Origin of the sequence: Stenotrophomonas maltophilia, assembly GCF_013464485.1 — a bacterium.
Classification (GTDB): Bacteria; Pseudomonadota; Gammaproteobacteria; order Xanthomonadales; family Xanthomonadaceae; genus Stenotrophomonas; species Stenotrophomonas maltophilia_AW.
Genome location: NZ_RAUX01000043.1, coordinates 1 through 55,726, shown reverse-complemented (window position 1 = coordinate 55,726; position 55,726 = coordinate 1). Strand labels below are relative to the sequence as shown.

General features: G+C 65.5%; 49 protein-coding genes (1 of these 49 cut by a window edge). 26 read left to right on the top strand and 23 right to left on the bottom strand.

The annotated features are described in order from the left end of the window. The 3 genes from D7Y61_RS18345 to hglS form a co-directional block, all read left to right on the top strand. Positions 1 to 132, top strand: partial view of an HAD family hydrolase gene (locus tag D7Y61_RS18345; protein ID WP_180868354.1) — the end only. It extends 621 nt beyond the left edge of the window; only the last 132 of its 753 coding nucleotides appear in the window; its start codon lies beyond the left edge, outside the window; it ends in the stop codon at positions 130 to 132. Positions 133 to 163: 31 nt separating this feature from the next. Beyond that, complete coding sequence (locus D7Y61_RS18340; RefSeq protein WP_180868352.1) at positions 164 to 652, top strand: hypothetical protein; 489 nt, start codon at positions 164 to 166, stop codon at positions 650 to 652. Positions 653 to 830: 178 nt separating this feature from the next. Beyond that, positions 831 to 2,192: a 2-oxoadipate dioxygenase/decarboxylase HglS gene (gene hglS, locus D7Y61_RS18335; RefSeq protein WP_111201280.1), complete on the top strand. Its 1,362-nt coding sequence runs from the start codon at positions 831 to 833 to the stop codon at positions 2,190 to 2,192. A 100-nt stretch (positions 2,193 to 2,292) separates the two neighbouring features. Here the strand turns inward: hglS and D7Y61_RS18330 are convergent, their stop codons facing one another. After that, entirely contained in the window at positions 2,293 to 3,807 is a 1,515-nt protein-coding gene (locus D7Y61_RS18330) for an acetyl-CoA hydrolase/transferase family protein (protein ID WP_180868351.1), read from the bottom strand. Between the two features lie 400 nt (positions 3,808 to 4,207). On the opposite strand from D7Y61_RS18330, the gene glnE reads away from it, so the two are divergent. Further along, positions 4,208 to 7,003: a bifunctional [glutamate--ammonia ligase]-adenylyl-L-tyrosine phosphorylase/[glutamate--ammonia-ligase] adenylyltransferase gene (gene glnE / locus D7Y61_RS18325; protein ID WP_180868349.1), complete on the top strand. Its 2,796-nt coding sequence runs from the start codon at positions 4,208 to 4,210 to the stop codon at positions 7,001 to 7,003. Positions 7,004 to 7,102: 99 nt separating this feature from the next. Here the strand turns inward: glnE and D7Y61_RS18320 are convergent, their stop codons facing one another. The 5 genes from D7Y61_RS18320 to D7Y61_RS18300 all read right to left on the bottom strand — a co-directional run bounded on the left by D7Y61_RS18320 (position 7,103) and on the right by D7Y61_RS18300 (position 10,613). Beyond that, positions 7,103 to 7,663 carry a queuosine precursor transporter gene (locus D7Y61_RS18320; protein WP_180868347.1) on the bottom strand — a complete coding sequence of 187 codons (561 nt, stop codon included), beginning with the start codon at positions 7,661 to 7,663 and terminating at the stop codon, positions 7,103 to 7,105. Positions 7,664 to 7,738: 75 nt separating this feature from the next. Then, positions 7,739 to 8,254, bottom strand: coding sequence for a hypothetical protein (locus D7Y61_RS18315; protein ID WP_180868346.1), 516 nt, complete (start codon positions 8,252 to 8,254; stop codon positions 7,739 to 7,741). Between the two features lie 35 nt (positions 8,255 to 8,289). Beyond that, positions 8,290 to 9,144 carry a DUF2145 domain-containing protein gene (locus tag D7Y61_RS18310; RefSeq protein WP_180868344.1) on the bottom strand — a complete coding sequence of 285 codons (855 nt, stop codon included), beginning with the start codon at positions 9,142 to 9,144 and terminating at the stop codon, positions 8,290 to 8,292. Between the two features lie 48 nt (positions 9,145 to 9,192). Next, positions 9,193 to 9,420 (bottom strand): hypothetical protein, encoded by a 228-nt coding sequence (locus D7Y61_RS18305; protein ID WP_180868342.1) that lies wholly within the window; start codon positions 9,418 to 9,420, stop codon positions 9,193 to 9,195. Positions 9,421 to 9,650: 230 nt separating this feature from the next. Then, positions 9,651 to 10,613, bottom strand: coding sequence for a mitochondrial fission ELM1 family protein (locus D7Y61_RS18300; protein ID WP_180868340.1), 963 nt, complete (start codon positions 10,611 to 10,613; stop codon positions 9,651 to 9,653). A 126-nt stretch (positions 10,614 to 10,739) separates the two neighbouring features. Between D7Y61_RS18300 and D7Y61_RS18295 the strand changes: the two genes are divergently transcribed. Both D7Y61_RS18295 and D7Y61_RS18290 read left to right on the top strand, forming a co-directional pair. Then, positions 10,740 to 11,330, top strand: a complete 591-nt coding sequence (locus tag D7Y61_RS18295; protein ID WP_180868338.1) for a malonic semialdehyde reductase — start codon at positions 10,740 to 10,742, stop codon at positions 11,328 to 11,330. An 86-nt stretch (positions 11,331 to 11,416) separates the two neighbouring features. Further along, positions 11,417 to 12,124: a YceI family protein gene (locus D7Y61_RS18290; RefSeq protein WP_180868337.1), complete on the top strand. Its 708-nt coding sequence runs from the start codon at positions 11,417 to 11,419 to the stop codon at positions 12,122 to 12,124. A 320-nt stretch (positions 12,125 to 12,444) separates the two neighbouring features. Here the strand turns inward: D7Y61_RS18290 and D7Y61_RS18285 are convergent, their stop codons facing one another. After that, on the bottom strand, positions 12,445 to 12,846 hold the full coding sequence (locus D7Y61_RS18285; protein WP_180868335.1) for a hypothetical protein: 402 nt from the start codon (positions 12,844 to 12,846) through the stop codon (positions 12,445 to 12,447). A gap of 211 nt (positions 12,847 to 13,057) precedes the next feature. Between D7Y61_RS18285 and D7Y61_RS18280 the strand changes: the two genes are divergently transcribed. Continuing rightward, positions 13,058 to 13,891 (top strand): hypothetical protein, encoded by an 834-nt coding sequence (locus D7Y61_RS18280; RefSeq protein WP_180868333.1) that lies wholly within the window; start codon positions 13,058 to 13,060, stop codon positions 13,889 to 13,891. A 77-nt stretch (positions 13,892 to 13,968) separates the two neighbouring features. On the opposite strand, the gene D7Y61_RS18275 is transcribed toward D7Y61_RS18280, so the two are convergent. Then, a complete protein-coding gene (locus tag D7Y61_RS18275) occupies positions 13,969 to 14,766 on the bottom strand; it encodes a siderophore-interacting protein (protein WP_180868331.1) in 798 nt (265 codons plus the stop codon). 59 nt (positions 14,767 to 14,825) lie between these two features. Continuing rightward, entirely contained in the window at positions 14,826 to 15,386 is a 561-nt protein-coding gene (locus D7Y61_RS18270; protein WP_180868329.1) for a PadR family transcriptional regulator, read from the bottom strand. Between the two features lie 543 nt (positions 15,387 to 15,929). Here D7Y61_RS18270 and aceE point away from each other — a divergent pair. The 5 genes from aceE to D7Y61_RS18245 all read left to right on the top strand — a co-directional run bounded on the left by aceE (position 15,930) and on the right by D7Y61_RS18245 (position 25,769). Then, positions 15,930 to 18,617: a pyruvate dehydrogenase (acetyl-transferring), homodimeric type gene (gene aceE, locus D7Y61_RS18265; protein WP_180868327.1), complete on the top strand. Its 2,688-nt coding sequence runs from the start codon at positions 15,930 to 15,932 to the stop codon at positions 18,615 to 18,617. Positions 18,618 to 18,672: 55 nt separating this feature from the next. After that, a complete protein-coding gene (locus D7Y61_RS18260) occupies positions 18,673 to 20,598 on the top strand; it encodes an AAA family ATPase (RefSeq protein ID WP_180868325.1) in 1,926 nt (641 codons plus the stop codon). Then, positions 20,591 to 21,526 carry a hypothetical protein gene (locus D7Y61_RS18255; RefSeq protein WP_180868323.1) on the top strand — a complete coding sequence of 312 codons (936 nt, stop codon included), beginning with the start codon at positions 20,591 to 20,593 and terminating at the stop codon, positions 21,524 to 21,526. The genes D7Y61_RS18260 and D7Y61_RS18255 overlap by 8 nt, the downstream gene beginning before the upstream one ends. A 253-nt stretch (positions 21,527 to 21,779) precedes the next feature. Continuing rightward, positions 21,780 to 24,419 carry a DUF3427 domain-containing protein gene (locus D7Y61_RS18250; protein WP_180868321.1) on the top strand — a complete coding sequence of 880 codons (2,640 nt, stop codon included), beginning with the start codon at positions 21,780 to 21,782 and terminating at the stop codon, positions 24,417 to 24,419. 3 nt (positions 24,420 to 24,422) lie between these two features. After that, entirely contained in the window at positions 24,423 to 25,769 is a 1,347-nt protein-coding gene (locus tag D7Y61_RS18245; protein ID WP_180868319.1) for an McrC family protein, read from the top strand. A gap of 22 nt (positions 25,770 to 25,791) precedes the next feature. On the opposite strand, the gene D7Y61_RS18240 is transcribed toward D7Y61_RS18245, so the two are convergent. The 4 genes from D7Y61_RS18240 to D7Y61_RS18225 form a co-directional block, all read right to left on the bottom strand. After that, positions 25,792 to 26,160 carry a hypothetical protein gene (locus tag D7Y61_RS18240; RefSeq protein ID WP_180868317.1) on the bottom strand — a complete coding sequence of 123 codons (369 nt, stop codon included), beginning with the start codon at positions 26,158 to 26,160 and terminating at the stop codon, positions 25,792 to 25,794. Between the two features lie 487 nt (positions 26,161 to 26,647). After that, the gene (locus tag D7Y61_RS18235; RefSeq protein WP_180868315.1) at positions 26,648 to 26,863 is read right to left on the bottom strand and encodes a hypothetical protein; all 216 of its coding nucleotides are present in this window, start codon (positions 26,861 to 26,863) and stop codon (positions 26,648 to 26,650) included. A 56-nt stretch (positions 26,864 to 26,919) separates the two neighbouring features. After that, complete coding sequence (locus D7Y61_RS18230) at positions 26,920 to 28,230, bottom strand: McrC family protein (protein WP_219628046.1); 1,311 nt, start codon at positions 28,228 to 28,230, stop codon at positions 26,920 to 26,922. Beyond that, complete coding sequence (locus D7Y61_RS18225) at positions 28,227 to 30,272, bottom strand: McrB family protein (RefSeq protein WP_180868314.1); 2,046 nt, start codon at positions 30,270 to 30,272, stop codon at positions 28,227 to 28,229. The genes D7Y61_RS18230 and D7Y61_RS18225 overlap by 4 nt, the downstream gene beginning before the upstream one ends. 356 nt (positions 30,273 to 30,628) lie before the next feature. Here D7Y61_RS18225 and D7Y61_RS18220 point away from each other — a divergent pair, with 356 nt between their 5' ends. Together D7Y61_RS18220 and D7Y61_RS18215 are read left to right on the top strand one after the other, a co-directional pair. Further along, positions 30,629 to 31,774, top strand: a complete 1,146-nt coding sequence (locus D7Y61_RS18220) for a YncE family protein (RefSeq protein ID WP_180868313.1) — start codon at positions 30,629 to 30,631, stop codon at positions 31,772 to 31,774. 179 nt (positions 31,775 to 31,953) lie between these two features. Beyond that, entirely contained in the window at positions 31,954 to 32,643 is a 690-nt protein-coding gene (locus tag D7Y61_RS18215; protein WP_180868312.1) for a hypothetical protein, read from the top strand. An 83-nt stretch (positions 32,644 to 32,726) separates the two neighbouring features. Here D7Y61_RS18215 and D7Y61_RS18210 read toward each other — a convergent pair whose 3' ends face one another. Beyond that, positions 32,727 to 33,206: a DUF4440 domain-containing protein gene (locus D7Y61_RS18210; protein ID WP_180868311.1), complete on the bottom strand. Its 480-nt coding sequence runs from the start codon at positions 33,204 to 33,206 to the stop codon at positions 32,727 to 32,729. Positions 33,207 to 33,424: 218 nt separating this feature from the next. Here D7Y61_RS18210 and D7Y61_RS18205 point away from each other — a divergent pair, with 218 nt between their 5' ends. Together D7Y61_RS18205 and D7Y61_RS18200 are read left to right on the top strand one after the other, a co-directional pair. Then, complete coding sequence (locus D7Y61_RS18205) at positions 33,425 to 34,237, top strand: alpha/beta fold hydrolase (protein WP_180868310.1); 813 nt, start codon at positions 33,425 to 33,427, stop codon at positions 34,235 to 34,237. 9 nt (positions 34,238 to 34,246) lie between these two features. Then, on the top strand, positions 34,247 to 34,420 hold the full coding sequence (locus D7Y61_RS18200; protein WP_180868309.1) for a hypothetical protein: 174 nt from the start codon (positions 34,247 to 34,249) through the stop codon (positions 34,418 to 34,420). A gap of 28 nt (positions 34,421 to 34,448) precedes the next feature. On the opposite strand, the gene D7Y61_RS18195 is transcribed toward D7Y61_RS18200, so the two are convergent. Continuing rightward, the gene (locus tag D7Y61_RS18195) at positions 34,449 to 35,129 is read right to left on the bottom strand and encodes a hypothetical protein (protein ID WP_180868308.1); all 681 of its coding nucleotides are present in this window, start codon (positions 35,127 to 35,129) and stop codon (positions 34,449 to 34,451) included. A 132-nt stretch (positions 35,130 to 35,261) separates the two neighbouring features. Here D7Y61_RS18195 and D7Y61_RS18190 point away from each other — a divergent pair, with 132 nt between their 5' ends. From D7Y61_RS18190 to D7Y61_RS18180, 3 genes are all read left to right on the top strand, one after another. Further along, positions 35,262 to 35,921 (top strand): hypothetical protein, encoded by a 660-nt coding sequence (locus tag D7Y61_RS18190; protein WP_180868306.1) that lies wholly within the window; start codon positions 35,262 to 35,264, stop codon positions 35,919 to 35,921. A 36-nt stretch (positions 35,922 to 35,957) separates the two neighbouring features. Continuing rightward, positions 35,958 to 36,503, top strand: a complete 546-nt coding sequence (locus D7Y61_RS18185; RefSeq protein ID WP_180868304.1) for an RNA 2'-phosphotransferase — start codon at positions 35,958 to 35,960, stop codon at positions 36,501 to 36,503. A gap of 67 nt (positions 36,504 to 36,570) precedes the next feature. After that, entirely contained in the window at positions 36,571 to 37,548 is a 978-nt protein-coding gene (locus tag D7Y61_RS18180; RefSeq protein ID WP_180868302.1) for a polysaccharide deacetylase family protein, read from the top strand. A 3-nt stretch (positions 37,549 to 37,551) separates the two neighbouring features. Here the strand turns inward: D7Y61_RS18180 and D7Y61_RS18175 are convergent, their stop codons facing one another. Both D7Y61_RS18175 and D7Y61_RS18170 read right to left on the bottom strand, forming a co-directional pair. After that, positions 37,552 to 38,457, bottom strand: a complete 906-nt coding sequence (locus D7Y61_RS18175; protein WP_180868296.1) for a class I SAM-dependent methyltransferase — start codon at positions 38,455 to 38,457, stop codon at positions 37,552 to 37,554. Between the two features lie 80 nt (positions 38,458 to 38,537). After that, positions 38,538 to 38,954: a hypothetical protein gene (locus tag D7Y61_RS18170; RefSeq protein WP_180868294.1), complete on the bottom strand. Its 417-nt coding sequence runs from the start codon at positions 38,952 to 38,954 to the stop codon at positions 38,538 to 38,540. 91 nt (positions 38,955 to 39,045) lie between these two features. Between D7Y61_RS18170 and D7Y61_RS18165 the strand changes: the two genes are divergently transcribed. Beyond that, positions 39,046 to 39,330, top strand: a complete 285-nt coding sequence (locus D7Y61_RS18165) for a hypothetical protein (RefSeq protein WP_180868292.1) — start codon at positions 39,046 to 39,048, stop codon at positions 39,328 to 39,330. A 247-nt stretch (positions 39,331 to 39,577) separates the two neighbouring features. On the opposite strand, the gene D7Y61_RS18160 is transcribed toward D7Y61_RS18165, so the two are convergent. Further along, complete coding sequence (locus D7Y61_RS18160; RefSeq protein ID WP_180868291.1) at positions 39,578 to 39,952, bottom strand: MerC domain-containing protein; 375 nt, start codon at positions 39,950 to 39,952, stop codon at positions 39,578 to 39,580. 69 nt (positions 39,953 to 40,021) lie between these two features. On the opposite strand from D7Y61_RS18160, the gene D7Y61_RS18155 reads away from it, so the two are divergent. Beyond that, on the top strand, positions 40,022 to 41,347 hold the full coding sequence (locus tag D7Y61_RS18155) for a GTP-binding protein (protein WP_180868290.1): 1,326 nt from the start codon (positions 40,022 to 40,024) through the stop codon (positions 41,345 to 41,347). A 78-nt stretch (positions 41,348 to 41,425) separates the two neighbouring features. Here the strand turns inward: D7Y61_RS18155 and D7Y61_RS18150 are convergent, their stop codons facing one another. Together D7Y61_RS18150 and D7Y61_RS18145 are read right to left on the bottom strand one after the other, a co-directional pair. Then, a complete protein-coding gene (locus tag D7Y61_RS18150) occupies positions 41,426 to 43,033 on the bottom strand; it encodes an ABC-F family ATP-binding cassette domain-containing protein (RefSeq protein ID WP_180868289.1) in 1,608 nt (535 codons plus the stop codon). A 253-nt stretch (positions 43,034 to 43,286) separates the two neighbouring features. Next, positions 43,287 to 44,186, bottom strand: coding sequence for a LysR family transcriptional regulator (locus D7Y61_RS18145; protein ID WP_180868288.1), 900 nt, complete (start codon positions 44,184 to 44,186; stop codon positions 43,287 to 43,289). A 226-nt stretch (positions 44,187 to 44,412) separates the two neighbouring features. Between D7Y61_RS18145 and D7Y61_RS18140 the strand changes: the two genes are divergently transcribed. Further along, the gene (locus tag D7Y61_RS18140) at positions 44,413 to 45,591 is read left to right on the top strand and encodes a serine hydrolase domain-containing protein (protein ID WP_180868287.1); all 1,179 of its coding nucleotides are present in this window, start codon (positions 44,413 to 44,415) and stop codon (positions 45,589 to 45,591) included. Further along, on the top strand, positions 45,588 to 46,772 hold the full coding sequence (locus tag D7Y61_RS18135; protein WP_180868286.1) for an MFS transporter: 1,185 nt from the start codon (positions 45,588 to 45,590) through the stop codon (positions 46,770 to 46,772). The genes D7Y61_RS18140 and D7Y61_RS18135 overlap by 4 nt, the downstream gene beginning before the upstream one ends. A gap of 127 nt (positions 46,773 to 46,899) precedes the next feature. Here D7Y61_RS18135 and D7Y61_RS18130 read toward each other — a convergent pair whose 3' ends face one another. Continuing rightward, positions 46,900 to 48,516, bottom strand: a complete 1,617-nt coding sequence (locus D7Y61_RS18130) for an EAL domain-containing protein (RefSeq protein WP_180868284.1) — start codon at positions 48,514 to 48,516, stop codon at positions 46,900 to 46,902. Between the two features lie 228 nt (positions 48,517 to 48,744). Between D7Y61_RS18130 and cycA the strand changes: the two genes are divergently transcribed. Both cycA and D7Y61_RS18120 read left to right on the top strand, forming a co-directional pair. Then, the gene (gene cycA, locus D7Y61_RS18125; protein ID WP_180868282.1) at positions 48,745 to 50,118 is read left to right on the top strand and encodes a D-serine/D-alanine/glycine transporter; all 1,374 of its coding nucleotides are present in this window, start codon (positions 48,745 to 48,747) and stop codon (positions 50,116 to 50,118) included. A 449-nt stretch (positions 50,119 to 50,567) separates the two neighbouring features. Next, a complete protein-coding gene (locus D7Y61_RS18120) occupies positions 50,568 to 51,344 on the top strand; it encodes a lytic transglycosylase domain-containing protein (protein WP_180868281.1) in 777 nt (258 codons plus the stop codon). A gap of 67 nt (positions 51,345 to 51,411) precedes the next feature. On the opposite strand, the gene D7Y61_RS18115 is transcribed toward D7Y61_RS18120, so the two are convergent. After that, complete coding sequence (locus D7Y61_RS18115; RefSeq protein WP_180868279.1) at positions 51,412 to 52,932, bottom strand: hypothetical protein; 1,521 nt, start codon at positions 52,930 to 52,932, stop codon at positions 51,412 to 51,414. 167 nt (positions 52,933 to 53,099) lie between these two features. Here D7Y61_RS18115 and D7Y61_RS18110 point away from each other — a divergent pair, with 167 nt between their 5' ends. Next, positions 53,100 to 55,181, top strand: coding sequence for a gluconolaconase (locus D7Y61_RS18110; RefSeq protein ID WP_180868277.1), 2,082 nt, complete (start codon positions 53,100 to 53,102; stop codon positions 55,179 to 55,181). Here the strand turns inward: D7Y61_RS18110 and D7Y61_RS18105 are convergent. Then, the gene (locus D7Y61_RS18105) at positions 55,159 to 55,566 is read right to left on the bottom strand and encodes a YciI family protein (protein WP_180868275.1); all 408 of its coding nucleotides are present in this window, start codon (positions 55,564 to 55,566) and stop codon (positions 55,159 to 55,161) included. The genes D7Y61_RS18110 and D7Y61_RS18105 overlap by 23 nt on opposite strands. Between the last annotated feature and the right edge of the window lie 160 nt (positions 55,567 to 55,726).

Below are 55,726 nucleotides of genomic sequence, written 5' to 3'. Positions count from 1 at the left end.
GCGGTCACCTGGGCCCACGAGACCCAGCACGGCGTGGCTGACGACGAACCGCGCATGGTCACCGCCGATACCGCCCACGACTGGCCGGCCGCACTGGCCGCGATCGAGGCCAAGGCCGCTGCTGCGGCCTGACAGGGCCTGGCGGCTGCGGCAGAATCGGGCCATGAACCACCGACTGCGCGCGTTGCTGTTGTCCCTGCTGCTGGCGCCGGCCACTGTGCTGGCCCAGCAGACCGCCGAGCGTTCGGCCACCTATGAAGTGGACACCGGCGACAGCTGGGTGGATGCCCAGCTGCAGGACATCAACCACTACGCCGAGCGCTACCCCCACGCCTTCCTCGACGAGGTGTCGCGCTATGCCGGCGTGCCGCGTGGCTACATCAGCGCGCTGTTCACCACCCATGGCTGGCAGGCCGGGGACATCTACTTCGCCTGTTTCTGGGCCAAGGCCAGCGGCCAGACCTGCCGCGACAGCGTCCGCGCCTTCAGCCAGGACCCGGACGGCGGCTGGGAAGCCGTGGTGAAGCGGATGCCGGTGAAGCCGCAGAACCTGCATGTACGTGCGGTACGCCACGCCATCGTAGCCAGCTACGGACACTGGGACCGGCCGATCACCCTGGATGCCACCCTGAAGCGCCAGCTCAACCGGTAGTGCTGGGTTGCGTCTGGTGGGTGCGAACCTCGGTTCGCACTGGTCTGTCAGGGGCAGTCCGCCGGTCGTGCCCCCCGGAGCGGCCTAGGCGCCATGTTGCTGTGCATATCGCCGCCGCCGTGCACTCCGGCGACAATACGGGCCCGAGCTGTTCCCCGTTCCCGTAATCGAGTGACTGATGAGCGCCTCTTTCGTTTCGCCTGATGTGATCCGCCGCCTGTTCGCGCAGGCCATGTCCCGCATGTACCGCACCGAAGTGCCGCTGTACGGCACGCTGGTGGAGCTGGTGGAGCGGATCAACGCGCAGGTGCTTGCCCAGGACCCGGCGCTGGCCGCGCAGCTGCAGCGCAACGACGAGCGCGCACGCCTGGATGAAGAACGCCATGGCGCGATCCGTGTCGGCACCGTGCAGGAGCTGGCCACGCTGCGCCGCCTGTTCGCGGTGATGGGCATGTACCCGGTGGGCTACTACGACCTGTCGGTGGCCGGCGTGCCGGTGCATTCCACCGCCTTCCGCCCGCTGACCGGCGCCGCGCTGGCGCAGAACCCGTTCCGCGTGTTCACCTCGCTGTTGCGCCTGGAGCTGATCGAAGACGAAGCGCTGCGTGCCGAATCGGCGAAGATCCTTGCGCGCCGCCGCATCTTCACCGATGGCGCGCTGGCGCTGATCGACCAGGCCGAGCGTGACGGTGGCCTGTCGCAGGCCGACGCCGAACGCTTTGTCGATGAAGCGCTGGAAACCTTCCGCTGGCATGGTGATGCCACCGTCGACCTGCCCACCTACCACGCCTTGCACAACGCGCATCGGCTGGTGGCCGACGTGGTCAGCTTCCGCGGCCCGCACATCAACCACCTGACCCCGCGCACGCTGGATATCGACGCCGCGCAGGCGGCGATGATCGAGCACGGCATGGCGGCCAAGGCGGTGATCGAAGGCCCGCCGCGCCGCGCCTGCCCGATCCTGCTGCGCCAGACCAGCTTCAAGGCACTGGAAGAAGCCGTGCATTTCCCGGATGCGGAAGGTGGCGATGCAGGCACCCATACCGCGCGCTTCGGCGAGATCGAACAGCGCGGCCTGGCCCTGACCCCGAAGGGCCGCGCGCTGTACGACCAGCTGCTGTCGCAGGCACGCGATGCCGGCGGCGAAGGCAGCACCGGTGGCGACTACGGCCAGCGCCTGCAGGCGGTGTTCGCCAGTTTCCCGGATGACCACGACACCCTGCGCCAGGAAGGCCTGGGTTATTACCGCTACCAGCTGACCGACGCCGGCCGTGCCGCACCCGAACGCGTGGCCGATCTGCCGGCCGAAGTGCTGGTGGCCGCCGGCCTGGCCACGGCCGACCCGATCGTCTACGAGGACTTCCTGCCGGTCAGCGCCGCAGGCATCTTCCAGTCGAACCTGGGCGGTGAAGAGCAGCGCGCCTATGCCGCGCATGCCAACCGCGAGGCCTTCGAGCAGGCGCTGGGTGTGGCGGTGAACGACGAGTTCGAGATCTACGAGCGGCTGCAGGCCGAATCGTTGGCGGCGCTGCGCGGGTAAACGGCTTGCCGTGGAGCCGAGCGTAGGCTCGGCTCTACAGGGATTCTGCGGAGCGGCCCCTTGTAGAGCCGAGCCATGCTCGACTCTACAGACGCAGGCGTCAGCCCTTCATCGTGCCGGTATCCAGCCAACGCTGGTGCCACGACAGCGCTTCCGGCAACAGGTGCGGGGTGTGCTTGCCGTAGCTCTCGCGGCTGGCTCGGTCGAAGTAATCCTGCAGCTGCGCACGGAAATCCGGATGCGCGCAGTTGTCGATCAGCACCTGCGCGCGCTTGCGCGGGGTCAGTCCGCGCAGATCGGCCAGGCCCTGTTCGGTCACGATCACCGACACGTCGTGTTCGGTGTGGTCCACGTGGCTGGCCATCGGCACGATCGCCGAGATGGTGCCGTTCTTCGCCGTCGACGGGCTCAGGAACGCGGACAGGAAACCATTGCGAGCAAAGTCGCCCGAACCGCCAATGCCGTTCATGATCCGGGTGCCCATCACGTGCGTCGAATTGACGTTGCCGTAGATGTCCACTTCGATCATGCCGTTCATGCCGATGCAGCCCAGGCGGCGCACCAGTTCGGGGTGGTTGGAGATTTCCTGCGTGCGCATGATGATGCGCTCGCGGTAGAAATCGATGTTTTCCTTGAAGGTCTCGTTGGCCTGCGGGCTCAGCGCGAAGCCGGTGCACGAGGCATAGCTCAGCACGCCGTCGCGCAGCAGGTCCAGCATGCCGTCCTGGATCACCTCGGTGAACGCGGCCAGGTCGCGGAAGCCGCTCTTGGCCAGGCCGGCCAGCACCGCGTTGGGGATATTGCCCACGCCCGACTGCAGCGGCAGCAGGTTCGGCGGCAGGCGGCCCTTCTTCACCTCGTGCTTGAGGAACTCGATCAGGTGCGAGGCGATCTGTTCGCTGGTCGCATCGATCGGGCTGAACGGACTGTTGCGGTCCGGACCGTTGGTGCGCACCACCGCCACGATCTTGTCCGGGTCGCAGCGCAGCGCGGTATCGCCGATGCGATCGTTGGCGTTCACCAGCGGAATCGGCTTGCGGTGCGGCGGCAGCGCGGTGCCGTAGTAGATGTCATGCATGCCGTCGACGCCGGCCGGCTGCCATTCGTTGACCTCGACGATCACTTTCTTGGCCAGGTCCAGCCAGGTCTTGTTGTTGCCGACCGAGGTGGACGGCACCAGCGAGCCGTCCTCGCGGATGGCCGACACTTCGATCACGGCGGTATCGATCTCGCCATAGAAACCGAACCACACGTGCTGGGCAACGTGGCTGAGGTGGATGTCGATGTAATCCAGCTTGCCCTCGTTGATGCGGTTGCGCGCATCCGGGTCGCTCTGGAACGGCATGCGCATGGCGATGCCATCGGCCTTGGCCAGCGCGCCATCGAGTTCCGGCGCGGTGGAGGCGCCGGTCATCAGCTTGATCTGGAAAGGATTGCCCTGGGCATGCACCGCTTCGATGCGGCGGGCCAGTTCAATGGGAACGGCCTTGGGATACCCGGAGCCGGTAAAGCCGCTCATGGCCACGGTTTCACCGGGCTGGATCAGCGCGGCTGCGGCCTCGGCGGAGACCACGCGGTCACGGAGACGCGCGTTGGCGATGCGATCAACAGACATGACGACAGTGTTTCTGGGGGAAATCCCGATTATCGGCCATCCTCATCCGTACGGGGGGTTCTACCTTCGTGGAATGGCTTTTCCCGGGAGGGGGCACCCATACCCATCGGTTTTGTTTTGCAGTGCAGCGTGCAAAGTGCTTTCGCAGCCCGCACGATGGCCCTGCATCCCGACGTGGGGGAGGGAGCAGAGCCCGCTGGCAGTTCGCTGCAAGCGGGCTTTTTTATTGCCTGTCGCCCAGTATGAATACGCAGTTCCCATTATCGGTCGTGCCGGCCGCWGGCCGGCAACCTCAGTAACCTTCGGCAGGATCATCGGATTTGCCGGCCAGCGGCCGGTACTACCAGGTCATCGGTCAACCGGCCAGCGGCGGGCACGACCGGGTCGATACAATCAGCGCATGACCCTCGCCCCCGCTGAACTGCCCGCTGCCCTGCAGCCCGTTGTCGACCGCGCCCTGTCGCGTCTGGCCCAGGCGCTGCCCGAGCCCTTCCCGGCCGAACTGCAGCCGCTGCTGACCCGGCTGGCGGTGGCCAGCGACTTCGCCTTGGACACCCTGGTGCGGCAACCGGGCCTGCTGGCGCAGCTGGCCGCTCCCGGTTGCCCACCGATCCCGGCCCCCGTGCTCGATCCGCTGCAGCCCAGCGACTGGCCGGCACAGTTGCGGCGCTGGCGTGCGGCGATGTCCACGCGGCTGATCTGGCGCGACCTGGCCGGGCTGGACGACGTGGCGCAGACCCTGGCCGGCGCCACCACCCTGGCCGAGGACTGCCTGCGGCTGGCGTTGGACGCCCTGCAGCAGGAATTCGCCCAGCGCCACGGCGTGGTTCGCGATGGCGAAGGCGCCCCGCAGCAGCTGGTGGTGTTCGGCCTCGGCAAGCTCGGTGGCGGCGAACTCAACTTCAGTTCCGATATCGACCTGGTCTACGCCTACCCGCACGGCGGTGAATCCGACGGCCCGCGCGCGCTGGCCGCCGAAGAGTATTTCGCACGCCTTGGCCAGCGGCTGGCCAAGCTGCTGGACGAAACCACCGTCGATGGGTTCAGCCACCGCGTGGACCTGCGCCTGCGCCCGTTCGGCAGCGCCGGCCGTGTCGCGCTGTCGTTCGCAGCGATGGACCAGTACTTCCAGCGCGAGGGCCGCGATTGGGAACGCTATGCGTGGTTGAAGGCGCGCGCCGTGGCCGGTGATATCGCCGCCGGTGAAGCATGGCTGCACACCCTGCGCCCGTTCGTGTACCGGCGCTACCTGGATTTCACCGCGCTGGATGGCCTGCGCGAGATGAAGGCGGCCATCACCGCCGAAGTCGCGCGCCGCGAGCTGCACGAGGACATCAAGCGCGGCGCCGGTGGCATCCGCGAAATCGAGTTCCTGTGCCAGGCGCTGCAGCTGATCCGAGGCGGCCGCGAACCGGCATTGCGCGAACGCCGCCTGCTGGTGGCACTGGAGGCGCTGGTGGCCGCCGGTCAGATCGCGCCGGAGGATGGTGCCGCGCTGCGCGAGGCCTACTTGTTCCTGCGCCGACTGGAAAACCGCCTGCAGATGCTGCGCGACGCACAGACCCACGTGCTGCCCAGCGACGCATTGGACCGTGAACGCATCGCCATCGGTCTTGGCTACCCGGACTGGGACGTGCTGCGCGCGGCGCTGGCCGTGCAGCAGGCGCGGGTCAGTACCGAATTTGCCGCGCTGCTGGCGCCGCGCAAAGGCCAGGCCGCGCCCGACGCGCTGGCCAACTACTGGCGCAGCCTGCCGGACGGCAGCAATGCACCGCTGCTGGCCGAAGCCGGTTTCCTCGATGCCAACGGTGCCGACCAGTCGCTGCGCGATTTCGCCCAGGGCACCGGTGGGAAGTCGCTGTCCGACGCCGCGCGCGCACGGCTGGATCGCGTGCTGCCGGCACTGCTGCATGCGGCCACGCGTTCACCGCAACCCGATGCCGCGCTCAAGCGCGTGCTTGGCCTGCTGCAGGCGGTGCTGCGCCGGACCAGCTATCTGGCGCTGCTGGACGAGCAGCCCAGCGCGTTGGCGCGGTTGGTGGACGTGCTGGCGCGCAGCGCGCTGCTGGCCGAGCGCCTGGCCGCGTACCCGCTGCTGCTGGACGAACTGCTGGACGTGCGCGTGTCCGGGCCGATGCCGGATGCCGCCGGCATGCTGGCCGAGTGCCAGCAGGTGCTGGCGGTGGAAGATCCGGAATCCGCGCTGCGCTGGCTCAATGAAACGCGGCTGGCACTCAGCTTCCGCATGGCGATGGCCACGCTGGATGGCCGTCAGGGTGCAGTGGACAGCACGCGGCAACTGGCCGAGCTGGCGCAGGCGGTGGTGGTCACCGTGCTGGCGATGGCCGAGGCGGACATGCGCGCCGCGCACGGTGAGATTCCCGGTGGCCGTTTCGCGATCATCGGCTACGGCAGCCTCGGTGGCCTTGAACTGGGCTTCGGTTCCGATCTGGACCTGGTGTTCCTGCACGACAATCCAGCGGGCGTGGATGCCAGCGACGGCGCGCGTCCGCTGGAGCCGGGGCGCTGGTATGCGCGGCTGGCGCAGAAGGTGATGGCGCTGCTTGGTGCGGTCACCGCTGCCGGGCGCCTGTATGACATCGACGTGCGCCTGCGCCCGGATGGCGGCAAGGGTTCGCTGGTGTCTTCGTTGGCCAGTTACACCGAATACCAGCGCGAACGTGCGTGGACCTGGGAGCACCAGGCGCTGGTGCGCGCGCGTGGCGTGGCCGGCGATGCCAGCCTGTTGGCCGACTTCGAGCACGTGCGTGCGCAGACGCTGGGCCGCGAACGTGATGCCGGTGTGCTGTATGCCGACGTGTTGAAGATGCGTGGGCGCATGCGTACTGAACTGGACCGCAGCGATGCCGCACGGCTGGACCTGAAGCAGGGCGCGGGTGGCGTGGTGGACCTGGAGTTCCTGCTGCAGACCGGCGTGCTGGCAGGCAGCGCGCAGCATGCAGCGCTGCTGCAGCCGCGAGATACGCCCTCGTTGATCGATGCGCTGGCGGTTGCCGGTTTCCTGCCCGAAGACACCGCGCAGGCGTTGCATGGTGCACATGCCACACTGCTGGACGTGGGCCTGGCCTGTACGCTGGATCGGCGGCCACGCCTGGCACCGACCACACCGGCGATTGAAGAGGCGTGTGCAGCGATCAGCGCCGCGTGCATCGCAGCGGCGTTGCCGTTCGCCTGATGCGTGGTCGTGCGGGAATGCGCACTTGGTGGGTGCCAACCTTGGTTGGCATGCATGCAAAGCGCCAACCAAGGTTGGCACCTACCAAGGCATGTGCGGTCAGTTGGCGGCGCGCAGCGGCGCCATCTTCCACAGCAACGCGCGGAACGGGGCCAGCAGGCACACGCCGATCGCCAGCTTCACCGCCAGGTCGCCTGCGGCCCAGCTCACCCACGGCAGGCTCGAACCGGCAAACGCGATCGACCAGAAGATGGTGGTATCCACCGTGGCGCTGCAGGTGGTGGCCACCATCGGTGCGCGCCACCAGCTGCCACGGCGCAGGCGGTCGAACACGGTGATGTCCAGCAGCTGCGCCACGATGAACGCTGAGCACGAGGCAATCGCGATGCGCGGCGTGGCCACCCAGATCGACAACAGCACCGCCACCAGGAAACCGATCCACGCCACGCGCCGCGCCGGGCCCGGGCCGAAGCGGCGGTTGATCAGGTTGCTGACCAGGAACGCCACCGGATAGCTGAAGGCACCCCAGGTCAGCCAGTCGTTGATCGGGTACTGCACCAGCACGTTGGACAGCAGCACCACCGCGCCCATCGCCAGCACCGCCAGCACCAGGGCGCGCGGGGTCAGCGGGGCAAAAAGAGGGGCAGGACGCACGGACATGGCGAGCCGGGGGGACAAGAGGGATCGCCCATTATCCGCCCGGCCCGCAGCAAAGCCAAAACCGGTCGTTCAGCTTTACAGCGCTTCGCTCATCACGTCGCCGGCGGCGTAGGCGGTGGGCACGTAGGCCAGTGTCTGGCCCTGGGCGCCCTTCACATTCCAGCCGGCACCGGCCGGGGTCGGCTCGAAGCGCACCTGCTGGCCAACCACGAAGGCTGCCGTCGGGTCTTGGTCCTTCGGCGTGACCGGCCAGTGCAGGGTGGCGGTCTGGTCGGCCCTGTCAGGTACCTGCAGCTGCACCTTGCGCTCGCCTTCCGGCGTGGTCTCCACCTTCTTCACCTCCATCGGCGGCAATGGCACCGCCTTGGTGCGGGTGGCCTTGCCGTTGCGCTCGCTGGCCTTGAACGGCGCCTTGGACAGTTCAGACAGGCCCATCGATGCCGCCAGCGGCAATGACAGCACCACGAACGAGGTGACGATCACGCTGGCCTGGCTGCTGTTCAACTGCGGCGCGGCGCCAGCATGGGCGGTGGGCACCAGCAGTGAGGACAGCAGCAGGGCAGAGGCGGGAACACGCAGGCAACGGAACATGCAGACCTCCAGGTCGCGAGGAAGAAGGACAGGGTTCAGGGGGTAGCGGCGGCAGCGCCGGCCACCGGCACATGGGGGATCACCAGTTCCTGCTGCAGCTGGCTGCGCTGGTGCAGGAAATCGAACACCGACTCCACCGTCACCACCGAGTAGTTGCCGGAGATGCGTTCGCCGGCCGGATGGTCGGTAGTGGTGGCGTTGGCCACGAACAGGCGCGCCCCCACACGCTTGCCCAGGCCGATGTGCAGCACGCTGGGTTGGTACTTCTGCTGGCGCAGCCACTGCTGGGCCTGTTCGCGCTTGACGATGGCGGGTGCGCCTTCGGCCTGTGCCATCGCTGCCGCCAGCACTTCCAGCACCCACTGGTTGGAGTTCTGGTAATCGGTGGCGAACGGATAGGCCACGACGTTGTACTTCGTTTCGTGCAGCGCCTTGGGCTGGATCGACGGCGCGGCCAGCATCGCCTTCAGTACCGAACGCAACGCGGGCGAAGGCACGCCGATGCGCACGTCGGTATGCCCCGCGCTTTCACCCACGAAATTGCCCAGCCCCTCGTGGTACAGCTGGGAGCTGTCGGTCTTGCAGCGGTTGAGCAGGTGCATCGCGCGCCAGCGGCCGTCGTCGTCGCGCAGCAGGAAGGCCAGGTGGCTGTGGCGCAGGCCGTAGCGGCTCAGGTCCTGGCCGCCACGCGCGGCCACCACCACGTCCACGTCGGGTAGCGCGTCCAGGCGTTCGGCGGTGGTCCAGGCTACGTCCAGCATCGCGGCCTGAGCGGCGATGCTGGGGTAGCGTTCGCGGCAGGTGCCGCTGTCGGCAAGCGCCGGTGCGGTTGCGGTGGTCAGCAGGCCCGTGACCAGCAGCGCGGCGGCCAAGTGCAAACGACGATCCATGTAGACAGCTCCAGAGGCGGGCAGGGCCGCGCGCCGATCATACGCCGCTCAGCGCAGTGGGCGGTCCACGCCTTTGCGCTTGAGTTCGCGGTCGCAGGCATCGCTGATCGGTGCCACTGGCAGTGGCGGGCGCTCGTTGCGCGAATTGCGCAGGGCCGGTTGCTCACGGTACGCGTCCAGCTGCTGCTGGCACTGGTACGAGATCGGATCGAGCTCGGTGGGCGCGGTGGAACAGGCGGCGAGCAGGGCCAGTGGCAGCAGGAGCAGGGTGCGCATGAAGGCGTTCAGCGTGATGGGGAAGCTGGACTCTAACCGCGCGGACGGATCGAAATGTTCAGAAATCGCTGGGCTGCCATGTAGCGGCGGGGGGTAGAGTCGACTGTTGGTCGACTGCTCTTTACGCGAGCCAGAAAAGCCCGCGCTACGCGCGATAGTCGACTAACAGTCGACTCTACCCAGTCGACTCTACCCGGTCGCCCCTGCCCAGTCGCCTCTACCCCTTCGGGTCATTGCGCGAGGGCCAGCCGTGCTTTCAGGTCCGCCGCCACCCGTGCGGTCTCGCGCAGCGGCTCGATGCGGTCGTATTGCCAGTCCAGCCAGTGGTGCTGCAATCGCCCGCGTTCGCGCATCTGCTGCTGGAAGCGCGCCAACCGGCCCTGTGCGGTGCCCGCCAGCGCCACCATCACCGGCATGCGCGTGGCGCAGGCTTCAGAGAGCAGGTTCACCGAATCGGGCGACACCACCACGCGGTTGGCCCAGCCGAGCAGGCCGCCATACGGATTCACACCGTCGCCGCCATCGCCCCAGATCACATGCGGAAGATCGGCGAAGGTGGCGCGCAGGATCTCGGCCAGCGCCGGCGGCGTGCGGCGCGAGGTGGTCGCCAGCAGGCTGCCGCCTTCGCTGCGGATCTGGTCGGCCAGCGCACGGAACACACCCACCATCGCCGCTTCGTCCCACGGTGCCAGCGGCGTCGGCCCGCCCACCAGCAGCGCGGTGCGCGGGCCGGGCAGGGTGCTGAAGCCGGCGAACGCCGCACGGCCCCAGGCCAGCCAGTCATCGTCCACCGGGTTGAGGCTGCCGAGCAGGGTCAGTACGTTGCTGCCGCGCAGGGCGTCGTGCTCGGGCACCACCACCACATCCCAGTGGCGTGCGCCGATGCGCGGGTCAAGAATCTGCACCACCTGGCTGCCACGGGCACGCAGCACGCGCAGCGCGCCAGCGGCCTGGCGACCACAGCCGATCGCCAGCGCCGGGGCCTCGGCGGCCAGTGTCGCGAAGGCCTCGCCGTAGCCGTTCACATCGCCGGGCAACCGCCGCGGCGACAGCCAGCGCCACGGCGCGCGCGGCTGCAGCACCAGCGGCCGATGGGTGCCCTGGCGCAGCGCCGAGGCCAGCGCAACCGCCTGGCGGACATTGCCCGCGCGGCCGTCCGTGACCGTCCAGGGTGCGCTCGATCGTTTCACCATTGGCATTAATTCGTTTCAGCCCTGCTGGGTGTTGCAACAGTCGCGACACTCTACACTGCGGCTCGTCGATTCGCCCCGCGCCGCCCGCGGGCACTGACTTCCTTTCGCCGCCCTGGAGATCCACCGATGTCCCACGCGCTCGACGCTGCTGCCCTCGATCAGCTGTTCCGCACTGCCCGTACCCAGAACGCTTTCCTCGACAAGCCGGTCCCGGCCAGCCTGTTGCAGGAGCTGTACGACCTGGTGAAGTGGGGCCCGACCGCCGCCAACACCACGCCGGCCCGCTTCGTCTTCGTCACCTCGAAGGAAGCCAAGGAAAAGCTGGCCCCGGCCCTGTCCGAAGGCAACCTGGCCAAGACCATGGCTGCCCCGGTCACCGCCATCATCGGCTTCGACCTGGACTTCCACGAAAAGCTGCCCTACCTGTTCCCGCACACCGACGCCAAGGCCTGGTTCGACGGCCCGCAGGAAGGCCGCCACGAAGCCGCCATCCGCAACGGCAGCCTGCAGGGCGCCTACCTGATCCTGGCCGCGCGCGCGCTGGGCCTGGATGCCGGCCCGATGTCGGGCTTCGACCCGGCCAAGGTGGACGAAGCGTTCTTCGCCGGTACCTCCATCAAGTCGAATTTCCTGGTCAACCTGGGTTACGGTGACTCGACGGGCCTGTTCCCGCGTCTGCCGCGCCTGTCGTTCGACGAAGCGGCGCGCATCGCGTAAGTCGCTGTATCGGTTTCGGGCCCGCCGTCCCGCGGCGGGCTCTTGCTGCACCGTGTACCCACCCTACGATCCGGAGAGTTCCTCAGATGAGCGCCACCCGTAACCTGCTGCTGCCGCTGGCCCTGACCCTGGCCATCGCCGCCTGCTCCAAGCCGGCCGACACCGCTGCCCCGGCCGCTGACGCCGCTGCCCCGGCCAGCACCGAACAGGCCGCCACCCCGGCCGCCGATGCCGCCGCTGCTGCCCCGGCCGCCGAAGCGATCCAGATCGCCTCGGGCACCTACAAGCTGGACCCGACCCACACCGACGTGCTGGCCCAGTGGAGCCACTTCGGCTTCTCCAACCCGAGCGCGCACTTCGGCAACGTGGAAGGCACCCTGGTGTACAACGCCGAAGACGTGACCAAGTCCACCGTGGAAGTGAAGTTGCCGCTGAGCGGACTGAACAGCTTCACCGCCAAGTTCGACGAGCACCTGAAGAGCGCCGACTTCTTCGACGCCGCCAAGTTCGCCGATGCCACCTTCAAGAGCACCAAGGTGGAAGCCGCTGGCACCAACAAGCTGACCGTCACCGGCGACCTGACCATCAAGGGCATCACCAAGCCGGTCACCCTGGACGTGACCGTCAACGGCGGCGGCGAGCACCCGATGGCCAAGGTTCCGGCCGCCGGCTTCGACGCCACCACCACCCTGAAGCGCAGCGACTTCGGCGTGGGCGCGTATGCTCCGAACGTGAGCGATGAAGTGAAGATCCGCATCACCACCGAAGCCACCGGCGAAAAGCCGGCGGCTTGATGCACCCCGCTCACTCGTCGTGAGAAGGCAGAAGGCCCGCTGAAAAGCGGGCCTTCTTTTTTGGGGAACGCGATCCGTGCCGATGCCGCGCGGAAAACCTGCACCGTGCCGGAAACCTGCACCATGCGGAAAAACCTGCACCGTGCGGAAAACCTGCACCGTGCGGAAAACCTGCACCGTGCGGAAAAACTTGCCTTGGTAGAGTCGACTGTTAGTCGACTATCGCGCGCAGCGCGGGGTTTTCAGGCACCGCGCCGAGAGCAGTCGACTAACAGTCGACTCTACCGCTGGTCGGTTTCATCACATCGTGCGCGGCGCCGTTACCGCAGCGCGCCCAACCACACTGCACACGCTTCGCTCGGGCTCTGCTTGGCCTTCACCGCCAGCCCGCTCGCGCGCACGAAGGTCTGCGCGGCCTGCGCCACGACCTGGCGGGCGATCAGCGCGGCCTGCTTGGTCGCGGCCTGCTGCTTGCGCAACTGCACGATGTGCACCGACGGGCGGCCCACCGGTGCGTACTTCTGGTCGCGGCGCAGTACGTCGGCCACCTGTGCCACTTCGAACTCGGCCTGCAGGTAGCGGTGCTGTGCCTCCACCAGCTCACGCAGCGATGTACGCAGTGCAGCCGGATCGGTGAACGCGGCCAGTGCCGCATCACAGGCGGCATCATCAGCGAAGCGGGTGCGCAGCGCGTCCACGCTGGCCAGGGTCAGTTTGGCCATGTGGGCCTCGTTGCTGCAGGAAAGGAGCGCGATTGTCGCATTGCCGGGCGTGTTCCGGACCGGGGGGCCTCCGCTTTGGTAGAGTCGACTGTTAGTCGACTGCTCTTGGCGCGATGCCAGAAAACCCCCGCGCTACGCGCGTTAGTCGACTAACAGTCGACTCTACCTGGCTGACATTTCAGGCGCAGCCGCAACCACGGAAGGAAGATCCATGCAGGACGCGCAGTACTGGTTGAACGAATTCTGGACGGGCCTCAGCGTGCTCGATCTGCTGGGCGGCAGCGTGCTCGGTACGCTGCTGGGGCTCATCGCCGGCCTGGCCGTGTGGTATGGCCTGCACCGCCGCGGTTGGCTGCAGCGGCGCAAGCGCTGGCATCACTGGCTGCTGGCCAGCTACGTGGTGCTGCTGCCGCTGGCCACCGCCTTCTTCGGCCTGCAGCTGGGCTTCACCGCCGGCGCGCATCGCGCGCTGTTCAAGCAGCTCGATCATTTCCAGCCGCATCTGCAGACGCTGGTGGAAGGGTGGAGCGAAGGCTTCACCGATTCGCTGGATGACCCGCGCATGCGCGAGGCCCTGCGCAGCCAGGGCACGGTGGGCGATGTGGCCGATACCATCGCCTCGGCCTACCTCAGCGAACATCCGTTGCCCGGCCTCGATCGTCTTGGCAACGGCCCACTGGCACTCGGCACCGGCTGGGTGATCGGCAAGGTGCGCGAAGGCCTGCTGCGCGGCATGGTGGAAGACACGCTGGTGGACAAGGCCGGCACGATCGGCCTGGAGCCCAAGGTGGTGCGCGAAGCGCTGACCATGCACGTCGATGAGCTGCTGCACACCCGCGGCGTGCTGCGGCTGGTGAAGGCGCAGATCAACGGCATGATGCCCGGCGTGTACTTCGGGCTGCTGTTGCCGCTGCTGGTCATCGCGCTGCTGGTGGCGCTGGAGATCTGGGCCGCGCAGCGGTTCGGGTGGATGCGGCAGGTGGCGCCCAACGCGGTAGTGCCGGCCGCTGGCCGGCAGCTGCAGGTTCCCGCCGAAGGTTCATGAGGTTGCCGGCCAGCGGCCGGCACTACCTGTCGGAGAGCGTGCGGACCAACGGTCCGCACCCACCCAGGTGCATGCGGTCAGTCGCCGTCGGTTTCGTCCGGGTGGGCTTTCCAGTAGCCGGTGGAACGGATCCAGTCGCGCGGCACGCCCAGGTGGCCTTCGATGAACTTGCGCATCATCCGCGCACGGCGCGATTCGGTGGCGATCCAGTAGAAGGCATCACCGTCCGGGGCCTCGAAGTCGGTCAACATGTCCTCCAGCAGGGTGCTGGTCGCTGCCGGAAAACCGTTGCGCTCCAGCCAGTGGATGCGCACGTTCTCGTACTGCGGCAGGTCCTGGCGCTCGGCTTCATCGCTCACTTCAATGTAAGCCTGCACCTCGGCGCCCTCCGGCAGCACGTCCAGCCAGCGGGCGATGGCCGGCAGCGCGGTTTCATCGCCAATCAGCACATAGGCGTCGTAGCTGTCGGCCACCACGAACGAGCCACGCGGGCCGCCAATCACCAGTGTGTCGCCGGGCTGGGCCTGCTTGGCCCACGGCCCGGCAATGCCGTGGTCGTGCAGCACGAAGTCCATCGCCAGCTCGCCAGTCTCATGGTCCCACCAGCGCGGGGTGTAGTCGCGCGCCGGTGAAGGCTCCTTGCCGGCCGGGTAGCTGCGGCCTTCGGCGGTCAGCACCGGCAGCACCATTTCGCCACTGCTGTTGGGGAAGAACAGCTTGACGTGGTCGTCGGCGCCCGGGGAATCGAAACCGGCCAGTTCATCGCCACCCAGCACGATGCGGCGCATCAGCGGGGTGACCTCTTCGGTGCGCAGCACCGTCAGTTCACGGAAGCGCACATCCAGGCGCAGGCGCGAGTTGTTGTGTTCAGTCATGGGAATACCTGTAAACGTGTCGCGCAGCGGTGCGCGGCGTAGGGGAGACCTGGCTGGAATCAGTCTGGCTGGGTCGTTGAAAAGGGTTGGCGCTCGCCACCGGTAGTGCCGTTGAGCAGGGCCGAGGCCCGCGTCAGCAGGGCCGCCACTTCGTCCGCTTCGCCCTCGGCCCAGCGGCCGTGGTGGTGCACCAGCGCCCGCTTGAACTCGCGCAGGGCGCAGGCCAGCGGCGGCGGCAGCGAAGCCTTGGTGATCTCGCGGGCGCGGTCGAAGGCACGCCGCTGCGCCAGGCGCACCTGGGTGCGTTGCACCTTCAGCTCGAACTCGCCGGCGGCGGTGATGCGGAAGATCCGCTTCCCGTCCACTTCCTCGGCCTCGATCCAGCCGGCCTGCTCGAAGCTGGCCAGCAGCGGGTACATGGTGCCGGCGCTGGGCGTGTAGGCCTGCATGAACTGGTTGCTGATCAGCTGCATCAGCTCGTAGCCATGGCGCGGCTGCTCGCCGATCAGGGCCAGCACCAGCAGGCGCAGGTCGCCGCGGCTAAGCACCCTTGGCTGGCCATTGCGGCGTGGTACGGCCGAATCGGTGGAACGGGCTCTGGGAGAAGGGGAACGGCTCATTTCGATATATCGGTAAACGAGTGTGCAAACGATATATCGATATATCGAAGCCGACAATCATCGATCCGGCCACAAGAGGTCTTTTTTGGGCCACGGCCGGGCGCGCCCACAGCAAAAGGGCGCCCTTTGCAGGGCGCCCCGGGGTGATGCTGTGGAAGGGAGCAGGGCCGCTGGGCCCATCACTCACGCACCACCCTGGACCCAAGTCGGGCGCCAATCCAGAGGCAGATGCGACATGTTGTCGCCGGTTCAGCGCCCGCACGCGTGGCCGATACCGCAGCACGCGGCGTTGCCCTACAACGGTCATCGGCAGCGGTAACACTGCGTCCTGTGCATGGGCGCAGCGGCCGCAAGCGACACCCTGCGCAGTCGCCAAGGCCCGCCGCAGGGCCATCAAGGGCGCTTGCAAGCCCCTTGCGGACACTGGCCGGTTGCATCCATACGCCTGCGTAGCCAAGTGACGAAAGCCCTTGGTGCGCTACACTTTGCGGTCTAGAAATCTATACAACAGTCGCGCGCGTGCGTGCGGTTATGGGAGCGCTAATGAACTGGTTGAACGAGGTGCTGAACAACGACCCGAATCCTGTGGAAACCCAGGAGTGGATCGAGTCGTTGAAGGCCGTTATTGATGTCGAGGGCTCCGAGCGCGCGCATCAGCTGCTGGAAGGCATGGTGGAACTGACCCGTCGTTCGGGCGCCTACCTGCCGTTCTCTCCCACCACCGAGTACGTCAACACCATCGAGCCGCAGCTCGAGGCCAAGAGCCCGGGCAATGCCGAGCTGGAATGGCGCATCCGTTCCATCATCCGCTGGAACGCGATGGCCACCGTGGTGCGCGCCAACCGCAAGCCGGGTGACCTGGGCGGCCACATCGCCTCGTTCGCCTCCGGCGCCACCCTGTACGACGTGGGCTTCAACCACTTCTGGCGCGCCCCCAGCGAGAACCACCCGGGCGACCTGCTGTTCATCCAGGGCCACAGCGCCCCGGGCATCTACGCGCGTTCCTTCCTGGAAGGCCGCATCAGCGAAGAGCAGCTGGACAAGTTCCGCATGGAAGTGGACGGCGGTGGCCTGTCCTCGTACCCGCACCCGTGGCTGATGCCGGATTACTGGCAGACCCCCACCGTGTCGATGGGCCTGGGTCCGCTGGCCGCCATCTACCAGGCGCAGTTCATGCGCTACCTGGAAAACCGTGGCCTGATCGAGAAGTCCGACCGCAAGGTGTGGTGCTTCATCGGCGACGGCGAGAGCGACGAGCCGGAAACCCTGGGCGCCATCGCGCTGGCCGGCCGTGAAGGCCTGGACAACCTGATCTTCGTGGTGAACTGCAACCTGCAGCGCCTGGACGGTCCGGTGCGCGGCAACGGCAAGATCATCCAGGAACTGGAAGGCGTGTTCCGTGGCGGCGGCTGGAACGTGATCAAGCTGCTGTGGGGCGGTTACTGGGATGCCCTGCTGGCCAAGGACAGCGACGGCGTGCTGAAGAAGCTGATGATGGAAACCGTCGACGGCGAATACCAGAACTGCAAGGCCTTCGGCGGCGCGTATACCCGCGAGCATTTCTTCGGCAAGTACCCGGAAACCGCCGCCATGGTCGCCGGTCTTTCCGATGACGACATCTGGCGCCTGAACCGTGGCGGCCACGACCCGCACAAGGTGTACGCCGCCTACCACCAGGCCGTGAACACCAAGGGCATGCCGACCGTCATCCTGGCCAAGACCGTGAAGGGTTACGGCATGGGCAGCGCCGGTGAAGCGCTGAACCCGACCCACCAGACCAAGAAGCTGGACGACGAAGCGGTGCGCCACTTCCGCGACCGCTTCAACATTCCGGTGACCGACGCGCAGCTGGCCGACGGCCAGGTGCCGTTCTACCACCCGGGCCCGGATTCGCCGGAAGTGCAGTACCTGCAGGAACGCCGTGCCGCGCTGGGCGGTTACCTGCCGCAGCGCCGCCGCAAGGCCGACAAGACCTTCGTGGCGCCGAAGCTGGAAAGCTACGAGCGCCTGCTGAAGAGCAGCGGCGAGCGCAGCTACTCCACCACCATGGCCTTCGTGCAGAGCCTGAACATCACCCTGCGTGACAAGGAACTGGGCCCGCACATCGTGCCGATCGTGGCCGACGAAGCCCGTACCTTCGGCATGGAAGGCCTGTTCCGCCAGATCGGCATCTACGCGCCGTTCGGCCAGAAGTACAAGCCGGTGGACGCCGACCAGCTGATGTTCTACCGCGAAGACCAGAGCGGCCAGGTGCTGCAGCAGGGCATCAGCGAGCCGGGTGCGATCAGCTCGTGGATGGCGGCCGGCACCAGCTACTCGGTCAGCAACGTGCCGATGCTGCCGTTCTACATCTACTACTCGATGTTCGGCTTCCAGCGCGTGGGCGACATCGCCTGGCAGGCAGCGGACATGCGTACCCGCGGCTTCCTGCTGGGTGGCACCGCCGGCCGCACCACCCTGAACGGTGAAGGCCTGCAGCACGAAGATGGCTTCAGCCATCTGGTGGCCGGTGGCATCCCGAACGTGCGCAGCTACGACCCGACCTTCGGCTTCGAAGTGACCGTGGTTCTGCAGCACGGCACCAAGCGCATGATGGAAGACCAGGTGGACGAGTATTACTACGTCACCCTGATGAACGAGAACTACACCCACCCGGAAATGCCGGAAGGCGCGGCCGAAGGCATCGTCAAGGGCATGTACCTGCTGACCGACGCCGGCAAGCCGAAGAAGGGCGAGCTGCGCGTGCAGCTGCTGGGCTCGGGCACCATCCTGCGCGAAGCCATTGCCGCGGCCGAGCTGCTGGACAAGGACTTCGGCGTGACCGCCGATATCTGGAGCTGCCCGAGCTTCAACGAGCTGCGTCGCGATGGTTTCGACGTGGAACGTGCCAACCGCCTGCATCCGGAAGGTGAGCAGCGCAAGGCCTACGTGACCGAGCTGCTGGAAGGCCGCCAGGGCCCGGCGATTGCCGCCACCGACTACGTGCGTGCGTATGCGGACCAGATCCGCGCGTTCGTGCCGATGTCGTACACGGTGCTGGGTACGGATGGTTTCGGCCGTTCGGATACGCGTGCGAACCTGCGCCGGTTCTTTGAGGTTGACCGGTACTACATCGCGCATGCCGCGATTGCGGCGCTGGCGAAGGAAGGGAAGATGACCGCGAAGGATGTGGCCCGGGCGATCAAGCAGTACAAGATTGATCCGGAGAAGGCTAATCCTGTTGGGGTTTGATTGATTGTAAGGGGTAGGCCGAAACGCCTACCCCTTTTCTTTAATGGGAGTGGCCATGCTTTCCTCATGGAAGTTGGAAAGATTCAAGTCCGTTGTTGATCCGATTGAACTAAGCCTCTCGCCGTTGACACTGTTCACTGGAGCCAATAGTTCCGGAAAAAGTTCAATAATCCAGAGCATGCTGCTGACGGCGCAGTCCCTGCAGTCGTCTCTTCCGAATCGTCAGATTGTTCTCAATGGTCATATGGCTCGATTGGGTTCATTTGGCGATCTTGTTTCATTTTCGGAAGTGGACGGCGAAATATTCGTTGGATTCGAACTTGAAGCTCCGAGCGATAAAAGATTCACAGGTAACGGATACCTTTCCCAAGGCTTCAGTCCATTTAACAGGACAAATCTGGGTCCACTAGGAATGGAGTTCTCTTTTTCGATCGCTGGTCGTGGAGGGGATCAATCGTCTGACCTGCTGGCACTTCAACCTAATCTGCAGATGACAAAGCTATCTGCGCAGGTGGAAGTAAATGAAGGTGTGGAGGCTCAGCATCTAACCATTAAAAGGGATATGCAGGGAAATAAGAAGGCCGGTCTTCAGGAATTAAGCAGGCCCTCCTCCACCCCCGCATTTGTAGGAGCGCTCAATTACTCTGTCGTCAGCAAGCGCTTTGACGCATCTTACGGCCACAGCATTGAAGGTCTGACTGTCCAGACGCGGACTGTTGGTGCAGTGGTCCAGAATATTATTCCAAGGGCGACGGTCGTTCAGTTCGATGAGGCTGAGGCTCGCGCGCAGGCTCAATACTCCTATCTGCTCTCACGCCAGGGTTACTCTAGATACTCTTTGGAGGGGCGGGCTAGATTGCCTATAAATGACGCGGGGATATCCGCGATTGAGCAGGCACTTGCATCTGTTTTTCCGGGAAGTCCGACGCCCGGGACTAAGCTTGCCAGAATATGGTTCGAGCGGGTCAAGTTGGGGTTGAGTAAGTTCAGGGAATCGCGTCGATTAAAGGACCTAGTCGCTACATGGGACAGGCTCTCAATGAGTGATTATTCTCTGATTATTTCGGCTTTTGAGGCGCGCAAGATTGACTTGCTTGCGGCTTTTAAGAGTGGTGGTACGCATCTTAGTTTGGACTATGAGTCCCTATCGCACGAACTAATGGCTGCGGCTGACTATATACAGGAATTCTTTAAGTTTGGCCTCCGCTATTTAGGTCCCTTGCGAGAGGACCCCAAACCCATCTATCCGCTCGCAGGAACATCAGATTCTGCTCATGTCGGATTTAGAGGGGAATTTACAGCTGCAGTGCTGCATTCCCATCGCCACACCGAGATATCCTACATTCCTTCCAGGAATCTTCTGGATGAAGGCGTCACGGAGCCGGTGACCGTCTCGCTCTTCGAAGCAGTTAAAGATTGGCTCGATTACATGGGTGTTGGTAGTGATATTGTTACTAACGACTCCGGGAAATTGGGTCATGGCTTGAGGATCTCGACGGACAGCACTCATTTGTCTCATGACCTCACCCAGGTCGGAGTGGGCGTGAGTCAGGTGTTGCCTATAGTAGTGCTCGCACTAATTGCTGATGAAGGATCTGCGCTAATCTTTGAACAACCTGAACTTCATTTGCATCCAAGGGTTCAGTCGCGACTTGCTGACTTCTTTGTTTCGATGACGATGCTTAACAAGCAGTGCATAATTGAAACGCACAGCGAATATATTATAAATAGACTCCGATATCTTGCCGTGGCTGATTCGGGTGATGCGGTGTCCAAGTCGGTAAAGATATATTTCGTAGAAAAGAATTCTGGCCGCTCAAGCTACAAGCAGGTTTCGATAGATGAGCTTGGGGCGCTTGATTCCTGGCCGGCGGGATTCTTTGATGAGTCTGAACTAGGGACCTCTGCTTTTCTGAGGCGATCGCTGGAAAAGCGTAGGAGCATGACTAAGGGCAAGGATGCCGGAGAAAAGAATGGCTGAGGCGTTCTTGGATCCTTGGTTGATTGCCTATCACCCGGACAAGTCCTCTGGCGTAGATTACGTTGCAAGGCTTCTGAGTATTTATGACTGGATCATTGAGGATGAAGCTTGTTGCGAAGTTTCCGCAGCTGCAAGCGCCCTGCTGGAAGAGGACGGTGTTTTTCCCTTGAGTAATGTTGAGAGTCTAGTTGGCATTGCTGCAAAAAGGGATATTTTCAAGATGGTTACAACAATTCTAGATAAGTTGCCAAAGATTGAGGATAGAGGCCTTTTGCCGCTTCTTCTAGATAATGCTGTTACGCAGCGTCAAGGGGATTATTTCGGCGCGAGTCACGGGCAACATGTAGTAGATCTATTTGCTGCGGCGTTGATTTCAAATCGTATTCTTGGTTATCCCCCCTGCGTCCTCACCGACGGATTTCCAGAAGGCGTGACAGAATTTAGCTGTGAGCTTGTTGGCGCCGACCACCAAGACGTTCTGCAATTCTGTGGTCCGCATTTCGGGGAGTGCCGAACAGCTGCGGATGGAAGGAGAATTCGATTAGAAGCTGATCTTTGTAGTCTCATTCGTATTCGAGATCTGGAGACGGGCTTGTCGAGTGCCTTCGACAGAGTTCCAGGCGATAAGCGGAAGTGGTCTATTGGTGAGAAATTAGAGGCATCTCTCAGATCCTCGGGTTTCTATTCAAACGACTCTAGAATGCGTGGGTTTCTTCGATCTGCCACCGAAATCGTTACCGGAGTAGATCAGCGCTCGATACATGCTTTGAGAACTGGGCGCGGTGGCAATACTCCCCAAGTGAAACGCTCTAATGGAGCGCTCGCTTGGAGATCCGATATAGATGATGAGTATCACCTGCATTACTGGAGCTCTGTGGAAGGCGTTGAGTTTTCATGCGTGGTAACTCATAACGATTTTGACATATAGAGTTAGAGCTGCATTTTGTTATTCGTTTCTTAATTGATTTTGACTTGCGGTCGTCAACATTGCTGAGGTCGTGGGCAGCAAGCGCTCTGCTCTCTGATGGCGGTGTCTGAGGCGGCAGAGTTCGGTCCTCCATCTGCTGCTGATGAATTTCAAAGGATAATATTAGAAAAAATTGCAGGCGTGAAAAAGAAATCTGTGTCGCAATTGGCTCGAATCAACTAGCATCCATATCTCGGCCAACGATCCTTCAGATATGGGACGCATCAACCTAACGATCGAAGCTCAGAAATTTTGCGTCGGTTCCGAGTACTCCCGACAGGATGTCGCGCGCCTTGGTGGATTGCCTGTGCCCGCGGAAATCTATGGCACAGCTTGGGCAGACGGCATCCTAGAGCTTGAGAACGCTGTGTTCTTATTTGTTACCCTCGAAAAGGAGGGTGAAGCCAGCTATCTGGACGTCTTCGAGGGCACGGACTTCTATTGGGAAAGTCAAAATCGGAACAGTCAGAGCTCCCCGATCATTCGTAGGATTTCCGGCGGTTCACCGACCTATCTGTTCGCTCGGAAGCGTGCAAAGGTCCGCGGTGCATCAAATGCCCTTCCGTTCGTTTACTGCGGAAGGCTCGACTTCGTGGCGATGGATGGTGAGCATCCTGTTACATGCCTGTTCGACGCGGTCGACCTTGGAACCGGTCATAGTGAGAGCCTGACCGAAATCCTGCAGTGGCGCCCCAGCGTTTCCTCAACAGAGTTCTCCGCGCGCCAGCTACGACTGAAGGATGGTGACGAGAATCTTCTGCGGCCGGCAGCTACGAGTTCCCTCGCAAACACTCCCGCTCTGACGAGCGGGCCGTTGACCTACGAAGTGGTGCTCACAGACGGCGCCATACGCAACGGCTACATCTCTGTTGACCCAAACTGGGCCGGCTTCGATGCAGCCATGCTCGGCCGCCCAGATGCAGCTTCAGGCCGAGAGGCGACCTTCACGTTCCCCGACGGCTATCAGATCACCTCCGATCTGCGCGCCAGCGGGCCGGGCTCGGCCCGAATCCGTGCAAGGGTTGCACCTGCCTTTAGGCGTCTTGGCGTGGTCGCCGGCGACTCGCTGCTCATTGTCCAAGAGAACAGTGGGCAGTATCGAATTGAAGCGCGAAAGGGCGGCAGAGACACGTTTGAGCTCGGCTATGCACGCCTGCGTGAGCGCTTCCTCGCGCGATTCCCTGGCTTCAGCGGCTTCTCCGAGGACCAGCGCCTGCTGCGGGAAACCAGCTACAAGAGGCAGTTGGTAGAGCATTACCACGCGATCATGCTCCCGGCGCTCAGTAGCGAGCGGCCAGAAGAAGTCTGGTCTGCATTGATCAAACTGCTGAAAGTCCGCGTTGGCGCTGAGAATCCGCAACCTCAGAACGTCGTCGGTTGGAGAATCGTCGCGCAACTGGCCGACTTGCCGGAAAGCGATCGCGCGGCGCTGGGTAGCGCTGTCCTGTCACTGCTTTCAGGGCAAGGCGGCGATGCTGCGCTGGATGCCTTTAATGACTCTTCGTCCAAGCTAAGCACACCGCTGCAGCCAGCTGGCCAACGCTCGCTCTCAAGCCTGTTGCTCACTCTTAAAGACCCGACGCGCTACTTCTTCATCAAGACTGGCCAGATGCGCCGTGCGCTGGGCCTGCTCGATCCCACCTTCGACTTCCGCAAAGGCGGCATGACCGGTGAGGAGTGGGAGCGCATCCGTGCGCTATCCACTCGACTGGCGGCACGTCTATCTGAAGACGGCTGGCCGCCCGCAGACATGATCGATGTTCAGTCTTTCCTCTGGGTGGCTATTGCCTATGAGCAAGGCGATGGTGCCGAGGCTGAGGAACAGGAAGACGAAGCTGTGGAACAGGACGACGACATGCCCGTGATACACGCGCCCTCCAATACCATCCTCTTCGGCCCGCCTGGTACAGGTAAGACCTACGGTGTGGTGGACAAGGCACTAGAGATCCTTGATCCGGACCTGCTGGCCGCAACAAGGGGGCAGGGGGCTGCCGCGCGTGCCACGCTGAAGCAGCGCTTCGACACGCTGCACGACGAAGGGCGCATCCGCTTTGTCACCTTCCATCAGAGCTTCGCTTATGAAGACTTCGTGGAAGGCCTGAAGGCTCGCGCTGGCGAAAACGGTGTGCTCGAATATGGCGTCGAGAATGGAGTCTTCCTCGAGCTCTGTATCGATGCGCAGCATAGCGACCTGCCGTACGTCCTCATCATCGACGAAATCAACCGCGGCAATATCGCCCGCATCTTTGGTGAGCTTATTACCCTCATCGAACCAAGCAAGCGGCAAGGCATGGATGAGGCGCTGTCGGTTTGCTTGCCGTACTCCAAGCAAAAGTTCGCTGTGCCTGCCAACTTGCACCTCATTGGTACGATGAACACGGCGGACCGCTCGCTTGCTGCAATGGACGTGGCGCTGCGTCGACGCTTCCGCTTCATTGAGATGCCGCCCCAGCCGGAGCTGCTCGATTGGAGTGTGGAAGGTGTTCCTGTGGGCGAACTGTTAAGCACCCTAAACAGCCGCATCGAGGTCCTGCTGGGCCGGGATCATCTGATCGGTCATGCCTACTTGATGGGCGCCAAGGACCTGCCCGCACTCGCCGATGCGTTCCGGCTACGCATTCTGCCGTTGCTGCAGGAGTACTTCTTCGAAGACTGGCGTCGCATTGCTTGGGTGCTGAACGACGACGCCAAGCCTCACGCCGAGCGCTTCCTGCGCCAGCGCGAGCTTCAGTTGAACCGACTGTTCGCGCCCGAGGTCCAGCTTGCCCCGGACACGGCCAGTTGGTACATCCATGAGGCGGCATTCGAACAGGCGGCCAGCTACAAGGGAATCCTCGTCGGTCAGGCGGACTGACCCATGGCCGTGCTGACCGTTCGCGAGTACGCGCGCATCGGCGTCTCGGAAGGTGGCGCGCGGCAGGAGGGGCTGGATGCCGCCTTCCTGCCGCAGGCGTCCTTTGACTGGCTGTGCGGCGAGTTCGAGCGCTTGCGCGCTGGCGGGGCGGCGCTCATGCAGCGAGATGGAGCTCGCTGGCTTCGTCTGGATCAGTACGTGGGCGTAATGGAGTGTCCTGACGGCACTACGCTGGAGGTACTGCCGAAGCACGTTGCACATGCGGACGATGCGCTCGGCGCCCGACGGCTCCTGCGGCGCATGCTGTGCACTGTCCTGGACATTCCGCCGAGGGAAGGCAGTCCGGCCGATGTCACCCTGTTCGACACGCCGTTGAATGAATGGGTCATGGGGCGATTCATCTCCGCACTGGATGAGTTGCTGAAGCGGGGGCTTCGCTTCGACTACACCCGCGTTCGGGAGGAGCAGCTGTTCTTGCGCGGCCGGTTGGATATGTCGCGCCAGCTTCGTCAGTCGCCTACCCGCGCCCACGTCTTCAACATCGAGCACGATGTGTTTAGCGAGGACCGCCCGGAGAACCGGCTTCTGCGTGTCGCCTTGGATCGCGTGCGCGCGCGTACGCGCATTGCAGGGACCTGGCGACTGGCGCAAGAACTGTCCACACGTATGGCTAGCGTGCCACGAAGCACTCAGGTGGCAAGCGACCTACGCACCTGGGGCAGTGACCGGCTGATGGCCCACTATCGCGAAGTTCGTCCGCTGTGTGAGCTCGTTCTATCTGGCCAGAGTCCATTGGCGCTGGTAGGCGATTGGCGCAGCCCCAGCATGATGTTCCCCATGGAGCGACTCTTTGAGCGTTACGTGGGCGTTTGCCTCGCTCGTCAGTTCGCACCGGAGTGGCGGGTTGGCGGCGCAGCGTCGGAGTACCTGTGCAGCCATGGTGAGGCAAGCTGGTTCAATCTGATTCCAGATTTCCTGCTGCGACGAGGCGATGAGCTTCGCGTACTTGATACGAAGTGGAAAGTGCTGGATGCAACGGCCAGCGACGCGCGTGAGAAGTACGGGCTCAAACAATCCGACTTCTATCAAATGTTTGCCTATGGGCAGCGCTACCTGGGTGGAGTAGGGCAGATGGCGCTGGTCTATCCGCAGCACGCGGGATTCGCGCAGCCCCTTCCCGCATTTGATTTCAGCGCCGAACTACAGCTTTGGGTGTTGCCCTTTGATCTAGAGCGTGGATTGCTGGTGGTGCCTGAACACTGGCGACCGAATGGCAACGTCCCCCCTCAAGTGAACCCACCCGCTGCGCATAGCGGCGAGCTCAGTAGCTGGGTTCCCCTGACTATCTGAGCCGGCCGCTCATGCACACGTGCTACTCCCGCGCCTGCAACCGCTCAGCCACCTGCGCAGTCAACGCCACGCAAGCCATCTTCAACCCCTCCATCACCCGATCACCCAAATACTCCTCGGGCGCACCGTTCTGCCGCGTCCGTTCCGCAGCCAGCATCAACTCCGCCACCACCCGCAACCCAGCCACAGCGCAATCCGCATCCGCCAACTGAAGACACCGCCCAGGCAATTGATGCCGCTCCGGCCAAGGCTGACCATCTGCAGCAGCTCCGGTTCCGATGCGATGCAGCGTGGCGACGAAGGTGTTGGGATCAGCAGACGGTTCGCGCTCGGTTTCGGCGTTGTCCGGATCGTACTGCGCGTGCAGGGAACGGAAATCCGATGTGTTCATGGCAATGCTCCGTACAGGACAGATAGCAGCGCCACCGATAAAAGTGGCGGACGGTGCGTGGCTCGAAAACCGGTCAATAGCCAATCCGGCGGGTCCGAAGACCCCCACGCACCGCCCGCCATGGACTGCGAACGGATTGCCAGCCGGCGCCACGCAGAGGTGGCGCCGGCTGACAAGCGCAAACACATTGGCTAATGACCGGGTTTTCGACGCCCGCGCCACCCTGTGTGAGGTGGCATGCCAAGGTGTACTCGCATGATTGCGAGATGCCAAGAATCCATAGGCCGCATGGGCCGCAAGTGTTGACGCTTACGGCATTGTTGCATGAGGCCAGCTCGGCGGAAGCCTTGCGGCGCAGCGGTTTCGGCCGTTGTTAAGCTACCGCCCGAATGCGCACAGAAAAGCACGGTTTGCCGCCGCGCACGGTTCCAAAAGCGACACCCGACTCAAAGGGTCGATAGAGCAAGCGGGCCAATTGCGACACGGCTTAACGCTTCGGCGCTGCGCCCGGCCGTGGCCACAAGGCATCGTCGCGCTCCAGGTCGTAATCGCTGCCGAAGGCCAGCGCCGCCTCGCCCGGCGGCAAGTCCGCGTAACAACCCAGCAGATATTCATCCATGCCGGCATCGCCATGGTCGATGGCGAACAGATGCAGCAGCGCCTTGTCGAAGGCTTCCAGCCATGCGGGGTCGATTCTAGTCATGGTCATCCTCCAATGGGGCGGGGAGGATGACCCGCCCTCGTCTCAAGACCTTGGATTCACCCAGCCAAACTGTCCTCCGGCCATTCCCATCCCTCAGGCAGCAATACCTCGGCCCGGGTCAGGCAGAACGGCAGCACCCACAACTGCAGCCCTTCGCTGCCCGGAAAGTCGAACACCGGCAGCGGCTGATCCAGCTTGTCGGTACGCGGGTAGACCAGCGCAACCACGCCCTGTCCGCCCAGATAGCTGCGCCCATAGGCGTGCAGCTGGTAGAAGTCGTCCTGCTGCAGGCCGTACTTGTGGGTGCCGTTGGCCTGGCCGGCATCCAGCAGCTTCCACTTGGTGTCCAGCACCAGGACGTCGGTCTTCTGCCGGCTCACCACCATATCCGGGCGCAGCTGGAACCACTTTGCACCGCCGTGACGCACCAGGTGATGCCGGCTGACCTGCGTATCCAGCGCGAGATGCGCCGGCAGCTGCTTCTGGAAGTGCCTGGCCACGTACGCCTCGAACAGCCGTTCCATCGGGAACAGCAGCGACGGTGCCTGCTGCGTGCCTACCGACGACGTAGGCGACAGCCCCTGCAGGATCAAACGGGTCCAATCAAGCGCCTCGCGATAGGTGCGCATGTTGCGGTCCAGCTGCACCCGTTGCATGTCCTGGACTGGGTCGCGGCTGACCGGTACCTCGGCGAATACCGTCAGCAGTTCCCGTGCCAGCCGCTGATGGTCGGTCACGCGGGTTGCGCCCAGCACCTTCCGTAACGCTGCATGGATCAGCCGGTTCTCCGGTCTGTCCATGCTGAACTCATCGTGGGCGGTGTGGAAGCGATCGGCACGCACCAGATTGCGGCGCAGATGCTGGGCCACCAGCAGCCTGCCGCGCAGCGCGTGCAGATCCTCCTCGCATGTCTGGTACTGGCCACGCAGCCCGCTGCGGGTCACCGCCACCACCGTGCGCAGGAACTCGCCAACGAACACGTCCAGCAGTGGCATGCTGTCGGTGGCAAGCTGCGCATTACCGAACCGAAGGTGCGAGAACTGCTGCAGGCAGCGTAGCATCCTCAGCAGCAGCCCCCGCGCCTCGCCGGCGCCGGCATCCAGCGCCTTGCCCACCTTGGGCAGGATCTCGATCTGCAGGCCGCCGGGCGCCATGACCACGCCCACATGGCTGGTGACCTGGACGCCTCGGCGGCAACGGCGCACCCATGGGGACAGCTTGCCGTCCATCAGCTCCAACGACTGCCGTTCCAGCCACTGGTAAACGCCATCGGGCACAACATGCGCACCACCGGGCGCCGGGCCCGATGATGAGGCCGGCACGAGTACGTCGTACTCGTGCAGGGTGAGGGTGGCTGCCGTGCTCACTCGTTGCCCAGCAACGTGCTGTAGATGCCCACGTAGGCGGCAGGGGAGTGCAGCGCCTTGGCATTGCGGCTGAAGCGTGTGCGTGCACCATGCCCCTCGGCCGCAGCCGCAGAACCGAACAGCCGTGCCAGTGTCTGGTCATCGCCGTTGCTCTCCCGCACGAACTGCAGGTCGGGAAGCTTCTGGTTGTCGCCCAGCACCAGGCGGATCTTCTGCCAGTCGTCGTAGAAGTACTCTTCCAGCAACGGAAGAATCTGCTTGTCGAAGAGGGCGATCAGCGCGGACATGCGCTCACTGCCATCCTTGAAATGCTTCAGCGGCCGGAAGTAGGCGTGGCCGATCAGATGATCACGGTCGTAAAGAGCTTCGATACGCTGGTTGATGGCAGTGAGCAGCTTCGGAATATGGATGCACACGCCTTCCATGTTGACGCGCAGGCCCGCCAGCGGCGCCCGGCCTTCGTCCTTGGCGTCCGGCAGAACCTCCACGAACTCGAATCGGCGGCGAAGCGCGGTGTCCAGCGCTGCCAGGGATCGGTCGGCCGTGTTCATGGTGCCGATGATGCTGACATTGCGCGGGACGGAGAAGGCACGCTGCGAGTAGGGCAGGGTGACCGAATGGTAGTTCTCCATGCCGGTACGCTTGTCCAGTTCGATCAGCGTGATCAGTTCGCCGAAGATCTTGCTGATGTTGCCGCGGTTGATCTCGTCGATGACGATGGCGAACATTTCATCCGGGTGCCGGCGGGCACGCTCGCACAGCTTCAGGAACACACCCGGACGGATCTCGTAGCGCACCTGGCCCTGTGCGCCCTCCTCGATGACCGGGCGCAGCCCTTCGATGAAATCTTCGTAGCCGTAGGACTGGTGGAAGGTGACGAAGCTGTAGCGTTGGGTATCGCCCTGCGCAGCCGATTCGTCGCCCTCATCGGCGGTGAACTGATCTTCCAGCAGGAACTTCAGTTGGTAGGTCTTGCCGGTGCCCGGCGGGCCGAAGTAGATGCGATTGAACGCAAGCTCTGCCGCAATCGCGTCCTGCACTGCGGGCTGCTCGCTGTCATCGTCGTCAGCCTCCTGCAGGTCCGCTGTGGCCGAAACATCGTCACCGGCCTGCATCGGCCAGAAGCCGTCGCGCTCTTCGTCGGTGCGGATCAGCTCCTGCAGGACTTCGTCGTCGGCATCCAGCGCGGCCTCGATGTCATCGACGATCTTCTCTGAAATGCCCTTTCGCACGAAGCGCGAAATGCTCTGCAGCTCGTGACGCCAGGTCACCTGGCAGGCGCGACTGCCCATCACCAGGCCCACCACCGAGACGGCGCGCGCGCTTCCGGCGTTCTTCCGGCCAAAACGCAGATGGGTGCGGCTGCCGGCGAACCACCAGTCCATGCCTGCATCGTGCACCAGCCGCGCCAAGCGGCAGAACTGGTCGGTCTCGGCCGCAGACCAACCCTTGCGCATGGCGCGGAACTCTTCGTTGACGTCGAAATGCTTGAGGATGGCATCTGGTGCCACGTTTCGGGTCAGGCCGATCCGCTGCGCAACTTCTTCGTAACCCAGCTCGAACTTCCAGATGGCGTCTTTGCTCCACTCAACCAGCTCGTCCAGGTTCATGGACAGGCCCTTGTCGATGGGTAGCACCGCTACGATCGGGGAGGCTTGGCTTGGGCCGCGCAGGTCCAGGTAGGCATCGCGTACGGGGTGGCCCTGCTGCAGCTTCACCGTGTCGATCTTGACCACGAAGCCTTCATTGCCATTGAGCCCAACGGTATAGGCGAGCGAGGCGGGCGAGCCCGGATCGGGATAGATCTTGGCCCAGTTGTACGACAGGAAGTAATTGCCCTGGTTGGTTGGGCGCCGGCGCGCATTGACGCGGCCCTCTTCAAACATCGACTGCTTGATGCGCTTTGCCCATTCGAGCGTGACGTCGTAGGCCTCGCGCAGCCGCTGATAGGCGGCTTCATGCGCGGGATTGGCCTGGTCGAACTTGGTTCCCTGCAGCGAATGCAGCAGGCTGAAGTGCTCTTGCGTGAAGAATGTGGACATCGGGCGTTCCATTCCTTGACGATGTGGGCGGACTCATTCCGCCTTGCAGTGGTTGCAGGACCTAGTGCTAGGCGGCAGCAACGGACAGAACTTTAGCCGCGCGGCCGGGCCGAGAACTCCACGCGGCATCTCTGCCGGCCGTGAACGCGCCATCGCTGGCACCACGCGGGCGCACATGGGCGTTGCGCAGGGGTTACCCGGGCACCCGGCACGGTGGACCACCCCGCCTCGCTGTCTCCTGTTACCATTCTCCCCGCTAACCCAGCCAGCCTTTCCGTGCGCACACGCCGGAACGGCCGTCTTCGTACGGCCCAGCGAGCCAGGACACCCTCCCGTGCCCTTTCAAGGATGCTCGCATGTTCCGTCATTCCGCTTTCCGCTCGGCCGCCCTGGCCCTTGCTGTCTCGCTCAGCCTGGGCGTGCCCGTCGCCTTCGCCGAAAACGCCCCGGCCGCCAGCGCCACTACCGCCGTGCAGCGCCAGGCCGTGGCCAAGGGCCTGTACGAGCTGGCCTACAGCCCGAAACAGAACGCCGTGTTCGTCGCCTCGTCCGGCGGCTTCGGCGACGACGCCGGCCCGTCGCAGGTGCTGCGCCTGAACCCGGCCACGCTGGCCGTGGAAACCCGCATCCCGCTGGAGCGCAAGGCGTTCGGCGTGGTGCTGGATGACGCCCACAACCGCCTGTATGTGGGCAACACGGTGGACCTGTCGGTGACCGTGGTCGACACCGCGCAGAACAAGGCCATCGGCACCATCCAGCTGATGGAAAAGAAGACCGGCAAGGACGGCAAGGCCGCCTACACCCACGACCTGCGCGAGCTGGTGGTCGATAGCGCCGCCAACCGCCTGTACGTGACCGGCCACAGCAGCCAGCCGGACGTGAGCAGCGTGCTGTTCGTGATCGATACCACCACGCAGAAGGTGATCAACACCATTCCGGGCCTGGGCAATGCCAAGGCGCCGGGCCTGGCGCTGGATGCGGCCAACAAGCGCGTGTACACCAGCAACCTGCTGGCCGCCCTGGTGGTGGTGGGCACCGATTCGAACAAGGTAGTGGCCCAGCACAAGATCGCCGCCGAGCAGCCGATGAACATCGCGCTGGACCCGGCCGGCAAGCGCCTGTTCGTGACCGACCAGGGCTCGGAGTTCCTGCGCGGCTACCAGGCCAAGAGCAGCGGCCTGGTGAGCAAGCACCCGGGCCAGCGCGTGCTGGTGCTGGACCGCAGCACCGGCAAGGAACTGGCCAGCATCCCCACCGACGCCGGCCCGCTGGGCATCCTGCTGGATGCACCGCGCAAGCGCCTGTACGTGACCAACCGCGAAGCCGGTACGGTGACCGCGTACAACAGTGACAGCTACCAGAAGGTGGCCACCTACACCGTGCCGACCCACCCGAACAGCCTGGCGCTGGATGCGAAGAACAACGTGTTGTTCGTTAGCATCAAGAACGGCGAGAAGGATGCCAAGGACGCGAACGAGAGCGTGGCGCGGATTCAGTTGTAATGTGGATCCGCTGAGTTGATGGGGCCCGTGCCTTCGGCCGTTGGTCGTGGTGCGGGCCCTTTCTCATTGATGCGGCTCGCATGGCGATGGACCAGGAAGTGTTGCAGATGGGGTGGTGAGCGCTTGTTGAAGCCAGACAGGACGTGTAGCGTCATCGGGCTTTCAGGGGGCACTTTTGCATGAGTACGTACACCACGTTCGTCGAGCTCGCATTTGAGAGGCTGAGCAAGGAACTCGGAATTCCTAAGGGATTCGTCGTTGCGCTCTATGAGGAGAAGGACTCGTGGAGCTTCATTTCCAAGCTCGCCCAGCTTGTCGAGGCCGTCTTTACGCGTGCCGTGGTCGATGCGCTGCGCGAGCCGCTGATACTCGATGTGATCAGCAATCTTCCGCAGGAGGTGAGGATCAATCTCCTGCGCAAGATGAACATCATCGACAGCGAACAGAAATCCATGTTCAAGGCCATCGCCGAGATCAGGAACCAGTACATCCATGATCTCTCCAACGTCGACGTTCCGCTGGATGCCTACATCAGGAACCTGGAGGACGGTGCGAGGAAGGGATTCTTCAAACGGTTCAAGCCGTACATCGTCGACCCCAGGATGTCCGTTTCAGAGTTCATCCTGGAGTGCAGGCCGCAGGTGTTCCACGTGTGTGTACTGCAGCTGCTGAAGGTCCACGGCACGGTGTCCTCCATCAACAACCGGAAGGATCACGAGGCGTTCCGTCTTCAGCAGGCGGCAAGGCTGCTGCCGGCAAAGAAGAAAGGCGAGATGCTGCCGATGGATCGAGTGACCGTGAGCGAGTATGTCACGCAGGCGAGGGACGTCCTGAAGCGGGAAGGCCTGTTCGTCCCGCAGTTCGAGTAGCGGGAGCGAATCGCCTCGGCGCCTGCGCACCCATGTGCGGCCCAGAATACAGAGCCGGCCCGCGAACCATCGCCTCGCGCCCCTCAATCCGCCGGCCGATGGTCATAGCTGATCACCCGTTCCACCTGCCACTGCCCGTTGACCCGCCGCCACACCTGGATGAAGCGCGCCTGCCCGGTCCAATGCTCCACGCCCTTCGCATCGCGCTCGTGGAAGCGGTGGTCGCCGATCTCCAGCGCCCGTTCGTCGTGCAGCGGAAACACCTGCAGCGAGCTCTCCACCAATTCACGGCGCAGATGGGTATGGTTGGCGCGGGTGCTTTCGCACAGCGCAGCCACGCTGCGGCGGAAGTCGTCGCGGTTGTTGGCGGACTTGCCGGCCTTGTCATGGAAGAACTCCATGTCCTCGGTGGTCATCGATGCGGCCTTGTCGGCGTCGCACGCGTCGAACGCGGCGGCGAACAACTGCATGTCCGCCTGGCGGATCTGTTCGCGCAGCGTGTCCGGTGCGCTCGGGGTGGCGGCAAGGCCGGCGGCCAGCAGGGGCAGGGTGAGCAGCAACATGGCGAATCTCCCGGGAGTGGTCCACGCAGGCTGGCACGCCCGGCTGCACCTTGCCGCCGTGTGGCGACGAAACGGTGCTGGGCGCGATGAAGCGCGGATTTGGCGGCATGACCGACCGCCCCCCTGTGCACGCCATGTCACAGCGCGCCACGATTCCCTCACGGGCGGCATAGGGCCGGGGCCCTAGCCTGCAATCCTGCCCTTCCACAGGAGCCCCCATGTCCGCTTCCCGCATCCGCCTGCACGTTGAAGACACCGGCGGCGATGGCCGCCCGGTCATCCTGATCCATGGCTGGCCGCTGTCGGCCGATGCCTGGAAACCGCAGGTGTCGATCCTGCGCGATGCCCAGTACCGGGTGATCAGCTACGACCGTCGTGGCTTCGGCCGCTCTGAGAAGCCCGCCGATGGCTACGACTACGACAGCTTGGCGGCGGACCTGGCGGCGTTGATCGAAGAGCGCGATCTGCGCGACGTGACGCTGGTTGGCTTCTCGATGGGCGGTGGCGAGGTGGCGCGTTACGTGGCCAACCACGGTGAGGGCCGCCTGCACAGCGTGGTGTTCGCCGCCGCCGTGCCGCCCTACCTGCTGCGCGGCGATGACAACCCGGACGGCCCGCTGACCCAGGACAAGGCCGATGAGATGCGCAGTGGCTTGGAGAAAGATCGCGAGGCGTTCTTCGATGGCTTCACCCGCGATTTCTTCAGCGCCGACGGCAAGCTGATGGTGACCGAGGAACAGCGCCAGGCCGCGATCGCGCTGTGCCACCAATCCGATCAGACGGCCGCGCTGGGCTGCATGCACGCGTTCGCGACCACCGACTTCCGCGAGGACTTGAAGAAGATCACGGTGCCGACCTTGATTCTGCACGGCGACAGCGACGCCATCGTGCCGTTTGAAGGCTCGGGTGAACGCACGCATGAGGCCATTGCGGGTAGCGAGGTGGTGATCCTGGAAGGCGCGCCGCACGGCTGCAACACCAGCCATGCCGACCACTTCAATCTGGCGCTGCTGAACTTCCTGAAGACGTAAGCTGGCGGCATGCGCAAGACCCAGACCCCACCCTGGAAGCGGCCCAACCCCAAGGGCCATCAATCCCAGCCGCTGTCGCCCGCGCAGAAGGAAGCGGCGCGGCAGCGGGCGGAGGAAAACGGCCGCCCGTATCCGAATCTGGTGGACAACATGTGGGCGGCCAAGCTGCCGCGCGAGGTGTGAGCGGCCGAGGCCAGGCGTGGGGCCGGCGCTAGGGTTCGGGCAGTGGCGCCCAGCCCGTTTGCCGCCAGGGCGCGATTTCGGTCTGGTGAACGGTAATCGCCTCAACCGGTACGCCAGCCAGACGAGCCAGCTCTCTGCGCAGCGATCCGGTATCCACCGGCAGGGCGGTGGCGATCTGCAGCCGGTCACCCTGCCGCCTCAGCTGCACGGGCAGCGTGGCATGCGCCTCGTGCTGGCCACCGGTGCGGCCGATCGGGTAGCGCATCGTCACCGGCCGTGACAGCTGCGCAAGCGCGGGTTGCCACGCCTGCAGAAGCCGTGATTGTGCTGCTGCAGGAACCTGCACGTCGGCAATCGTGGCCGGGTAACCAGTGAGGCTCTCGACCATCACCTGGAAGCGCGCGCCGTCGGGCATTGCCACTACCGCGACGACAAGCGCAGACAGCGCGGCCATGGCGCTGGCCAGATGCCAGCTGCGTGGGGCGGTGGCGGGTCGGGTGGCATTGCGCAGGCCAGGGCGGCGCCGGAGCGCACGCGCGTACAGGCGCCGATCCTTCCTGCGTGGGCTGCTGCTGTGTGCGGGCAGGTTCAATGGAACGCGTGGAAGGCGTGCGACACGCGCGTTGATCAGGCGCGACAGCAGCATCCAGCTGAGCACGAACACCAGCAGCGGAACCAGGGTCCGCACCCACAGATACAACGTAAGCATCCACACCACCTCGGCGTACAACCGTCCATGCGCCTTGCCATCCTACCGGGAGGGACAGGGCTTGTCGTATTCGCCAGCCGACAGCCATCGTGCGCGTGGTTAGGATGATCCTTTGTTGTGCAGGATGAATCGATGGTCTCCGCTGCCACCCGCTTCTCTCGTATGTGTGGTCCGGGCCCGATGCTGCTGGTGTTGCAGGTGGTGGCGCTGCTGGCGGTGGTGCTGGCGGTTGCGTTCTTCCACTACCGCGTGGGTCTGCTGCTGGAGCCGGTGGGCGACACGTGTGGGGGCTCGGATCCGGTCGCACGCATGCAGGTGGCCGAACAGCTGCAGGCGCGCTCCCTGGCGCTCCAGCCCTGGCAGCCCTTGCATTGGATTCCGATGGCTGGCGTGGTGCTGTCCATGCTCGGTGCGGTATCGATCAGCGTCTATCGGCTGGGACGCGTGCCGGCGTGCCTGCGCCGGGCCAACTGTGGGTTGATTGCGCTGCACGGCGCGATCCTGGCGCTGGCGGTCAGGGCACTGCATCTGTACCACGTGGCGTGGATCAGCGTGGCTACACTTTCGCCGGCAGCGTGCCTGGTGGAGCTGGGTGAGCAGGGCAGGCTGCCGCTGGCACAGGCACAGCAGGTGGTGTTCGAGATCCTCACCCACGAACACGCGCCGCTGCTGCGCAATCCGGATGACCTGGCGCTGGTGCTGGTGGTGTTGCTGCTGGCGACGATGGTGGGCGGCATCGCGCTGTGGCGGGGGATCGCGCGGGCCCGGGCGGCACCATCGGCAGCGGTGTGACTGGCATCCGGCAGTGATTTGCGTCAGCCTATGCCGATGAGTACGGATACGTCATACAAGCAGGCCAGCAAGCTCATGAGCCTGGTGCTGCGCCACGCGCCGGAGAAGATCGGGCTGCAGCTGGATGCACAAGGGTGGGCCGATATCGATGCGTTGCTGCGCGGCATGGCTGGCCAGGGTGTGGTGCTGGACCGGCAGGCGCTGCAGGCCCTGGTAGACAGCAACGACAAGCAGCGCTTCGCATTGAGCGAAGACGGTCTGCGCATTCGGGCCAGCCAGGGCCATTCGATCCAGGTTGATCTGGGGCTGGAGCCGGTCGAACCGCCAGCGTGGCTGTACCACGGCACGGTGGCCCGCTTTGTCGCGGCCATCCGCGAGCAGGGCCTGCGACCGGGTGAGCGCCAGCATGTGCACCTGTCGCCGGACCGGCAGACCGCGCAGCGGGTTGGCGCGCGCCGCGGTGCGCCGGTGATTCTGAGTGTGGCTGCGGGCCGCATGCATGCCGACGGCCATGTCTTTCTTCGATCGGCCAATGGCGTGTGGTTGACCGCGCACGTGCCGCCGCAGTACATCGCCGGCTGAGCACACACTCGGCCGCGCGCCGGTAATCGCGGTACAGTTCGTGCCTTACCCTTGCAAGGAAATGCGGATGCGCTTGTTGCTGCGTGCAGTGCCGTTGTTGCCGTTGTTGCTGTTGTCGCTGGCGGTGCACGCCGCCGAGGTGGATCGCCGTATCGCGGTGACCATCGACGATCTGCCATGGGCACGGCTGGACCAGATCGTACCGCCGGACCTGCAGGCGCGGCATGAGGCGTTGATGGCCCAGCTGCGCCAGGCCGGCGTGCCGGTGGTGGGTTTCGTCAACGAGAACAAGCTGGAGGTGGGCGGGCAGGTGCAGCCGGCGCGGGTGCAGATGCTGCGCGACTGGCAGGATGCGGGCCATACGCTGGGCAACCACACGTATTCGCACATGGATCTGAACGCCAAGGGCGTGCCAGCGTTCCAGCAGGATTTCCTGCGTGGCGAGACGGTACTGCGGCCGCTGCTGGCCGAGCGCGGACTGAAACCGCAGTGGATGCGCCATCCCTACCTGCGCGCCGGGCGCACGCCGGACGAACGCGCGGAGATGAACGCGTTCTTCAAGCAGCATGGCTACCGCGTGGCACCGGTGACCGTCGACAATGGCGAATGGGTCTGGGCGTTCGCCTACGCCAACGTGATGAACGAGCAGCCCGATTCACCGTCCCGCGAAGCGACGCTGGCGCAGCTGCGCAAGGGCTACGTGCCCTACATGCTGAACAAGCTGGACTACTACGAGAAGCAGTCGCAGGCGCTGCTGGGCTATGCGCTGCCGCAGGTGTGGCTGATGCACGCCAACGAACTCAACGCAGCCACGTTCGCCGAACTGGTGGCGGCGACGAAGCGGCGCGGCTATCGCTTCATCTCACTGGACGAAGCGATGCGTGACCCGGCGTATGCGCGGGGGGCCGAAGGCTACAACGGCCGCTATGGCCCCAGCTGGCTGCATCGCTGGGCGATGGCGGAGAAGAAGCCGAAGGACTTCTATGCCGGGGAGCCGGTAGTGCCGAAGTGGGTGATGCAGCTGGCGAAGGTGGATTCGGAGTGAGGCTCAACGCTTGACGGCCAGTACACCGTCAAGCGCCAGCTCGGCCTTGAAACCGGCCTTTTCCAGCCGTTTGGCCACTTCACGCGGTACGTCGCGGCCGCTGGTCAGTTTGTTTGGTGCACCGGTGTAGTGGAACAGGCGCCCTCCCTTGCGGATGACGCGTGCGAGGTGGTCGTAGAACACCTGCGAGTACAACTCGCCGGCGATGCCGAAGCGCGGCGGGTCGTGCAGGATCGCGTCGACACTGTTGCTGGCCACCTGTTCGATCTGCTGCGAGACATCGCCGTGGCTGAACTGCAGGCGGCCACCGGCCGCAGCCGAGTCCGGATCCGGCGACCACGGGTTGAGCGTGCGCAGCCACATCACATCGGCGTTCTTCTCGAACGAACGGATCTGGCCGACCCCGGCTTCCAGCGCGCAGGCGGCGAAGTAGCCCAGGCCACCGCAGGTATCGAGGATGACCTTGCCGGCCGGGGCGACCAGCTCGACCTTGCGGCGCGCGTCCTCGAACGGTGACAGCTTGGAGGTCGGCAGCATCTTGATGCCGTCGATCTCGAAGGTCGGTGCGCCCCATTCGGTCGGCACCAGCTTGATCAGCGAGCCGCTGTAGCGCGAGATCGGCGCGAACTCCTCGCCATCCCAGTAGTACAGCGTGCGGTCCTTCAGCTTGCCCGGCCAGGGGTAGGCCTGGCCACGGAAGTGGAAGCCGTCGGCATCCAGCGCCACGCTGTCCTGGTTGCGGCCCAGGTCGAGCGAGCCCGGCCAGTCGGCAGCGCCCTTGTCATGGGCACGGCGCAGGGCGTCAGCGCTGTCGCGGGTCAGCAGGGGGCCGGTGTAGTGGGGCACGGCGGGTACCGGGGCGGTTCGGGGGAGGGCATGGTACCGCAGCTGCTGTAGCGCAGAGGCCATGCTCGGTTGCGCCCTGCCTGCATCCATGCAGGGCGTGGATCTACCACAGCAACAGCCGGGCGTGCGCTCGGCGCTGCAGTTCAATCGCACTTCACTGCATACACCGGCCCAGCCCCGATCAGCATCAGCGCCATGTAGTCACTGTCGCTGGCCTTGCCCTTCAACGTCGCGCCCTTGTTGAAGTGGAAGATGCCGAAGCCGCCGGCCATGCGGATCAGCGCGCTGTCGATCTGTTCGGCGTCATCGCGGAAGTAGCGGCTGATCTCGCTGCGGGTGGCCTTGTGCAGGGCATTGGGTTCGCGCTGCCACTGGTCGCCGCGACTGAAGGAAACGAAGTACTGGCCGCCTTCCTTTTCGACGCGGAAGTCAGCCGGTTTGCGCGCGCTGGTGGCGAAGCAGCCTTGCAGCGGATCGGCCGAGAAGGGAAGCCCGGTGTCACCACCACAGGCGGTGAGCAGCAGGAGGGCACCGGGCAGCAGCAGGCGGAGCATGCGCATGGGATGTCCCTACAGGGGCGGGTGCGGCTAGTGTAGGCAGCATGCGGGCGCGGCCCGTACAGAAATTCGGCAAGAGCACAGGGGTTTTCGGATGATGCAGGGCAAGGCACCGTGGTGCGGCGTGGCCAGTTGGCTGGGGATGGTGGTGGGCTGGGGCGCGGGCACGTTGGCCGCGCAGGCGGCGGTGGCCGCCGGCGGCAATGGCATGGCCGCCGGTCTGGGCGTGGGCGTGCTGGGTGCGGCGCTGGTCGGTGGCGGCCTGGCGGTGGCCTCGCGTGTGCGCGGCGAGCGCTGGCCGTGGATCGGCATTGCGGGCGCAGTGATCAGCGCGCTGCCACTGCTGATGTACCTGCTGCGGATGATGCTGAAGCTGTAGCCAGTAGTGCCGAGGCGACCACGCTGGCGCTGACCACGCCGCTACGGCAAGTGATCCCGGGAGGTAGAGTCGACTGTTAGTCGACTATCGCGCGAAGCGCGGGGTTTTATGCAGCTTGAGCGAAGAGCAGTCGACTAACAGTCGACTCTACCCCGCGTGTCGGGGCCATGCATTTGTTGGTCGACTAACGCGCGAAGCGCGGGGTTTTATGCAGCCTGAGCGAAGCGCAGTCGACTAACAGTCGACTCTACCCCGCGTGTCGGGGCCGCGCGTTCCAGAGATGCGTTGCCGCCAGTAGCAGGCTGCCGGTGACGGTCATCGGCGTCTCCCAGTCATGCGAGGGCAATGCCAGCGCGCCGGCCAGCAGCAGGCCAAGCCCAGCGCCGGCGGTAGCCCAGGCCAGCACGGGCAGCGGATGACGGCGCTCGGCACGCCACAGCGCGTAGCCGGTCAGCGGCAGGGCGATGGCCACGAACAGCAGGTGCACCCATTCTGCTTCGGCCCAGGTGCCGAACAGCGGCAGCGCGGCGGCGAGCAGGGGCAGCGCCAGGCAGTGCAGCAGGCACAGGCTGGACAGGGCGACCGCGCCGGCATCGAGCAGGGCGGCGGAAGTCGATTTCATCGGGGGAGGTTCCTTGCACGGCAATTGTTATACAGTAACATTTCCGTTCCGCAGCCAACCCGCTCCGACATGAACACTGTTTCCCGCGCCGACCGTCGCCTTCCGGTCACCGTGCTGTCCGGCTTCCTCGGCGCCGGCAAGACCACCCTGCTCAACCAGATCCTGCGCAATCGCGAGGGCCTGCGCGTAGCGGTCATCGTCAACGACATGAGCGAGGTCAACATCGACGCGCAGCTGGTGCGCGAAGGCGGCGCCGAACTGCGCCGCACCGAAGAGACGCTGGTGGAATTCAGCAACGGCTGCATCTGCTGCACGCTGCGCGACGATCTGCTGCAGGAAGTGCGCCGACTGGCCGACGCGGGCCGCTACGACTACCTGCTGATCGAATCGACCGGCATCGGTGAGCCGATGCCGGTGGCGGCCACCTTTGCGGTGCGCGACGAGCACGGCTTCAGCCTGAGCGACATCGCGCGCCTGGATACGATGGTGACGGTGGTGGATGGCAGCGCCTTCCTCGCCGATTTCGGTTCGACGCTGCGCCTGGCCGAGCGCGGCCAGGAGGCCGGCCCGGACGATGATCGCGGCGTGGTCGACCTGCTGTGCGAGCAGGTGGAGTTTGCCGACGTGATCGTAGTCAGCAAGGTGGACCAGGTGGACGACGAGGTGCTGCAGGATACGCTGGCGGTACTGCGCGGTCTGAACCGTGATGCGAAGCTGCTGCTGTCCAGCTTCGGTGACCTGCCGCTGGCGGAGCTGCTGGATACCGGTCGCTTCGATATGGAGCGTGCACAACGTGCGCCGGGCTGGGTGAAGGAACTGCGCGGTGAGCACACGCCGGAAACCGAGGAATACGGTATCGGCAGCTTCGTCTACCGCTCGCGGCGTCCCTTCCACCCGGCGCGGTTTGCGCGCGCGCTGCAGTCGGGTATGCCCGGCGTGATCCGCAGCAAGGGCTGGTTCTGGTTGGCCAACCGCATGGACTGGGTGGGCGAACTGAACACGGTGGGTGCGGCGACGCGCACCCAGGCGGCGGGCTTCTGGTACGCCGCGCGCGATCGCGTGCGTGCGGGCATCGAGGACACCACACCGCTGCTGCCGCCAACGCCACTGCCCTACAGCGACTTGGGTTGGGCACGCCAGCAGGCTGACTGCTGGAGTGCGCCATTGCCGGGCCTGGAGGAATTTCCGGACTCGGCGGCGCACACGGCGATGCAACGGCTGTGGCACCCGTTGTGGGGCGATCGCCGACAGGAGCTGGTGGTGATTGGTGTGCACATGGATGAGCGCGCGGTGCGCGCAGAGCTGGACGCGTGCCTGCTCAATGACCAGGAGCTGCGTGCGGGGCCATTGCTGTGGCAGCAGCTGCCGCAGGCGTTCCCGGTGTGGAAGCGCTGAGCGGGCGCTGAGGGTTCGAGGTGTGCCGGCCMGCGGCCGGCACTACCCGTCCTGCATCGATCCACGCGTGGCGTGGATCTATAAGGCGTCACGCCACTGCCAGCCGTTGGCGCTGGCGTGCAGGACCTGCGTCGGCCGCAGTGCCTGTAGCAGGTGCGTGTCATGGCTGACCATCACCAGCGCGCCGGGCCACGCAACCAGCAGGTCTTCCAGTGCCTGCAGCGCACTCAGGTCCAGTGCGTTGCCAGGCTCGTCCAACAGCAGCAGCTGCGGTGCAGGATCGGCATACAGCACGCTGGCCAGCGCGCCTTTCACCCGTTCGCCATCGCTGAGACTGCTGGCCGGCCGCTGGATGCGCTGTGCATCCAGCCCGAGCAGGGCCAGGCGCGTGCGAAGTTCGCCCGGGTCCGCGGAGGGGTTGGCCGCCTGTACGGTGTCCAGGATGCTGCGTTCGCCGGACAGCCCCAGCAGCTGCTGGTCGAGCAGCGCCAGCGGTGCGTGGCGCTGCACGTTGCCCTTGCGCGCAGGCAGCTGGCCGGCCAGCACGCGCAGCAGGGTGGACTTCCCGGCACCGTTGTCGCCGACCACCGCAATACGCTGGCCACGGCGGATTTCCATCTGCAGTGGTGCGCTGCAGCCATGCGGCAGCTCCAGCGACTCGGCCTGCAGCAGGCGCGAACTGCCGCGCTCGCCGTCGCTGGCGAACAGTGCCAGTTCCGGTGCTACCTGCACCGCTGACGCTGCGGTGCGCAGTTGCTCTGCACTGGCCTGCAGGCGTTCTGCCTGCACCTGCTGCACGCGGCCATGGCTGGCTTCAGCGCGCTGTTTCTGCCGGCCCAGCAGGATCGGTGCCTGGTTGGCCTGCTTGGCGTCGCGGTTGCCACGTGCCTGGCGTTGCTGCTGGCGCTCATGCTGTTCGCGCGCACTGCGCTGCTGTTGCCGGTGCTGCGCGCGCGCATGGTCCAGCTGGGCGGCAGCGGCTTCACGCTCGGCGGCACGCGCGTCGGCGTAGTGCTGCCACGGCCCGCCATAGCGGTGCAGTCCGCGCGCGTCCAGTTCGACGATCTGCTGCATGTGGCCAAGCAACCCGCGATCGTGGCTGATCACCAGCAGGCCGCCACGCCATTGCTGCAGCTGCGTGTACAGCTGCTGGCGATGGCGCGCATCGAGGTGGTTGCTGGGTTCGTCCAGGATGAGCCAGTCGGCGCCGCTGGCCCAGGCACCGGACAGCGCCACCTGCATGGCCTGGCCACCGCTGAGGCGCGCAGCGGGCTGGCCGGGATCGAGATCATCGGGCAGGCGCAATGCCCGCCAGTGCTGTTGCAGGCGATCACGCAGGTCCCAACGGTCACCGACACAGGCGAAGTCGGCTTCGTCCACGCTGCCTGCTTCAATGCGCGTCAGCGCGGCCAGCGCCTCGCCGACACCGGCCAGTTCACCTACCGTGCCGGTGGGCGGATAGCCCGGCGTGGGCAGCAGGAACACGCGGTTGCTGCCGCGCACCTGGCCGCTGTCGGGCGCCAGGCGGCCCGACAGCAGCCGAGCGAGCACGCTCTTGCCGGCGCCGTTGGCACCGACCAGGCCGGTGGCGATGGGTTCGAAGCTAAAACTCAGATCGGAAAACAGCACACGGCCGTCGGCCAATCGATACGACACGCGATCGAGCGTGAGGGAATGCGGGGTCATGCGACCTCCATGGATGCCGGGTTCTCCCCTGCGCGCAGGGGCGGGAAGAGTCAGGCCGTCTGGTGTAAAGACGGCGGCATCAATGGCGCATTGGTCGCGAGCCTCTGGGAGGAATGAGAGGCCAGTATAGCGGCAGTGGCTGAATGGCTGCGTGCAGCTGTAGAGCCGAGCCATGCCCGGCTGATCGTCGCTTGGGTTCCGGCGAGTCGAGCATGGCTCGACTCCACAAGACGCATCCACGCATGGCGTGGATCTACGGTACGGTTTCCAGGCGTGCGCTGACGAAATCAATGAACACCCGCAGCTTCGGCAGTACGTGGCGGCCGGAGGGCCACAGCAGGTGGAAGATGCCGCAGGAATGCACATACTCGTCCAGCACGGTGACCAGGCGGCCATCAGCCAGCGCATCGCGCACCGAGTGCACCGGTACGAAGGCCAGGCCGACATCGCGCAGGGCAAGCGCCACACGCGCTTCGATGGTGTTGGCCACCATGTGCACCGGCAGTTCCTGCGGCGTCTGATCATCGGGCCAGTGGATCGGCCACAGTTCCAGCTTACCGGTGCTGGGGAAGCGGTAGTGCAGCAGGGTGTGCTGCATCAGCTGCGCCGGCGTGCGCGGAATGCCACGGCGCTGCAGGTAGGCCGGCGAGGCGACGATGCGGCGCGGGAACACGCCCAGCCGCCGTGCGTTCATGCGCGAGTCGCTGGGCTCGCCGACGCGCAGTACGGCATCGAACCCTTCCTCGATGACATCGACCAGCCGATCGCTGAAATCCAGATCGAGCCGGATATCCGGATACGCCGCCATGAACTCGGCCATCAGCGGCAGGGTGAGGTCGCCGACCAGCGGCAGGCTGATGCGCAAGGTGCCGCGTGGCGAAGCGTGGGGTTGCGCCAGTTCGGTGCGCGCGGCATCGCGTTCGTCGAGGATGCGCCGGCAGCGCGCCAGGAACAGCTGGCCTTCGGCGGTGAGGGTGATGCTGCGCGTGCTGCGGTGGAACAGGCGCACGCCCAGTGCATGCTCCAGCCGCGCAACGCATTTGCCGGCGGCCGAGGCGGAAATGCCCTGCAGGCGCCCGGTCTCGACGAAACTGCGGGTGTCGGCGGCGTGCACGAAGGTCTGCAGGTTGGCGAGGTTGTCCAGGACTGACATGGGCGTGCGGACGGTGAAAGCAGCAGGGTAAGGGGCGCGGTGGAGGCCGGCGGTTTCGCCTTCGCAACACTGTGGTGCGGGGTGAGGGGAGACCGTTGCGGCCTTGCGGTTCCGGCCATGATGCCGATTGCGGACCGTACGGTCCATGATGCACGGAGCGGCAACCGGCTTTTTGCACGGCAGTCCGCTGCCTACCGTGGCGGGCCTCTCCCTACGGATTCCCGCGATGAATGCCGCTTTCTCTCTTGAACCCGCACCGGTGCTGCCATCGGTGCAGCGGCTGCTGCAACAGGTCCACCCGCAGCGTCTGGTCGGTGCGGTGGTACTGGTGCGCGAGCACGGCGTGCTGAGGCATGCCAGCGCCAGTGGCCTGGCCGATCGCGAGTCGTCCAGGCCGATGCAACGCGACCAGCTGTTCCGGCTGGCGTCGGTCAGCAAGCCGCTGCTGACCACGGTGATCCTGCGTCTGGTGGCCGAGGGTGTGCTCGACCTGGATGCACCGGTGCAGCGCTGGCTGCCGGACTTCCGCCCGGCGCTGGCCGATGGCAGCACGCCGCCCATCAGCCTGCGCCAGCTGCTCAGCCACAGCAGCGGGCTGGGTTACCGCTTTCTCGAAGCCGATGCGGACGGCGCCTACGCGCGCGCCGGTGTCAGCGACGGCATGGACGCCAACCCGCTGACCCTGGCCGAGAACGTGCGCCGCATCGCACAGGCCCCCCTGCTGTTCGCGCCGGGCAGCAAATGGCTGTACTCGCTGGGCGTGGACGTGGCCGGTGCGGTGGCCGAGGCGGCGACCGGCGAAACACTGCAGGCACTGTTCGCCCGCTTGCTGGCTGCGCCCCTGGGCCTGCGCGATACCGCGTTCGCCACCCACGATGCGGCACGATTGGCCACGCCCTATGTCACCGACACAGCACAACCGCATCGCTTGCAGGAAGGTGAGGTGGTGGCCCCGTTCGAGGGCACGGTGGGCATCGAGTACAGCCTTGCGCGCGCAACCGATGCCAGTCGTTTCCCTTCGGCCGGCGCGGGCCTGGTGGGGAGCGCCGATGAGGTGATGGTGGTGCTGGAGGCCCTGCGCGATGCGCAGCGCTACGGGCTGTTGCCGCCCGAACGGGTGGTGGAGATGGGAACCCTGCAGGTGGGCGAGCAGGGGCCGCCGGAGCCGGCCGGCTGGGGTTTCGGCCTTGGCTTTGCAGTGCTGCGTGACGCCCGCGCCAGCGGCACGCCGCAGAGTGTGGGTACGTGGCGATGGGGCGGCGCCTATGGCCACAGCTGGTTCGTGGATCCGGCGCGCGGCCTGAGCGTGGTGGCGCTGACCAACACCCTGTACGAAGGCATGGACGGTGCCTTCGTCGATGAACTGCGTGATGCGGTCTATGCCGATCTGGAGGGCTCCCGATGAGCGGCCATGCCATCGATGCAGCCACCCCGGCCGGTGAAGCCACGCGCCTGCCCTGGGCCGGCCTGCTGGCACTGGCCGGCGGCGGGTTCATCACCCTGTTGACCGAGACCCTGCCGGCCGGCGTGCTGCGGCCGATGGGCGAAAGCCTGGGCGTGAGCGACGCAGCAGTGGGCCAGCTGGTGAGCGTGTACGCGTTGGGCTCGGTGATGGCCGCATTGCCGATGACCGCGCTGACCCAGCGCCTGCCACGACGTCCGCTGCTGCTGGCGGCGATTGCCGGCTTCGTGGTGGTCAATACGCTGACCGCCGTGAGCAGCAGTTATCCATTGATTCTGGCTGCGCGCTTCCTGGCCGGTGTCAGCGGCGGCCTGCTGTGGTCGCTGGTGGCCGGTTATGCCGCACGCATGGTGGTGCCCTCGCTGCAGGGCCGGGCGATCGCGGTGGCGATGGTCGGTTCACCGCTGGCGCTGTCACTGGGCGTACCGGCCGGCACACTGCTGGGCCAGCAGATCGGCTGGCGCTGGGCATTCGCGTTGATGAGCGTGCTGGCCGTCGGGCTGCTGGCCTACGCGCGCTGGGCATTGCCAGCCTTGCCCGCCGCCGCTGCCGGCCAGCGCACGCCGCTGGGCGCGGTCTGGCGCATGCCCGGCGTACGCAGCGCGCTGGTAGTGATGGTGCTGTACGTGCTCGCGCACAACGTGCTCTACACCTACATCGAACCACTGGCGGTGGAGGCGGGGGCCGGCCCGTGGCTGGATCGTCTGTTGCTGGCGTTCGGCCTGGCTGCGATTGCCGGTATCGGCATTGCCGGCTGGGGTGTGGACCGCCACCTGCGCGCGCTGGTGTGGGCGGCAGTGATTGGTTTCATCCTGCCGGTGCTGGCGTTGCTGCTGTGGCCGGGCGACGCGACCGCGCTGCTGCTGGCAACGATCCTGTGGGGCGTGGCCTTCGGCGCGGTGCCGACGCTGTTCCAGACCGCACTCGCCCGCCGTGCCGGTGCCGCTGCGGATCTGGCCCAGTCAATGCTGGTGACCGGTTGGAACCTGGCGATTGCCGCCGGAGGTGTGGCGGGTGGTGTGCTGCTGCAGGCCGTTGGGCCGGGCCAATTGGGATGGTTGCCGTTGTTGTTGCTGGCGGTGACCGCTGCATGGTTGTTGGCGCGGCCGAAGGCATGGTCGTAAGTGTAGGCGGCGATCATCGATGCTGCGGTGCCGGCCAGCGGCCGSCACTACCGGGGTCCATGCCATCCACGCATGGCATGGATCCACCGGGCGCGACCCACCACGAGGGGCCCCGCCGTTCGCCGTCCTACTCCACTCCCTCACGCTCGATCGGCACACTGCGCGGGTTCTGCATGTCCTCCCGCGCCGCGCCGTAGCGCTGCTGCCGCTTGTGGTGGAACGCCACGAACTCATCGCGTGGCAGCGGCCGCGAGAACAGCCAGCCCTGCCCGAACTCCACGTGCCGGCTGTGCAGGTACGCCAGCTGCGCTTCGGTTTCCACGCCCTCGGCCACCACCCACAGCCCCAGTTCCTTGGCCATGTCGATGATGTGCGGCGTTACCGGGCTGGTCGCACTCTCGGTACCGATCGCATCGATGAACGACTTGTCGATCTTCAACGCATCCAGTGGCAGCTGCTCCAGGTACTGCAGGCTGGAGAAGCCCACGCCGAAGTCATCGATGGCCACGCTGTGGCCCGCGCGCCGCGCCTGCGCCAGCATCGTGCGTGCACGGTCCAGATCGAGGAAGCCGCGTTCGGTGGCCTCCATCCAGATCTGCTGCGGCAGAATGCCGCTGCCGGCCATGTGCTTGGAGATCATCTTCAATGCACGACCGCTGCTGATGTCCTCGGCGGCAAGGTTGATCGCGATGTGCGCGCTGCGATCGGCCACCAGCAGTTCGCGCATGTCGCGCACCACGTTCTCGATCACCAGGTCGGTGACGTCGGCGATCATGCCGGCTTCTTCTGCCAGTGGAATGAACAGGTCCGGACGCACCTGGGTGCCGTCCGGACGCTGCCAGCGCACCAGCGCCTCGGCGCCGACGCAGATGCCGGTGTCCAGTTCGATGATCGGCTGGTAGTGCAGGTACAGCTCACGCCGACGGATGGCGGTGGCCAGTTCTCCGCGCAGCGACAGGCGACGCTGCGACAGCCAGATCACCAGTCCGGCGCCGGCGGCGGCCAGCAGCAGGCCCAGCGGGACATAAAGCCATGCCTGCTGTCGGAAGGTGGCCGCCAGCGCGGTGCGCGGCGTGGTGGCAATGGCCAGCCATTCCTCGTTGCGTGCGGTTGCGTACAGCGTGTTCTGGTCCAGGCCTTCACCCGGGTTGCGCAGCATGGCTTCCAGCAGCGCCGTGTCCATGCCCTCCTGCCTGGCCAGCAGCCGGCCGTCCGGGCTGGCCAGGGCCAGGCGCACATGGGGATCGACGATGACATCGACAAAGCGGCGCGGATCCATCAGCACGTCGTAGCTGCCATACAGGATCGCCAGCATCTGCCGCCGGCCACTGGCTTCCGGGCGCACGTCCACCGCGATTCCCGCGCCATCACTGGTGACATGGTCGGGCCTGGGCTGGTTCACGTCCGCTTGGAACGTTCCCCATGACGTGCAGCGCAGCTTGCCGCCTTCGAAATAGCTCATCTGGTCGGCGGCCGGCGTGGTCATCACCAGCGTCTGCATGCGCCGGATGTGCTCGGGCGAACAGGGCCATGCAACACCGGCCTGTGCCGATTGCAACGCGCCGAGGGCCTCCTGGTAGGACAGGTCGGAGCGCCGCAGGGTGCGCGTGGCGATGTCGCGCAGGCGCTGCTGTTCCACGCTGACGGCGCGGTCCCACGTGGCGTAGGCCATGACGGCGATCGGCACCGCGGCGGCCAGCAGGGCCAGTGCGGTGCCACCGATGATGACGCGCAGACGGCTCATGGCCGGGGCTCCAGCGGGGTAGGCAGGGCAGGGCGCATGGTCGGGCCGGTCCTTGGGCAGGTGCGGCTATCTGAGCATGGCGCCGGGCCGGGCGGAATGGGCGCGACCCGGTATTTCGTCACATTGTGATGAAAGCGGCCAAGTTTGACGGAATCGGCCCATCCGGCGCTGGCGCTCCGTGGCGCAGAGGACTACCGTCGAACGCTTCACCCGCCCCATCCCGCGCCTATGACCGAGCCCGCCACGCCCCCCGAGCACCTGCGCCGCAGCCTGTCCAACCGCCACCTGCAACTGATCGCCATCGGCGGTGCCATCGGCACCGGCCTGTTCATGGGCTCGGGCAAGACCATCAGCCTGGCGGGCCCGTCCATCGTCTTCGTCTACCTGATCATCGGCGCGATGCTGTTCTTCGTGATGCGCGCGATGGGCGAGCTGCTGCTGTCCAACCTGCAGTACAAATCCTTCATCGACTTCTCCACCGACCTGCTCGGCCCTTGGGCCGGATTCTTCTGTGGGTGGACCTACTGGTTCTGCTGGATCGTCACCGCCATCGCCGATGTGATCGCCATCGCCGCCTACGCACAGTTCTGGTTCCCCGGGTTGGACGCGTGGATTCCGGCACTGGCCTGCGTGCTGTTGTTGCTGGCACTGAACCTGGTGACGGTGAAGCTGTTCGGCGAAATGGAGTTCTGGTTCGCACTGATCAAGATCGTGGCCATCTGCGCGCTGATCATCACCGGTGCGGGTCTGGTGGCGTGGGGGTTCACTTCGCCCAGTGGCCACACCGCGTCGCTGTCCAACCTGTGGAATGACGGTGGCATGTTCCCGATGGGACTGGTCGGATTCTTCGCCGGTTTCCAGATTGCGGTGTTCGCGTTCGTGGGCATCGAGCTGGTGGGTACCACCGCCGCCGAAACCGCCGATCCGGAGCGCAACCTGCCCAAAGCGATCAATTCGATTCCGGTGCGCATCATCATCTTCTACGTGCTGGCGCTGATCGCGATCATGGCGGTCACGCCGTGGCGCCAGGTGGTGCCGGACAAGAGCCCGTTCGTGCAGTTGTTCGTGCTCGCCGGCATTCCTGCCGCCGCCAGCCTGATCAACTTCGTGGTGCTGACCTCGGCCACTTCGTCGGCCAACAGTGGCATCTTCTCCACCAGCCGCATGCTGTACGGCCTGGCCGAGGAAGGCCACGCACCGCGCGGGCTGTCGCGCCTGTCGCGCGCGGCGGTGCCGGCACGTGGGCTGCTGTTCTCGTGCCTGTGCCTGCTGGGTGGCACGCTGCTGATCTACCTGATCCCGAACCTGGTGACGGCCTTCACCCTGGTGACCACGCTGGCCACCGTGCTGTTCATCTTCGTCTGGTCGCTGATCCTGGTGGCGTACATGGTCTACCGCCGCCGCTACCCGGAGCGCCACGCCGCTTCGATCTTCAAAATGCCTGGTGGCGTCGCCATGTGCTGGGCCTGCCTGGTGTTCTTCGCCGCCGTGCTGGTGCTGCTGAGCCTGCAGGGCGACACCCGTCAGGCGCTGATGGCCAGCCCAGCGTGGTTCGTGCTGCTGGGCGTGGGGTATTGGGTGCGGCGCAGAACGGCCAAGTGACCGGGAATGCGGGGGCTCGGCAATGCCGGAAATCGGGAACACTGGACATCGGCACATCGGCACATCGGCACATCGGCACATCGGCATATCGGCATATCGGAACATCGGAACATCGGAACATCGGCACGTCGGCACGTCGGCACGTCGGCACGTCGGTAGAGTCGACTGTTAGTCGACTGCTCTCCCGTGGGCCACCGGAAAACCCCGCGCTGCGCGCGATAGTCGACTAACAGTCGACTCTACCGGCGCCGATGCCGGCGCCGATACCGGCGCCGATGCCGATACCGGHGCCGCTGCCGGYGCCGATGCCGDTGCCGDTGCCGRTGCCGATGCCGRTGCCGATRCCGRTGCCGATGCCGATGCCGATGCCGATGCCGATGCCAGTTCCGGGTACCCGTCCCACCCCATTCACTTGGCGTTAGCGGGCGCGGCCGGATCATCCGGCCGCCATGTGCCGCCACCCCCTCCTGCTCGCGCTGTTGCTGCTGCCCGGCCTGTGGCCCGGGCCGGCCGCCGCGCGCACCGTCTACCGCTGCGTGCAGGGCAACACGGTCAGCCTGGCCACCGCCCAGGAGCCGGGCTCGCGCTGTACCGCCAAGGAGATCGACGACAACGCCATCCAGGCCCCGAACCTGTGGGGCAACATGGGGGTGTTCAGCGGCGTGCTCTACGAACGCGAGCAGGATGGCGTGCTGGTCTACTCCACGCGCAACCTGCCCGGCTCGAAGGTGTTCCTGAAGTTCACCGTGGCCACGCCCCCGGGCGAGCCGGCGCACGAAGGGCTGGGCAAGGTCGGCAAGCCGCAGTTGGCGCAGCATGCCAGGCAGTTCAAGGCCGCGGCCAAGGCCACCGGCGTGGATGACGCCTGGCTGCGGGCGATTGCCCACGCCGAAAGCAATTTCGATGCGCTGGCCGTCTCGACCAAGGGCGCACAGGGCGTGATGCAGCTGATGCCGGAGACCGCGCAGGAATATGGCGTGAGTGATCCGTTCTCGCCACAGCAGTCGATCGATGGCGGCGCCCGCTACATGCGCGCGCTGCTGCGTCGCTACAACGGTGACCGGCTGCTGGCCGCGGCGGCCTACAACGCCGGCATCGGTGCCGTCACCCGCTACAAGGGCGTGCCGCCGTATGCCGAAACGCTGGCCTACGTGGACAAGGTGATGGCGCTGTACGCGCGCTACCGCGAAGCGATGGGCATCCGTAGCGAGGTACCGGCGCGCTAGGCGGGCGGTGCTGCATGCACATGGCGTTGCAGAGCCGAGCATGGGCTCGGCTCTACATGAAATCCGCTCAGCGCGAGGTTGCGCTGCCGACCAGTTCGTAGCGTTCGATGCGGCCCAGGCGGGTGACCTCGGCCTGCACATCGGCGCGTTGCTTCAGCGCACGCCAGGCCGCATCGATCTTCACGTCGCCGGGGAGCGACGGATAGGTGCGCATGTCCTGCAGGGCGGCCAGCGTCTCGCCACGTTCAACGGGGGAACGCAGCTGCTCGATCAACACCGCGGCCGCAGCGTCCAGATGGCCTTCCTCCAGCAACATCTCGCGCTGGAACAGGCGTGCGTCTTCGCCCTGGGCCAGAATCGCCGCGCGCGCGGCCTGTTCTGCCTTGGTATCGCCGCGCTCGCGGGCGGCGGCAAACTGCAGCAGTGCCTGGGCCGCCTTGCCGTAGCCGGCCAGGCCCTGCATGTCGTTCACCGCATCCGCAGCGTCCTGCATGCGCCCCAGCGAGCTGAACACGAAGCCGACGTTGAACTGGTGCTCGGCACCGTCCGGGCCCAGCGCGCCGATGCGTGCGGCCAGCTTGGCCGCCGCCAGCGCATCGTCGGTACGTCCCAGGCGACGCAGCGCCGTGAGCCGGCTGTTGAGCAGCCACGCCACCCATTCGGCCTCCTCCGCCGCAGGCGATTCGCCTTCAGCCGCTGCGCGCGCCATGCCATCGGTCAGCGCCAGCACTTCTTCGTTGCGGTCCAGCATCAACAGGGTGTTGCTGAATTCGGCCATGCGTGCGTCCAGCCTGCGATCCAGCAGTCCGGACACCCGCAGTTCGTCCAGGTGCTTCTGCGCGGCCTGCACCGGATCGAAGCGGGCATCATTGCGGTCCACATAGCGATCGAAGCGCTTGTCGCTGCGCAGTCGGATGATCTCGGCGGGGCCGGTGATGCGCGCCAGCGTGGCAGGGATGCCATCGCCACGGCCGTTGTCGGCCTGCAGGGTGGCCAGCGCCAACCACAGTCCGGTCGGTTCCACGCCACCGCTCTTCCAGCCGTTGTCGAACAGCGCCTGCAGCAGTTCCATGCGTTGCCGCGGCTGGTCGCGCAGGCGGTACTGCAGGTAGTTGATCGCGTGGTGTTCCACCGGCAACGGCGCGTCGGCATGCTTCAGTGCCTGCACCAGGTGCGTGGTGGCGGGTGCAGGCTGGTTCTCGGACAGTTCCACCGAGACCAGGGTCAGCAGGATCTGCGCATCGTTTGGCAGTGCTTCCTGTGCGCGCAGCAGATAGCGGCGGGCCTGCTCCGGCTTCTTCTGCACCATTGCGGTCCAGCCGGCCACCTGCGCGGCGCGGCCGCGATGCTCGGCGTCGAAGTCATCCAGCATCGGATCTTCCATCAGCCGCTCCATCGCGATCAGCGCGCCCAGCGTGTTGCCGCTGCGCGACTGCTGGATCGCCTCATCCCATCGCGTGGCATAGGCCATGTGCATTGCGTCGCTGGTGATGGACGGCTTCTGGGGGGCCACCGTGATCGAGGCGGAGGCGGATGTGCCGGCCAGGGCGAGCATCAGCAGGGCAGCGAGGGGGAGGATGCGGGGCATGGAGGATCTCCATCCGTGGGAACCGCATTGAACCTGCTGTGGCCAACGAGAACAAGCGCGACGCATGGAACTCTGGTATCCGGCAGTACGATTGGCCATGGCGGATACCGTGCCCAGCGACTATTGTCGGTGCCTCTACAGACAGCAGGCAGGAGCGGCGCAGCACGATGGCACGGTGGCAATGGATGGCAGCAGGCGTAGCGTTGGCGACCGTAGTGGCATTGGCCGCGACCTGGTGGGAGACACCGCTGCATACGCTGGCTGAACCGGCGGGGCCGGCTCCAACGCCGTTGGCGTGGACCGCGCAGATCGAACCGCTGGCTGGCGATGGCCATCCCGGTGACCGCGACGGTGCAGCCGCGCAGGCACGTTTCGCCGATCCGTACGCGTTGCTGCGCACCGCCGATGGCAGCATCTACTTCACCGATGCCGGCGACAACAACCGCATCCGTCGCCGCCTGCCCGATGGCCGCGTTGAGACAGTTGCCGGGCAGGGCGAGGGGCGCGTTGATGGCCCGGCGCTGCAGGCGAGCTTCAATACGCCTTCCGGCATCGCGGCCGATGCACAGGGCAACCTGTACGTGGCCGACACCGGCAACCATGCGATCCGCCGCATCGGCACCGATGGCCAGGTCAGCACGTTGGCCGGTGGCGAACAGGGATACGCCGATGGACCCGCTGCGCAGGCGCGCTTCGACGCGCCGATGGGCGTCGCGGTGGACGCGCAGGGCCAGGTCTACGTGGCCGATACCTACAACGACCGTATCCGGGTGATCGGCACCGATGGCAGCGTGCGCACCCTGGCGGGCGGTGAGCGCCCGGGGCTGGCCGATGGCGTGGGCCCGGCTGCACGCTTTGATACGCCTGTAGCACTTGCCTTCGACGCGCACGGTGCGTTGCTGGTGGCCGACCTGTTCAACAACGCGGTGCGCCGCGTCGGCATGGATGGCATGGTCAGCACCGTGGTGGGTGGCGGAGGTGTGATCAATGGCCCGCTGTCGCTGGCCACCACTCACGATGGCGTGCTGTACGTCGGCGACATGGATGGCCGCATCGTGCAGGTGACACCGCAGGGCCACCAGATCGCGCTGGTCGGCAACGGTCGCCTGCCGCGCCTGGCCCGCCCCAGTGGCCTGGCGATGGACGCCGACGGCAGCGTGCTGGTGGCAGACGCCACCGCATACCGTCTGCACCGCCTGCGCCCGGTGCCGGTGGGCGAGCTGCCCGCGCCGGCGCTGGTCGGCCCGGCCGCCGATGCCGCCTTGCCCGACACCGGCGGTCGCTGGCCGCTGGCGCCGCAGGACGGTTGGCACGAAGTGGTCGGCACGCTGGGCGAAGTGCGTGGCAACTTCAAGGGCGAGAGTCGCCATCATCTGCATGGGGGCTTCGACGTGCGCGGTGATGTGGGCCAGACCGTGCTGGCGATCGCCGATGGCAAGATCAGCAGCCCGATGGCGGCCTGGAGCCTGGGTGAGCAGGCCGAGGGCCTGGCGGTGGACCGCCTCAAGTACATCCACATGCGGGTCGGCCGCACCCCGCGCAATGAACCCTTCGATGCGCGCTGGCAGGCACTGTACGACGAACAGGGCACGCTGCAGCGGATGCGCGTGCGACGCGGCACCCGCATCCACGTGGGCGACCGGCTGGGCAGCATCAACAACCAGGCGCACGTGCATCTGGCCGTGGGTACTGGCGGTTTCGAGACCAATGCCGTGGCACTGGGCTTCCACAACTACGCGGATCACTTCGCACCGCGCATCACCGATGTGGCGTTGCTGGACGACACCGACCAGCCGATGGCTGCAGGAAGCGATGGCGTGGTAATGGTGGCGCGGCAGGGCCGCGGCGTGCAGATCGTGGTGGAGGCGTGGGACCAGGTGGACAACAATCTGCCGCGACGCCGCCTGGGCATGTACCAGGTGGGCTACCAGATACTCGATGCCGGTGGCCAAGCGCTGCAGGGCTACGAACAGCCGCGCTGGAACATCGTGTTCAACCGCATGCCGCCGCAGCGGGAGGCCGTGCGCGTGGCCTATGCGCCGGACAGCGGCATCACTGTGCATGGCAGTGCAGTGACCCGTTTCCGCTATCTGGCCACCAACACCGTGCGTGATGGCCTGATGGAAACCGGGCGCTGGCAGCCGGCAGCGCTGCCGCCGGGCGAGTACATCGTGCGTGCCAGCGTGCGCGACTACAGCGGCAACGAGGGCGTTGGCCCGCGCGAGATCAGAGTACGGCTGCTGCCATAGCCGCTGCCGGGGCGCCGCAGCGTTCGCGCTCGGCGTCCATGTCTTCCAGCGGCCGCACCTCGATGCTGCCGAAGCGCGCCCAGGGGAAGTCGCGGGCGATGCGCATGGCTTCGTCGCGATCGCGCGCGACGATCAGGTTGAAGCCGGCCAGCAGTTCACGGGTTTCGGCGAATGGGCCATCCAGTACACGGCTGTGGCCGTCGCGCACGCGCAGGGTCTGTGCGGTGTCGACCGGCTGCAGTTTCTGTGCGGCCAGCAGCGTGCCTTCGGCCTGCAGTTTGTCGGCGTGGGCGAGGCAGTCGCGCATCAATGCGTTGAAGTCTTCTGTGGGCAGGGCCTGTAGCAGGGCAGGCTCGATGTAGATCAGAAGCAGGTACTGCTGCATGGCACGGTCCTGGCGGGGGCGGGGTGCCCATGATGGCGCAGGTCTGCGCGTGGGCATGTTGCAGCGCAGAAGCGCGCCTTCGGCGGGGGCGGCGAACGGCGGAGCCCCTCCGTGGTGGGGTTGGGTGGGACGCTGAAAACGGGTTTCCTGAGGGTGGGCC

What these genes read in the sequence shown, in the direction of transcription:
- D7Y61_RS18340 (WP_180868352.1), top strand. Translation starts at nt 164, where the DNA reads ATGAACCACCGACTGCGCGCGTTGCTGTTGTCCCTGCTGCTGGCGCCG.
- hglS (WP_111201280.1), top strand. Translation starts at nt 831, where the DNA reads ATGAGCGCCTCTTTCGTTTCGCCTGATGTGATCCGCCGCCTGTTCGCG.
- D7Y61_RS18330 (WP_180868351.1), bottom strand. Translation starts at nt 3,807, where the DNA reads ATGTCTGTTGATCGCATCGCCAACGCGCGTCTCCGTGACCGCGTGGTC.
- glnE (WP_180868349.1), top strand. Translation starts at nt 4,208, where the DNA reads ATGACCCTCGCCCCCGCTGAACTGCCCGCTGCCCTGCAGCCCGTTGTC.
- D7Y61_RS18320 (WP_180868347.1), bottom strand. Translation starts at nt 7,663, where the DNA reads ATGTCCGTGCGTCCTGCCCCTCTTTTTGCCCCGCTGACCCCGCGCGCC.
- D7Y61_RS18315 (WP_180868346.1), bottom strand. Translation starts at nt 8,254, where the DNA reads ATGTTCCGTTGCCTGCGTGTTCCCGCCTCTGCCCTGCTGCTGTCCTCA.
- D7Y61_RS18310 (WP_180868344.1), bottom strand. Translation starts at nt 9,144, where the DNA reads ATGGATCGTCGTTTGCACTTGGCCGCCGCGCTGCTGGTCACGGGCCTG.
- D7Y61_RS18305 (WP_180868342.1), bottom strand. Translation starts at nt 9,420, where the DNA reads ATGCGCACCCTGCTCCTGCTGCCACTGGCCCTGCTCGCCGCCTGTTCC.
- D7Y61_RS18300 (WP_180868340.1), bottom strand. Translation starts at nt 10,613, where the DNA reads ATGGTGAAACGATCGAGCGCACCCTGGACGGTCACGGACGGCCGCGCG.
- D7Y61_RS18295 (WP_180868338.1), top strand. Translation starts at nt 10,740, where the DNA reads ATGTCCCACGCGCTCGACGCTGCTGCCCTCGATCAGCTGTTCCGCACT.
- D7Y61_RS18290 (WP_180868337.1), top strand. Translation starts at nt 11,417, where the DNA reads ATGAGCGCCACCCGTAACCTGCTGCTGCCGCTGGCCCTGACCCTGGCC.
- D7Y61_RS18285 (WP_180868335.1), bottom strand. Translation starts at nt 12,846, where the DNA reads ATGGCCAAACTGACCCTGGCCAGCGTGGACGCGCTGCGCACCCGCTTC.
- D7Y61_RS18280 (WP_180868333.1), top strand. Translation starts at nt 13,058, where the DNA reads ATGCAGGACGCGCAGTACTGGTTGAACGAATTCTGGACGGGCCTCAGC.
- D7Y61_RS18275 (WP_180868331.1), bottom strand. Translation starts at nt 14,766, where the DNA reads ATGACTGAACACAACAACTCGCGCCTGCGCCTGGATGTGCGCTTCCGT.
- D7Y61_RS18270 (WP_180868329.1), bottom strand. Translation starts at nt 15,386, where the DNA reads ATGAGCCGTTCCCCTTCTCCCAGAGCCCGTTCCACCGATTCGGCCGTA.
- aceE (WP_180868327.1), top strand. Translation starts at nt 15,930, where the DNA reads ATGAACTGGTTGAACGAGGTGCTGAACAACGACCCGAATCCTGTGGAA.
- D7Y61_RS18260 (WP_180868325.1), top strand. Translation starts at nt 18,673, where the DNA reads ATGCTTTCCTCATGGAAGTTGGAAAGATTCAAGTCCGTTGTTGATCCG.
- D7Y61_RS18255 (WP_180868323.1), top strand. Translation starts at nt 20,591, where the DNA reads ATGGCTGAGGCGTTCTTGGATCCTTGGTTGATTGCCTATCACCCGGAC.
- D7Y61_RS18250 (WP_180868321.1), top strand. Translation starts at nt 21,780, where the DNA reads ATGGGACGCATCAACCTAACGATCGAAGCTCAGAAATTTTGCGTCGGT.
- D7Y61_RS18245 (WP_180868319.1), top strand. Translation starts at nt 24,423, where the DNA reads ATGGCCGTGCTGACCGTTCGCGAGTACGCGCGCATCGGCGTCTCGGAA.
- D7Y61_RS18240 (WP_180868317.1), bottom strand. Translation starts at nt 26,160, where the DNA reads ATGAACACATCGGATTTCCGTTCCCTGCACGCGCAGTACGATCCGGAC.
- D7Y61_RS18235 (WP_180868315.1), bottom strand. Translation starts at nt 26,863, where the DNA reads ATGACTAGAATCGACCCCGCATGGCTGGAAGCCTTCGACAAGGCGCTG.
- D7Y61_RS18225 (WP_180868314.1), bottom strand. Translation starts at nt 30,272, where the DNA reads ATGTCCACATTCTTCACGCAAGAGCACTTCAGCCTGCTGCATTCGCTG.
- D7Y61_RS18220 (WP_180868313.1), top strand. Translation starts at nt 30,629, where the DNA reads ATGTTCCGTCATTCCGCTTTCCGCTCGGCCGCCCTGGCCCTTGCTGTC.
- D7Y61_RS18215 (WP_180868312.1), top strand. Translation starts at nt 31,954, where the DNA reads ATGAGTACGTACACCACGTTCGTCGAGCTCGCATTTGAGAGGCTGAGC.
- D7Y61_RS18210 (WP_180868311.1), bottom strand. Translation starts at nt 33,206, where the DNA reads ATGTTGCTGCTCACCCTGCCCCTGCTGGCCGCCGGCCTTGCCGCCACC.
- D7Y61_RS18205 (WP_180868310.1), top strand. Translation starts at nt 33,425, where the DNA reads ATGTCCGCTTCCCGCATCCGCCTGCACGTTGAAGACACCGGCGGCGAT.
- D7Y61_RS18200 (WP_180868309.1), top strand. Translation starts at nt 34,247, where the DNA reads ATGCGCAAGACCCAGACCCCACCCTGGAAGCGGCCCAACCCCAAGGGC.
- D7Y61_RS18195 (WP_180868308.1), bottom strand. Translation starts at nt 35,129, where the DNA reads ATGCTTACGTTGTATCTGTGGGTGCGGACCCTGGTTCCGCTGCTGGTG.
- D7Y61_RS18190 (WP_180868306.1), top strand. Translation starts at nt 35,262, where the DNA reads ATGGTCTCCGCTGCCACCCGCTTCTCTCGTATGTGTGGTCCGGGCCCG.
- D7Y61_RS18185 (WP_180868304.1), top strand. Translation starts at nt 35,958, where the DNA reads ATGAGTACGGATACGTCATACAAGCAGGCCAGCAAGCTCATGAGCCTG.
- D7Y61_RS18180 (WP_180868302.1), top strand. Translation starts at nt 36,571, where the DNA reads ATGCGCTTGTTGCTGCGTGCAGTGCCGTTGTTGCCGTTGTTGCTGTTG.
- D7Y61_RS18175 (WP_180868296.1), bottom strand. Translation starts at nt 38,457, where the DNA reads ATGGCCTCTGCGCTACAGCAGCTGCGGTACCATGCCCTCCCCCGAACC.
- D7Y61_RS18170 (WP_180868294.1), bottom strand. Translation starts at nt 38,954, where the DNA reads ATGCGCATGCTCCGCCTGCTGCTGCCCGGTGCCCTCCTGCTGCTCACC.
- D7Y61_RS18165 (WP_180868292.1), top strand. Translation starts at nt 39,046, where the DNA reads ATGATGCAGGGCAAGGCACCGTGGTGCGGCGTGGCCAGTTGGCTGGGG.
- D7Y61_RS18160 (WP_180868291.1), bottom strand. Translation starts at nt 39,952, where the DNA reads ATGAAATCGACTTCCGCCGCCCTGCTCGATGCCGGCGCGGTCGCCCTG.
- D7Y61_RS18155 (WP_180868290.1), top strand. Translation starts at nt 40,022, where the DNA reads ATGAACACTGTTTCCCGCGCCGACCGTCGCCTTCCGGTCACCGTGCTG.
- D7Y61_RS18150 (WP_180868289.1), bottom strand. Translation starts at nt 43,033, where the DNA reads ATGACCCCGCATTCCCTCACGCTCGATCGCGTGTCGTATCGATTGGCC.
- D7Y61_RS18145 (WP_180868288.1), bottom strand. Translation starts at nt 44,186, where the DNA reads ATGTCAGTCCTGGACAACCTCGCCAACCTGCAGACCTTCGTGCACGCC.
- D7Y61_RS18140 (WP_180868287.1), top strand. Translation starts at nt 44,413, where the DNA reads ATGAATGCCGCTTTCTCTCTTGAACCCGCACCGGTGCTGCCATCGGTG.
- D7Y61_RS18135 (WP_180868286.1), top strand. Translation starts at nt 45,588, where the DNA reads ATGAGCGGCCATGCCATCGATGCAGCCACCCCGGCCGGTGAAGCCACG.
- D7Y61_RS18130 (WP_180868284.1), bottom strand. Translation starts at nt 48,516, where the DNA reads ATGAGCCGTCTGCGCGTCATCATCGGTGGCACCGCACTGGCCCTGCTG.
- cycA (WP_180868282.1), top strand. Translation starts at nt 48,745, where the DNA reads ATGACCGAGCCCGCCACGCCCCCCGAGCACCTGCGCCGCAGCCTGTCC.
- D7Y61_RS18120 (WP_180868281.1), top strand. Translation starts at nt 50,568, where the DNA reads ATGTGCCGCCACCCCCTCCTGCTCGCGCTGTTGCTGCTGCCCGGCCTG.
- D7Y61_RS18115 (WP_180868279.1), bottom strand. Translation starts at nt 52,932, where the DNA reads ATGCCCCGCATCCTCCCCCTCGCTGCCCTGCTGATGCTCGCCCTGGCC.
- D7Y61_RS18110 (WP_180868277.1), top strand. Translation starts at nt 53,100, where the DNA reads ATGGCACGGTGGCAATGGATGGCAGCAGGCGTAGCGTTGGCGACCGTA.
- D7Y61_RS18105 (WP_180868275.1), bottom strand. Translation starts at nt 55,566, where the DNA reads ATGCAGCAGTACCTGCTTCTGATCTACATCGAGCCTGCCCTGCTACAG.